Here is a 40,414-nt window from a genome sequence, read left to right as displayed (position 1 = left end):
GAACTGCCAGGCATCAAATTTAGCGTGCTGATATGGCTCAGTTGGTAGAGCGCACCCTTGGTAAGGGTGAGGTCCCCAGTTCGACTCTGGGTATCAGCACCACTTTATACTTAGGTTAAAGTTCGGCAAGAAGTAAAAGAATTTGTCTGGCGGCTTTAGCGCGGTGGTCCCACCTGACCCCATGCCGAACTCAGAAGTGAAACGCCGTAGCGCCGATGGTAGTGTGGGGTCTCCCCATGTGAGAGTAGGGAACTGCCAGACATCAAACAAGTAGAAAGGCCATCCGAAAGGATGGCCTTTTTGCGTTATATCTCTAGCTAAACCAATTCCCTCATTCGATGTTCTCACTGGTGCCGTTAATACCCTACGGACGTAGCGCTTTACCGTACTGAAACTGTAGTTGTGAAATGCATTCTGCTGGCTCGCAGTAGTGTTAAATGAATTAAATGTTATGCCAAATGCTGTACAGGTAAGGGATATAGCGAGGAGTAAGGTAGCGTATTGAATTTAATTAATATCTGATGTTATTTGCGATGGGGAATATACGTTTCTTATATCAGGCAAAAATAAAAGCGCGGCCATCGCCGCGCTTTTAGAAGCCTTATTTAGTGAGGGCGACAATACCGAGTGTCAGGCCAGCGATTGCCGCGGCGCCACCAGCAATCGCACCTGCTGTTTCCCAGTTATCCTGGGTAGTGCCCTTCATACAGGTATTGGTGTGAACCAGTCGCCCCTGATCGTCGTATACCGGTACACATGGGGAATCGTGCGCGCAACCAGCAAGCAGCGCAGCGAGAAGTGCAACGGAAAGGAATCTTTTCATGATGTTACCTCAATATGATCGCCTATTCGCTAAAGAGCCGATGCGGCAATTAACGAATCGATGATTATTTTACCACCGCACTAATACCATGCAGCACGTGGAATAATCTCAATTTGTGTGGATTGTAAAAATTATGAAGAAAAAAGCGCGGGCAGTAATTATTAATGGAGGAAATGTGAAGAGGGGATGTGTTTTTACATCGTTTTCAGGAAATAAAAAAGGCACCAGAGGTGCCTTTATGATTTTCATTAATCCTTGTGCTTTGTAAATCGTCTCCGGACAACCACAAAGAAAACAGGAACAAAGAATATGGCCAACAGGGTGGCTGAGAGCATCCCGCCCATCACGCCCGTCCCGACCGCATTTTGTGCACCACTACCTGCACCGCTGCTGATGACCAGAGGCATAACACCAAGGATGAATGCCAGGGAAGTCATCAGGATAGGACGCAGACGCATACGCGAGGCTTCAAGCGTGGCTTCGATAATCCCTTTGCCTTCTTTATCCATGAGATCTTTGGCGAACTCAACGATCAGTATGGCGTTCTTGGCTGATAAACCAATTGTTGTAAGCAGACCAACCTGGAAGTAAACGTCATTGTTCAGCCCTCGCATTGATGCAGCCAGAAGCGCACCGATCACCCCCAGAGGCACAACCAGCATGACCGAGAATGGAATTGACCAGCTTTCATAGAGAGCCGCCAGACACAGGAACACCACAATAAGTGAAATGGCGTACAGCGCCGGAGCCTGATTCCCGGAAAGTCGTTCCTGATAAGACATCCCCGTCCAGTCGTAGCCGATGCCGGACGGCAGTTTTGACGCAAGGTTTTCCATCAGCGCCATTGCCTCACCGGTACTTTTGCCTGGTGCAGACTCACCGAGGATCTCCATTGATGGCATCCCATTGTAACGTTCCAGACGCGGTGAACCGTAAACCCAGTGAGAGCTGCTAAAGGCAGAGAAAGGCACCATTTCGCCGTTAGCGCTACGCACATACAGGCCGTTAATGTCTCCGGGTAGCATACGGAAGCGAGCATCAGCCTGGACATAAACTTTTTTCACCCGTCCGTGATCGATAAAGTCGTTCACATAGGTGCCACCCAGGGCTGTTGAAATAGTCTGATTGACGTCAGACACGCTCACACCCAGCGCCTGTGCCTTCTCCTGATCGACGTCCAGCTTGAACTGTGGCGTATCTTCCAGTCCGTTAGGACGCACGCGGACCAGTAAGTCAGGATGTTCTCTCACCATGCCCAGCAGCTGGTTACGCGCCTGCGTTAACTGCGTATGTCCCAGGTTTGCCTGGTCTATCAGTTCAAAGTCAAAGCCTGTTGCGGTACCCAGTTCAATAATGGCAGGCAGGTTAAACGGAAATACAAGGCCGTCTTTGATCTGGCTGAACGCTTTCGTCGCGCGGCTGACAATCGCCTCAACGCCGTTTTCCTTGCCCGGACGCTCTTCCCATGGCTTCAGGCTGACGAAAGCGATACCGGAGTTCTGACCCTGTCCGCTAAAACTAAACCCGTTTACGGTAAAGACCGATTCAACGTTCGCTTTCTCTTTCGTCAGGTAATAATCCTGAACCTGATCGAGTACCTGCTGGGTACGCATCTGCGTCGCCCCTGCCGGCAACTGAACCATCGTCATAAACACACCCTGATCCTCTTCCGGCAGGAAGGAGGAAGGCAGGTGCAGGAACAGAACTGCCATGCCGCCGACGATGATGACGTAAACCAGCAGATAGCGGCCGGTCTTACGTAAAATGCCGCTCACGCTGTTGCTGTAGTGCTCCACACTCTTATCAAAGAGCGCGTTAAACCAGCCGAAGAAACCACCTTTCTTTTCATGATGTTCGCTGGAAACCGGTTTGAGCAGCGTTGCACAAAGAGCAGGCGTTAATATCAACGCCACCAGTACCGACAAGGCCATCGCGGAGACAATGGTCAGCGAGAACTGGCGATAGATAGCCCCGGTTGAACCACCAAAGAATGCCATCGGAATAAATACCGCCGAAAGCACCATAGCAATGCCCACCAGAGCGCCCTGGATTTGCTCCATTGACTTCTGCGTCGCCTCTTTTGGCGGCAGCTTGTCCTCAACCATGACGCGTTCTACGTTCTCGACTACCACGATGGCGTCATCGACGAGAAGACCTATCGCCAATACCATCCCGAACATCGTCAGGGTGTTAATGGAGAACCCGAACGCAGCCAGTACCGCAAAGGTGCCCAGTAACACCACGGGAACGGCGATAGTGGGAATAAGCGTTGCCCGCAGGTTTTGCAGGAACAGGTACATCACCAGGAACACGAGAACAATCGCTTCAAACAGCGTCTTCACCACTTCATGGATGGAGATCTTCACGAAAGGTGTGGTGTCGTACGGATACACGACTTTCAGACCCTGAGGGAAGAAGGGCTGCAACTGCGCCAGTTTACTCTTGATGGCGGCAGCGGTATCCAGCGCGTTTGCGCCAGTCGCCAGCTTGATCCCCAGCCCCGTTGCTGCCTGGCCATTGATTTTGGTGACCATGTTGTAGTTTTCGCCACCCAGCTCAATGCGTGCCACATCTTTCAGGTGGACCATTGAACCGTCCTGGTTCACCTTCAGCGTCACACGACCAAACTCCTCCGGCGATTTCAAGCGTGTTTGAGCAATAATTGAGGCGTTCAGTTGCTGCCCTGGTACGGACGGCGTTCCTCCCAACTGGCCCGCAGCAATCTGGTCGTTCTGTGTTTTCAGCTGGTTAATGATATCCAGCGGCGTGAGCTGATATTTGTTCATCGCGTTGCTGTCCAGCCAGATGCGCATTGCATACTGGGCACCGAACAGTTGCACGTCACCGACGCCGGAAGTACGGCTGATCGCATCTTTTACGTTAGAAGCGACATAGTCGGAGATATCATCCTGCGTGAGATTTTTATTGTCCGACACAAAGCCTGCAACCAGCAGGAAGCTGCTGCTGGATTTCTCCACGCCAATCCCCTGCTGCTGCACTTCTTGCGGCAGCAGCGGCATGGCGAGCTGGAGTTTGTTCTGAACCTGCACCTGCGCGATATCAGGATCCGTACCCGACTCGAACGTCAGCGTAATGGTGACGTTACCGGCGGAATCACTGGTGGACGACATGTACATCAAATTATCGATACCGTTCATGTTCTGTTCGATAACCTGAGTTACGGTGTCCTGTACCGTCTGGGCATCAGCGCCAGGGTAGGTTGCTGTCACCGCCACCGCTGGCGGCGCAATGGTCGGATATTGCGCCACCGGCAGTTTTAAAATGGCCAGCCCGCCCGCAATCATCAGAATGATGGCGAGTACCCAGGCGAAAACAGGCCGTTGAATAAAGAAATTAGCCATGTCGTTATTCCTTAACTGGCTGGAGTCGCGGCGGTATCAGGAATAGCCACGACGGTAACGCCAGGGCGAACTTTTTGCAGGCCGCTGATAATGACGCGGTCGCCGTTTTTCAGGCCTTCCGTGATCAGCCAGCGATCGCCAATCGCCTGCGGTGCAACGACAGTGCGCGATTCCACCTGGTTTTTATCGTTTACCACAAGCACGGTGGCATCCCCGCGCGGTGTACGGGTTACCCCCTGCTGGGGAACAAGAATGGCATCAGGCTGTGTACCTTCGTCAATGCGTGCACGGACAAACATACCCGGTAACAGCATATGCTGAGGGTTAGGGAAGAGGGCGCGAAGGGTGATTGAGCCGGTACTTTCATCTACCGTGACATCAGAGAACTGGAGCGTTCCTTTCAGTGGATAAGGCTGGCCATTTTCCATCAGCAACTCGACGCTGCTGGTGTCTCCCTTTTGCAGGCTCGTCTGCTGCTTCAGACGCATAAAATCGCTGCTGGATTGCGTCACATCGACATAAATGGGATCGAGCTGCTGAACCGTCGCCAGTGCAGTCGACTGACCATTAGTAACTAACGCCCCTTCGGTGACGCTGGATTTACCTATACGCCCGTTGATTGGGGATGTGACTTTGGTATAAGCCAGGTTGATCCGCGCGCTTTCAACGCCAGCCTTCGCGGCAACGACGCTCGCATCCGCCTGCTGGGCGGTTGCCACCGCCTGATCGTACTCCTGCTTGCTCACATATTGCGTACCGACCAGCGGAACGTAACGTTTCACCGTCAGATGAGCGATATTGGCCGCCGCCTGTGCTTTTACCAGTTCACCTTTCGCATTGTCGTAGGCTGCCTGATACGTGGCCGGATCGATCTGATAAAGGGATTCACCCGCTTTGACGTCGCTGCCTTCGGTAAAATTACGGTGCAGAATGATACCACTTACCTGGGGACGAACCTCCGCAACACGATACGCGTCAGTTCTGCCAGGCAATTCTGTCGTTACGGCCAGTGGCGCGCTTTTAACAATATGAACACTGACCTGAGGAGCTTGCGCATGCTGCTGTGGGTTTTCTTGCCCATCGCACCCGGTAAGCAGCGCGGCACAGACAATGAAACCGGATAAGGGTAAGCATCTGAAGTGATTCGTCATTACTGTTCCTTAAACTACCCCTGAACCGATATTTGTCATGAATCGGTGAAAGGGTGTGAGGCAAAAAAAGAAATGTAGCTGCGTATAATAATGAGGGTATTTAATGTTTTTTAATTTATAAGTGCTGATGGAGCTTTTAAAAAGTAAAAATCGGAATCTGACCCAGTGCATTCGACACTCTATTTCTGTCAGGATAATCAACGAAATGCTTTTTGGTGAAAGCTATACATATGTTTTATGTATTTAATATATTCAATTTATTCACGAGGTTTATAAATTAAACGAATTGACTTTTTTTGTGCAAAACTAACACGGATTTTGGTTAATACTTTGTCTGACACGACCACGGCAATATCCTTTGATAACGTATCAATCTTGTAAGTAACGAGTAGCAGGTAATGGCGCGCAAAAAGAAAGAAGAGGCTCAAAAGACCCGCCAGCAGCTGATTGAAGCCGCTATCAGGCTATTCGCGACGCGTGGTGTGGCCAGCACCACGCTTACCGACATTGCCGATGCAGCTCAACTCACTCGCGGGGCGGTTTACTGGCATTTCTCGAGTAAAGCGGAAATATTTAACGCAATATGGGAACAGCAATTGCCGCTGCGTGAAATCATTCGTGACAGGCTAATGCTTTCCGAAAATGACGACCCTTTGTTAATGCTTCGTGAACAATTTATTGTTGCGCTGCAATATATTGCGAGCGAACCCCGACAGTATGCGCTTTTACAAATTCTGTATCATAAGTGTGAATTTCATGACGATGTGATTTCAGAATGTGAAATACGCAAGCGGATCGGTTTAAACGATGATTATCTTCGCAAGACGCTTAAGCGATGCATTGCTCATAACATTATCTCTTCGCAAACTAATATTGAACTGGCGCTGATTGTTTTCCATGCGTTTTTTAGCGGAGTCATTAAAAACTGGTTAATGGATAACACCAGTTTTAATCTGTACAAACAAGCGCCGGCGCTGGTGGATAATATTCTGGCGACACTAAATATCACCCGAGTGGCGCCAGTGGTTTACGATACAGCCTTATGACTGCGCCCGGGGTGGCGACATCTCCCCGTGCTGGCACTGTTCCATAATAGCTTGCGCGGTAATTGGTTTGCCCAGCAGATAACCCTGTAGCGTATTGCATCCCAGTTCTGTCAGGAAGGTCTGCTGCGCTGCGGTTTCGACCCCTTCCGCCACGACCTTCAGATTCAGCGTTTTTGCCAGGGCGACAATCGCCGAGACAATTGTCGCATCTTCGCTCTCTCCACTTAACTCTTTCACAAAAGCGCGATCGATTTTCAACTCGCAGGCGGGAAGCCGCTTAAGATAGAGAAGGCTTGAGTAACCTGTACCAAAATCGTCTATTGAGGCTTTTACTCCCGCATCCGTCAGCGCTGTCAGGACGCGTACGCTTTCGTCCGGATTGCTCATTGCCGTGGTTTCAGTCACCTCCAGGATCAACATGCCGGGCGGCACGCTATGGCGCGTCAGACAATCGAGAACCGTTTTAACCAGCGACGGCTGTTCGAACTGCAACGTAGAAAGATTCACCGCCATTGACCAGTCCGTGTGGCCCTGAAGATGCCATTCACGCAGCTGGCGGCAGGCCTCGTCGATTACCCAGTTTCCAATCGGAATAATCAGCCCTGTTTTCTCTGCCAGCGGTAGAAACAGGTCGGGGGAGAGTAATCCCTGTTTGGGATGCTGCCAGCGTAACAGCGCTTCGAACCCGATGACCGGCCCGGCAGGGGCGTGGAATTTAGGTTGATAAAGCAGGCGTAACTCATCACGGTCGATGGCCTGCCACAGATCATTCATCAGCTGTAGATGCGTCTGCGCCAGCGTATTCATTGACGGCTGGAAGAAGTGATAGCCGTTGCGACCCATATGTTTCGTGTGGTACATCGCAGCATCAGCGTTAAACATTAGTTCACGATCGGTTTTGCCATCGTGTGGATAGAGCGCAATGCCAATGCTCAGGGTGACCATCAGTTCGTAAGGATCGAGATGGAACGGGCTATCAATGACGCGCACCAGTGAATTTGCCAGTGAGGCAGCATCATCCGGGGTGGCGGTTTCGGCCAGCAGCACGAATTCATCCCCACCGATACGCGCCAGCGTGTACTGACCTTTCAACTGCAACAGCAAACGCTGAGTCACCGCTACCAGAAGCTTGTCACCGACATCATGACCATAGGCATCGTTGACGGTTTTAAAGCCGTCGAGATCCATAAACATCAGCGCGAAAGGGCTTCCTTCGCGATCGGCCTTGCTGATGGCCTGATCGAGGCGATCCTCAAGCAGAATACGATTGGGTAATCGCGTCAGCGTATCATGCAACGCCAGCTGTGCGAGTTCACGATTAGCTTCTGCCAGTGATGAGGCCAGCAGCGAGGTACGAGCCTGAAGGCGGGCATCAAACATCGACACCAGCAGCGTAATCCCCAGAATAGCGAGCGCGACCACGCTAACCAATATCGCCAGCCAGCTCCCGTTAATGCCATGATGGTGGACCATCGTCGACATCGGAAATTGTGCTGCTTCCATGCCAGCGTAATGCATGCCAGCGATAGCGATGCCCATGGTGATCGCCGCCCCCAGCCGCATCAACGCCATTCGTGCGGCTTCCTGACGTAAACGGAACGTCAGCCAAAGAGCGGCCAGTGAAGCGGCAAGGGCTATGACCACAGAGATAGCCACCCACGTTTTATCCCAGACAATACCCGGTGTGACCTCCAGGGCAGCCATACCGGTGTAGTGCATGGCAACAATGCCCGTTCCCATCACGACGGCGCCAGGCAGCAGCCGGCGCAAACGTAGCTGCTCGCCGCTAACGAGCCACAGGGCAAACATTGACGAGCTAATGGCGATAACCATCGAAAGCACGGTCAGGGCCGCGTTGTAACTCATGCTCATGGAAAGATCCATCGCCAGCATACCGATGAAATGCATCGCCCACACGCCAATCCCCATCGAAACACCGCCACCTGCCAGCCAGACGCGTGCAGCGATGCCCTGGCTTCCGGCAACGCGCGCAGCCATATTCAGTGCGGTATAGGCGGCAAGAATGGCAACAACAAAGGAGATGACTACGAGGATTTGGTTGTATTGGCTAACCAGCATGGTCTGTTCACTCGTGTGAGACGTTAAGCAAGAGCGGTTGGAAAGGGGACAGACATTATCATCGTCAGGAAATGACGAAAAGTGATTTAAGTCACTGTTTTTATTGGGTGTTAACAGGGTTTTATACAGGATGGAAGCGGTTAGTCCAGCTCTGAGCAGTTGACCAGTTTAAGCGGGTTCACGGAATTCATATTGCGACATTTATCGGTTTCAGTGCTCATCAGTTCAATCCACTGCATCAGCAGCGCATCGAAAATGAAAACAGAGACAGCAAAAACGACCAGCCACCAGTATTTACGAATCATGTGTCATTCCGCGAAAAGAGAGCCTGTAAGTTGGTGGAAATATACACGAAAAGCGGGCGTTGAAAAGTGGGGAAAGGGAAGGTTTACAAAGCGTTGACGGTTGCTCGCCCGAACGATAAAAAAGGCGCTTCCCCATGCCGAAGAGCGCCTTTTTAAACAAGCAGTTAGCTAATCGAAATTAGTTCATGCCGTATTTTTTCAGTTTCTTACGCAGGGTACCACGGTTGATGCCCATCATCAGGGCAGCGCGGGTTTGATTACCACGGGTGTATTGCATCACCATGTCCAACAGTGGCTGTTCAACTTCAGCCAGTACCAGCTCATACAGGTCATTAACATCCTGACCGTTCAGTTGAGCAAAATAGTTCTTCAGTGCCTGTTTAACCGAGTCACGCAGGGGCTTTTGAGTCACCTGATCCTGAGAGTTAACGGTAGAAACGGTCAGTACGTCAGAATTTACGCGTTGTTCGAACATAGTTCTGTCAGCTCTTTATTTCATTACGCAAGATTTTCGAAGTATGCCTCCAACGCCTCCAGCTGTTCGCTGGCATCCTCAATGGCGTTGAATGTGCGCCGAAACTGGTCATTTGGAGCGTGCTCCTGGAGATACCAAGAGACGTGTTTACGCGCAATTCGGTACCCTTTTGCCTGGCCGTAGTGGTCATGCAATTCCCGAACATGCGAACAAAGCAAGCGCTTGACCTCTGCCAGAGGCAGCGGGGCAAGCAGCTCCCCAGTGTCCAGATAATGCTGGATTTCCCGAAAGATCCAGGGTCTTCCCTGAGCGGCACGTCCTATCATCAGAGCATCAGCTCCCGTATAGTCGAGCACAGCTCTGGCTTTAAGCGGGTCAGTAATGTCGCCATTCGCGATAACCGGAATGGAAACTTTCTGCTTAACTGCCCGAATGCTGTCGTATTCAGCTTCACCGTTGAACAAACAGGCGCGAGTGCGTCCATGAATGGTCAGGGCCTGAATGCCACAGTCTTCGGCCAGTTGGGCAATCTCTACGCAGTTACGGTGTTCCGGCGACCAACCCGTGCGAATCTTCAACGTAACAGGAACGTCCACTGCGCTGACAACCGCCGTCAGGATTGACTTCACCTGGTCGGGGTATTGCAGAAGGGCTGAACCTGCAAGCTTGCGATTCACCTTTTTGGCCGGGCAACCCATATTGATATCAATAATCTGGGCGCCACTTTCCACGTTAATACGCGCGGCATCTGCCATTTCTTCAGGCACGCTTCCGGCAATTTGCACGGTGCGGATACCTGGTTCATCCACGTGCACCATCCGAAGGCGGGACTTGTCGCTTTCCCAAACCTGCGGGTTAGACGACATCATCTCGGAAACGGTTAATCCTGCTCCCATCTCGTAGCACAGCGTCCTGAACGGCCGGTCGGTAATACCTGCCATTGGGGCTGCGATCAGGCGATTTCTGAGCTGGTGGTGTCCGATGCGCATGAGTTAAGAAATGACCATACTGTGACTGCAAGGCGGCGTATATTACGCATTTTTTGCACGAGATGAAAGGCCAAACTTTGAACAATCCTCTGTTGTAGATCAAGGAATCGCCAGTCATTCTTTTGGGATAAGATTATTCGCTATTTAAATCATTGTGTTATGAATAAATGAACATTTTGTGGGCGCTTACAATTTCCCGTAACTTCTCATCATTTCTGAATAAATGGATCAATTGTTCGGGATAATCTGCTGCTATAAGCAGCAGATTATGGCGCTTCTTTGCGATCTGCGTCGCATTTCAGCACAGGATATCAACGTAAAAAATCGACTTATTCAACAACCAGACGGCCATGAAGCGGCTGAACCGGGCGGCTGTTTTCGTGGTGCAGAGTGTGAGTAAATTTTTGCAGCTGTTCAGCAGAGACGGTCAGCGGATGCTTGAGGACCAGCCACGTTACCCCTTCTGAACACGGTGGGGTGGTCAGAGAGCCGCTAAAACGCCAGTAAGTTTTATCCGCGGGCAGTAATTTATTCATATCAAGGGTTGGCTTAATCGTGACGTTCTGGTCAACCTGTCCCGGCATCACGCCCCAGAGTTTATCCAGTTCAGTGTTTGCAGCGCCCTGATCGAACATAACGGCAACGACCGTCAGTTCGCCGTCAGCGTTTTTATGGACCAGATGCATTTCCATTGCGTATTTTTTACCGTGCACCGTGTTTTCGGATGGTGCATGGAAATGGAACTGCTGTAACGTCCAGCGCTGTTTATCAAGCGTGATGCTGTCGCGTGTATCGGCATTTTCACTCGCCTGGATAGTATGGCCGTTATTTGTCAGAATGACCGGGCCGTCGATATAGTGCGTTTCCAGCGGAGAGATGTGGGCTTTGACCGTGTTATCTATGTTGACCGGCGACTGATACATTCCGCTTTTACACGTCTTGTACGCCTCGTCCAGTTCGCCCCAGTGTTCCGGTGCGCCTTCTCCTTGATAGCTCCAGTGTGATGCGTAAGCCGTAGCCGAAATCATGCTCAGCGCCAGCAGCGCTGCCTTGCCTGAAATGTGTTTCATCATATTCTTCCTGTGAATTTTATTATCCAAATCAATAATTAACATTGTGATTTGTGGGGTTATTTTATCGAAGAAAGGAAGAAGGCGGGAGAAAAAACCGAAGGGAAAAGGCGTGGTCAGACGACCACGCCAAACGCTTATTTTTTACGACCGGTGATGCGACACCACTCTTCTTTCTCGACCACCGGGTCGAGCGCAAAGAGATCGGCGTAGGCTTCACAGACGCTGTCTGCCTGGCTGGCAAGGATACCGGACAGGCCCAGCAGACCGCCTTCAACCGGCAGCACGCTGATTAACGGCGCCAGCTCGCGTAATGGGCCAGCCAGGATATTCGCGACCACCACATCGGCTTTCATCGCCTCTGGCTGTGCATCGGGCAGATACAGTTCAAGGCGATCGGAAACGCCATTACGCTCGGCGTTATCACGGCTGGCCTGAATCGCCTGCGGATCGATGTCGATCCCAATGGCTTTTGCCGCGCCCAGTTTCAGTGCTGCGATAGCAAGGATCCCGGATCCGCAACCGAAGTCGATCACGGTTTTGCCTTCCAGATCCAGGCCATCCAGCCATTGCAGGCACAGGGAGGTTGTCGGGTGGGTACCGGTGCCGAACGCCAGACCCGGATCCAGCATCACGTTGACGGCGTTTTCATCGGGCACTTCACGCCAGCTTGGGCAGATCCACAGACGCTGACCAAACTGCATCGGATGGAAGTTGTCCATCCACTCGCGTTCCCAGTCTTTGTCTTCCAGCTGTTCAATTTTATGCGCGAAACCCGCGCCCAGCAGCGGATGGTTTTCCAGAATCGCCACGATCTCTTTCATATCGGTTTCTGCATCGAACAGGCCGATAACGTCCGTATCACCCCACAGGCGCGTTTCGCCTGGCAGCGGCTCAAAGACCGGCGTGTCATGCGTGTCCTGGAAGGTGATAGAGACCGAACCGGCCTCCATCAGCGCATCACTCAGTTCTTCGGCGTTCGCGCCGGTTGTGTTCAGTTTTAATTGGATCCACGGCATGGCAAAACTCTTTATTTGTCAGTAGAAATCAGGGCAGTTTGTGGCACCGGTCGACCAAAACGGTTTCCCACCACAAACGCCAGTAAACTTAACAGTAACGAAGGCACGATCGGATGGAAGCCCAGATACTGAATTTTAAACGTGGCGAGAACGGCATACAGGACGCCCCCGACAATCATGCCGCTTAATGCACCCGCGGCATTCGCGCGTTCCCAGTACAGCCCCAGCACCAGCGGCCACAGGAAAACGGCCTCCAGCCCGCCAAAGGCGAGCAGGTTTAGCCAGATGATCATCTCCGGTGGACGCCACGCGGCCAGCAACAGTAACGCCCCCAGCACCAGGGTAATCACCGCCGACATACGCTTGAGGCGTCGCTCATTTTCGACCTGTTCAGGGCGCAAATTCAGATAGAGATCTTTAATGATCGTAGCGGAACTTTGCAGCAACTGAGCGTTGATGGTCGACATAATGGCCGCCATGGGTGCGGCGAGGAAAATCCCGGCGGCAAACGGCGGAAGCACTTTCACCATCAGGGTCGGAATGACCAGATCCGGTACGGTAAGGTCAGGGATCACCGCGCGGCCCAGCGCGCCCGCCAGGTGCATACCAAACATCAGGATCGCCACCACAATTGTCCCGATAATGATCCCGCGGTGCACCGCTTTGCTGTCTTTATATGAGATGCAGCGCACGGCAGTATGCGGCAGGCCAATCACGCCAAAGCACACCAGCACCCAGAACGAGGTCATAAAGGTTGGAGAGAGGATATCATCCGCCCCCTGCGGCGAGACCAGTTTCGGATCGATCGCTTCCAGGGTTTCAACCGCATGGCTCAGGCCCCCTGCGGCATGCACGATACCCACCAGCAGAACGAGGGTGCCAATGAGCATCACCATCCCCTGCATCGTGTCGTTGAGTACGCTGGCGCGGAACCCGCCAAACGCGGTATACAGCGCGATACTCACACCGAAAATGACCAGGCCCGTCTCATAGGGGATACCGGCTGCCGTCTCCAGCAGACGTGCGCCGCCGATAAACTGCACCGTCATTGCGCCAATAAACGCCACCAGCAGACTCAGGCTTGCCAGCCATACCAGCAAGCGACTCTGATAGCGAGCAAACAGCATATCGTTCAGCGTTACGGCATTGTAGCGACGGGCCAGAATGGCAAACTTTTTACCCAGTATGCCCAGAGAGAGCCAAATGGCAGGCAGCTGGATCATGGCCAGCAGTACCCAGCCCAGCCCGTACTTATAAGCGGCGCCCGGGCCACCGATAAACGAGCTGGCGCTGATGTAAGTAGCGGTCAGCGTCATGGCCAGCACGACGCCACCCATTGAGCGGCTCCCGAGGAAATACTCGTTCAGAAAGGTGCCGGTCGAACGTTTACGCATCGCATAAACCGACAGGCCAAACACCAGGAACAGGTAAGCGATAAGGGGCAGAATGACTTCAAGCTGCATCATCGTCCTCCAGTGAAATATCGCGATAGATGAATTTCACCATCGCCCAGCACAGCAGGATAAACACCAGCGGCAGCAGCAGGCAGGCCATTTCAAACCAGTGCGGGAGGCCGGTAATGCCAATCGCCGAATCAGGTAAGTAAGCAGTTACTAACCATGCGGCGAGATAGAGAAGGGTCAGCCACAGCGCCCAGCGCGCTTCTTTATGGGCCTGAACAAAACGTTTGTCCATTTTTTGTCCCTTGTGGATGAAGAAAGCGGGGATTGTACATGATGGGGCTTAGCGATCCCCAGAAATAAAAAAGGCCGGATAATCCGGCCTTTTAGCAACACTGATCTCTTACTTCTCGTTCAGACCGAGTTTTTTCTCCAGGTAGTGGATGTTAGTCCCACCATTCTGGAAGTGCTCGTCGCTCATAATGCGCATCTGGAGATCAACGTTAGTTTTGATCCCGTCGATGATCAGCTCCTGAAGGGCGTTCTTCATGCGGGCAATGGCCACGTCACGGTTTTCGCCGTAGCAGATCAGCTTACCGATCATTGAGTCATAGTACGGCGGTACGGTGTAACCGGCGTAGATATGGGACTCCCAGCGCACACCAAAGCCACCCGGCGCGTGGAAACGCGTGATTTTACCCGGGCTTGGCAGGAAGGTGTTCGGGTCTTCGGCGTTGATACGGCACTCTACCGCATGGCCTTTAACCACAACTTCTTCCTGTTTGATGGACAGCGGCTGACCGGCTGCGATACGCAGCTGTTCTTTAATCAGGTCAACGCCGGTGATCATTTCGGTAACCGGGTGTTCAACCTGAATACGGGTGTTCATCTCAATGAAGTAGAACTCGCCGTTTTCGAACAGGAACTCAAAGGTACCCGCCCCGCGATAGCCGATATCGACACACGCTTTGGCGCAACGCTCACCGATGTAGCGACGCAGTTCCGGCGTAATGCCCGGCGCTGGCGCTTCTTCGACGACTTTCTGGTGACGACGCTGCATGGAGCAGTCACGTTCTGCCAGATAGATCGCGTTACCCTGACCGTCAGCCAGCACCTGAATTTCGATGTGGCGTGGGTTTTCCAGGTATTTTTCCATGTACACCATGTCATTGCTGAAAGCCGCTTTCGCTTCCGCTTTGGTCATGGAGATGGACTGCGCCAGTTCAGCATCGCTGCGTACAACGCGCATACCGCGACCACCGCCGCCGCCGGACGCTTTGATGATCACCGGATAGCCAATGCGTTTAGCATGGGCGCGGTTAGCATCCATATCGTCGGTCAGCGGGCCGTCAGAGCCCGGTACGGTTGGCACGCCAGCTTTTTTCATCGCGGTGATGGCAGACACTTTGTCACCCATCAGGCGAATGGTGTCAGCTTTCGGGCCAATGAAGATAAAGCCAGAGCGTTCAACCTGCTCAGCAAAGTTGGCGTTCTCAGAGAGGAAACCATAACCCGGGTGAATCGCGACCGCGCCAGTGATTTCGGCGGCGCTGATGATCGCCGGGATGTTCAGATAGCTTTTTACGGACGGAGCCGGACCGATACAGACCGTCTCATCCGCCAGCAATACGTGTTTTAAATCGCGATCCGCGCTTGAATGCACGGCCACGGTCTTGATGCCCAGTTCTTTACAGGCACGAAGAATACGCAGTGCAATCTCGCCACGGTTGGCGATAACAATTTTATCCAGCATGTTCGCCTCGTTACTCGATGACGACCAGCGGCTCGTCAAATTCTACCGGCTGACCACTTTCGACCAGGATCGCTTTCACAGTACCTGATTTGTCTGCTTCGATCTGGTTCATCATTTTCATGGCTTCAACGATGCACAGGGTATCGCCTACGTTGACTTTCTGACCCACTTCGATGAACGCCTTCGCGTCCGGGCTCGGGGTGCGGTAGAAAGTACCAACCATTGGGGAACGTACGATGTGACCACTGATTTCTGTTGCAGCCGCAGGTGCCGCTTCTGCTGCCGCTGGCGCAACGGCTGCGGAGAGCGCAGGCTGCTGCACTGGCGCAGCATAAGCTTGCTGCATTACCGGGAAGCTAGCGGCTGGGGCTGCCCGGCTGATGCGTACAGACTCTTCGCCTTCAGAAATTTCCAGTTCGGAGATGCCTGATTCTTCAACCAGCTCGATCAGTTTTTTAATCTTACGAATATCCATGAGTGGGTTCCGTACTCTTGTTTAGTGTGATTGTGACAAGCGTTTTACCGCTGTCTGTAAAGCGTATGAATAGCCGTCTGCACCCAGCCCACAAATCACGCCAGCGGCGATATCTGACAGGTAGGAGTGGTGGCGGAACGGCTCTCGGGCGTGCACGTTACTCAGGTGGATCTCGATAAACGGGATACTCACCGCGAGCAGTGCGTCGCGTATAGCAACACTGGTGTGCGTAAACGCGGCCGGATTGATCAGGATATAGTCCACAGTGTCTTTAGCCTGATGAATACGGTCGATGATTGCGTACTCCGCGTTAGACTGAAAATGGTCCAAATCCACATTCAGCGACGCTGCTTCCGTACTCAGACGGTTAACAATTTCGCTCAATGTTAGCGTGCCGTACTTCTCTGGCTCACGGGTGCCGAGCATGTTCAGGTTCGGTCCGTTTAAAACTAAAATTTGGAATTTATCAGCCATTATGCCGCTATCTCCTGCGATCTTCGGGTAAAAAACAACATATACCCTCAAAGCGCAATTGTCACCCTTTCAGAGGCCTAAAACCCCTGTCCGGAAAACCGAAGTCGCACATTATAACGATTTCGTAGCATTTGGCAGCTAAATACTGGTCTTATCAGGGAAGATTATCAACCGCTATCCGAAAAAGATTCGCGGTTGATAAATAATCTGCGGGAAAACGCACAGTTTCGTGAACTATCGCAACCACTGGCGGAACTTCTTGTAACGCCACGCTAAAAGGGCCAGGGCCAGCAGGGCGTAGATGACCGGCTGAGGGGATAAAATCTTCACCGACCACAGGTAATGAATAGGGGCGAGGATCGCGACCAGATAGACGAAGTTATGCAGTAGTTGCCAGCGTCGACCCAATTTTCGCTGCGCATACTGCGTGGATGTCAGCGTCAGCGCCAGTAAAACCAGCCAGCTTACGATACCCAGCGTCAGATAGGGACGCGTCACCAGTTCGCTGCCAAGGAGTGCCAGGTTATTAATGCCCAGTTCCAGCAGGGCGTAGCTGGTGAGATGCAGCGTTGCCCAGGCGAAACACCATAGCCCTAAAAGCCGACGGGTGCGTATCAATAATGGCTGTTTAGCGTAGCGCGCCAGCGGTGAGACGAGCAAGGTCGCCAGCAAAAATTTCAGAGCCATCCGACCCGTAAAATGCTGAATATCTTTCGCCGGATCGGCACTGAACTGTCCCTGGCTGGCTGCCCAGAAGAGCCAGATAAAGGGGAGCAATCCGGCTAAATGCAGGAGTACCTTCAGCCAGGTTATCTGCTTTGCCGTTAAACGCACTTAGAAGTTCTCCCGTAAGTTCAGACCACGGTAGAGGGATGCCACCTCATCCGCATAGCCGTTAAATAGCAGCGTTGGCTGGCGTTTAACATCCAGCGCGCCGCCGGAACCGATAAAACGTTCTGTTGCCTGCGACCAGCGCGGATGGTCAACGTGCGGGTTAACGTTGGCAAAAAAACCATACTCGTCAGGCGCTGCCAGGTTCCAGGTGGTGGGGGGGCGTTCACGGGTGAGCTTAATGCTGACGATCGATTTGATCCCCTTGAAACCGTATTTCCACGGTACGGTCAGGCGAATGGGCGCCCCGTTTTGCGGCGGCAGCGCTTTGCCATAAACCCCGACGGTGAGCAGCGTAAGCGGATGCATGGCTTCGTCGAGACGTAAACCTTCAACGTAGGGATACTCCAGCCCGCCGCCGATAAACCGATCCTTCTGGCCTGGCATCTCGTCCGGGGCATAGCGCGTCTGGAAAGAAACATACTTCGCGTTGCTGGTGGGCTCAACCAGCGCCAGCAGTTTATGCAAAGAGAAACCTACCCACGGCACCACCATCGACCAGGCTTCCACACAGCGCATACGGTAAATGCGTTCTTCAAGGGGGAAGCGGGTGGTGAGGTCATGATGATCCAGCGTCAGCGGTTTTGCCACCTCGCCATCTATCTTCAGCGTCCAGGGATCGGTTTTCATGCTCCCGGCGTTGGCGGCAGGATCGGCCTTATCAAGACCAAACTCATAGAAGTTGTTATAGCCGGTGACTTTATCTTCCGGCGTCAGCGTCAGTTTATTCTGCCACTGTGCCGGTTTGGTGAAGTCAAGCGGTGCGCCGGAGGGGGCTTTCGGGCGATCGTTGCCCTTAAACCAGTCGAGCAGATCGGCATGGGCCGCAGGGGTGAGCGTCAGGGCAGTGGCGCTGATGCCAAGCATTTTCAGGATCTGGCGGCGCTGTAGCATAAAGACAGATTCAGACGTTACGTCGGCTTCCGTCAGTTTTCGGGTTTTCATGGCATCCTCCGTCAGGCGTTTTTCTAAGCATGACGGAGGAGGAGGGTTAGCGCGAATATGTCACGAAAATTTGAAGATTAGGCGATTTTAACCAGCGCACGACCGTGGAACTGGTTGTCCATGATTTTATTGGCGAACTCTGGCGCCTGGCTCAGGGTGATCTCAGTGGCGCTCTGCTCATAGAATGAGGCTGGCAGATCCTGCACCAGACGTTCCCAGGCCGCAGCCCGCCGCTCGGCTGGGCTCATGACCGAATCGACACCCTGAAGACGCACGTTACGCAGAATAAATGGCATCACCGTCGTCGGCAGGGCAAAACCACCCGCCAGACCACAGGCCGCCACGCAGCCGCCGTAATTCATTTGCGCCAGCACCTTCGCCAGCACTTTGTCGCCGACGGTATCTACTGCGCCAGCCCAGACCTGTTTTTCCAGCGGGCGGGTCTCGGCGAATTCGTCGCGGCTCAGAATACGGCTTGCGCCCAGCTGACGTAGATAATCATGCGTACTTTCGCGGCCAGAGACGGCGGCGACCTGATACCCCAGCTTGTGCAGCAGCGTGACGGCCGTGCTGCCCACGCCGCCGCTGGCGCCGGTGACGACAATTTCGCCCGAGTCAGGACAAATCCCGGCCTCTTCCAGCGCCATCACGCACAGCATGGCGGTGAAGCCTGCCGTGCCGATGATCATCGCCTTACGACCGTCCAGGCCTTTCGGCATCGGGACCAGCCAGTCACCTTTGACGCGCGCCTGTGCTGCCAGTCCGCCCCAGTGGTTTTCACCTACGCCCCAGCCGGTGAGCAGCACCTGCTGTCCGGCGTGAAAACGCGGATCTTCACTGGTATGCACGCGGCCTGCAAAGTCGATTCCTGGCACCATCGGGAAATTTCGGATGATTTTACCTTTTCCCGTAATCGCCAGTGCATCCTTATAGTTCAGGCTGGACCAGTCGATATCTACGGTCACGTCGCCCTCCGGCAGGCGGTTCTCCTCAATGGCTTGCACCGAGGCAACGGTTTTGCCGTCCTGCTGTTCTAAGATCAAAGCCTGCATACAGGGTCCTCACTAGGTTTGATGATGGGAAAATATGTCCTGATGACTATACTCGCTCTATGAAACGCAGTGCCGATTTAACGCAATAAATTGCCAGATACACCAGGTTTGGTAGTATGTCGCATTTAAAATGCAAGTTAGTGCTCACTTGCCCCCCTTCAACCCACGGAGTAATCTCAAGGATGCGATTAACGACGAAGTTCTCAGCTTTTATTACCTTGCTGACGGGGCTGACTATATTTGTCACGCTAATCGGCTGCTCGCTGAGCTTTTACAATGCCATCCAGGATAAGCTGGTTAACCGGGTTGAATCGGTTGCATCGGTTATCGACACTCGCCTGATAACGTCCTCCTTCCCGGCGCTTTCGCGTGAGCTGGATGAGTTAATGGTGCCTGTGGATATAGTGCAGATCGACATTAAACAGGGGAAGCAGACCGTTTTCAGCCATACCCGCCAGGGCAGCTATCGTCCTGCCGGCACGGTAGATCAGTATCGGGACGTCACGGTTAATTCACTTAAACATCCGGGTATGACAATTCATCTGATGTACCAGGATCCGATGAGCAACTATTTACGCTCGCTTATGACCACCGCGCCCTTAACCATCGCCGTTGCTTTTATCGTACTGCTGATTTTCCTCGCCGTTCGCTGGCAGCGTCGTCAACTTTCCGGCCAGGAACTGCTGGAAACACGCTCCGTGCGGATACTGAATGGCGAGCGGGGTCCGCAGGTGCGGGGATCGGTTTATGAATGGCCATCACGCACCAGTAGCGCCCTGGACGTGCTGCTCTCCGAAATCCAGTTTGCCAGCGATCAGCGTAGCCGTATGGACACGTTGATTCGCTCTTATGCCGCGCAGGATAACAAAACGGGCCTCAACAACCGTCTCTTCTTTGATAATCAGCTGGCTACGCTTCTTGATGACCCCGAAAAGGTGGGCACGCATGGCGTGGTAATGATGATTCGCCTGCCCGACTTTGATCTGCTCCGTGATACCTGGGGTCAGCGCGTGGCGGAAGAGAATCTCTTTACGCTGATTAACCTGCTGTCCACCTTTATTATGCGCTACCCCGGCGCGTTACTGGCACGCTACCACCGCAGCGACTTTGCCGTCTTGCTGCCGCATCGCACCTTAAAGGAATCCGAGAGTATCGCCAGTCAGCTGCTGAAAGCCGTCGATGCGCTGCCCCAGAGCAAAATGCTCGACAGAGACGACATGGTGCATATAGGCATCTGTGCCTGGCGCGGCGGTCAGTCGACGGAGCAGGTGATGGAACATGCGGAAGCGGCAACGCGTAACGCCGTATTGCAGGGGGCGAACGGCTGGGCGGTCTATGATGATACGCTGCCGGAGAAAGGGCGCGGCAACGTGCGCTGGCGAACCCTGATTGAACAGATGCTGAGCCGGGGCGGACCGCGCATCTATCAAAAACCGGCGGTCATGAAGAGTGGTCATGTCCATCATCGTGAGCTGATGTGCCGTATTTTTGATGGCACCGAAGAGGTTATCTCCGCGGAATATCTGCCCATGGTGTTGCAATTCGGATTGTCCGAAGAGTATGACCGTCAGCAAATCACCCGCCTCATTCCGTTTTTATCGTACTGGCCTGAAGAAAATCTGGCTTTACAGGTGACCGTCGAATCGCTGATCCGTCCGCGCTTCCAGCGCTGGTTACGTGACACGTTAATGCAATGCGAAAAATCGCAACGCAAACGCATTATTTTTGAACTTGCAGAGGCAGATGTAGGTCAACACATCAGCCGGTTGCGCCCGGTGGTGCGTTTAATCAATGCGCTTGGAGCTCGCGTGGCGGTAACCCAGGCGGGTCTGACGCTGGTGAGCACCAGCTGGATCAAAGAGCTGGATGTTGAATTATTGAAGCTGCATCCGGGTCTGGTAAGGAATATTGAAAAACGCACGGAAAACCAGCTGCTGGTACAAAGCCTGGTGGAAGCGTGCAAAGGAACGCAAACGCAAGTATTTGCCACAGGCGTACGTTCACGAAGTGAATGGCAGATGTTGACAGAGCGCGGCGTGACGGGCGGTCAGGGGGATTTTTTTGCCGCCTCTCAGCCGCTTGACACCAATGTGAAAAAATATTTGCAAAGATACTCTGTTTGACCTGCCGTTTACTTTGTTTTCACGTAGAATATCGCGCCTGTAGCTTTGAGTAAGACGAGCATAAAAGCCAGTGAACGACCTTTAATGGGTTACAAGTGAAAGTGAGGGACGCTGCTGTTTACTCAGCCCTGAGGGATTCAGGGGATGAATTTGTAACAAAGGAAACGTGCTGCACTAATTTTCACCGTAGCAGACGATTTTTGCGCCTTGTCGCTGCTGCGTGTGGTTGGTAAAGTAAGCGGATTTTGTTTTCCGCCCCAGCTTTCAGGATTATCCCTTAGTATGTTGAAAAAATTTCGTGGCATGTTTTCCAATGACCTGTCCATTGACCTGGGTACCGCGAATACCCTTATTTATGTAAAAGGACAAGGCATCGTATTGAATGAGCCTTCCGTAGTGGCCATTCGTCAGGATCGTGCCGGCTCGCCAAAAAGCGTGGCCGCAGTAGGTCATGATGCGAAGCAGATGCTGGGCCGTACGCCGGGCAACATCGCCGCGATCCGCCCAATGAAAGACGGCGTTATTGCTGACTTCTTCGTGACCGAAAAAATGCTTCAGCACTTCATCAAGCAGGTTCACAGCAACAGCTTCATGCGCCCAAGCCCGCGCGTGCTGGTGTGTGTGCCGGTTGGCGCGACCCAGGTTGAACGCCGTGCAATCCGTGAATCTGCTCAGGGTGCCGGTGCGCGTGAAGTCTTCCTGATTGAAGAACCGATGGCTGCGGCAATTGGTGCGGGTCTGCCGGTTTCTGAAGCAACCGGTTCTATGGTGGTGGATATCGGTGGCGGTACCACTGAAGTGGCCGTTATCTCCCTGAACGGCGTGGTGTACTCCTCTTCCGTGCGTATCGGCGGCGACCGTTTCGACGAAGCTATCATCAATTACGTTCGCCGTAACTACGGCTCTCTGATCGGTGAAGCGACCGCAGAGCGCATCAAGCACGAAATCGGTTCTGCCTACCCGGGTGATGAAGTGCGCGAGATCGAAGTTCGCGGTCGTAACCTGGCGGAAGGCGTGCCACGCGGATTCACCCTGAACTCCAACGAAATCCTGGAAGCGTTGCAGGAGCCACTGACCGGTATCGTGAGCGCGGTGATGGTTGCGCTGGAACAGTGCCCGCCAGAGCTAGCCTCCGATATTTCCGAGCGCGGTATGGTTCTGACCGGTGGTGGTGCGCTGCTGCGTAACCTCGACCGCCTGTTAATGGAAGAGACAGGTATTCCTGTCGTAGTTGCAGAAGATCCACTGACTTGCGTCGCCCGTGGTGGTGGCAAGGCGTTGGAAATGATCGACATGCACGGCGGCGACTTGTTTAGCGAAGAGTAGTCGGGTGTGAGAGGGTAGCAATTTGCTACCCTTTCTCTCTGACGCGAGAATACGCATAGCCTATGAAGCCAATTTTTAGCCGTGGCCCGTCGCTACAGTTTCGCCTGATCCTGGCGGTTCTGGTTGCGCTCGGGGTCATTATTGCCGATAGCCGCCTCGGTACGTTCAGCCAGATCCGAACGTACATGGATACCGCCGTCAGTCCTTTCTACTTTATTTCAAATGGTCCCCGTGAACTGCTCGACTCCGTGTCGCAAACGCTCTCATCGCGTGACCAGCTCGAACTCGAAAACCGTGCGTTACGCCAGGAACTGCTGCTGAAAAACAGCGAGCTGCTGATGCTGGGGCAATATAAGCAGGAAAACGCACGCCTGCGTGAACTGCTTGGCTCGCCGCTGCGCCAGGATGAACAGAAAATGGTCACCCAGGTGATCTCCACCGTAAACGATCCGTACAGCGATCAGGTGGTGATTGATAAAGGCAGCGTGAACGGCGTATACGAAGGTCAGCCTGTCATCAGCGATAAAGGCGTCGTGGGCCAGGTTGTGGCGGTTGCCAAACTGACCAGCCGCGTGCTGCTGATTTGCGATGCCACCCATGCACTGCCGATTCAGGTGCTGCGTAACGATATTCGCGTGATTGCCGCCGGTAACGGCTGCACGGACGATCTGCAACTGGAACATCTGCCCGCCAACACGGATATCCGCGTGGGCGACGTGCTAGTGACGTCCGGTCTGGGCGGTCGTTTCCCTGAGGGCTACCCGGTTGCGGTTGTCTCTTCCGTGAAGCTCGACACTCAGCGTGCCTACACCGTGATTCAGGCGCGTCCAACGGCCGGCTTGCAGCGTTTGCGCTACCTGCTGCTGCTATGGGGCGCCGATCGTAACGGAGCTAACCCGATGACCCCGGAAGATGTGCATCGCGTGGCGAATGAACGCCTGATGCAGATGATGCCGCAGGTACTGCCTGCGCCGGATGCGATGGGACCACCTGCACCCGTACCGGCTCCGGCGACGGGGTTAACGCAGCCGCTGCCGGATGCGCCGCCACCGCCGCAAGTCTCGGGTGGAGGGCAGTAGTGGCCAGTTATCGTAGCCAGGGGCGCTGGGTAATCTGGCTCTCATTCCTCGTTGCACTGTTGCTGCAAATTATGCCCTGGCCGGACGACATTCTTGTTTTCCGGCCAAACTGGGTATTGCTCATTTTGCTCTACTGGATCCTTGCCCTGCCGCACCGCGTAAATGTCGGCACAGGTTTTGTGATGGGTGCCATACTGGATCTTATCAGTGGCTCTACGCTTGGCGTCCGCGCCTTATCCATGAGCATTATTGCGTATCTCGTCGCACTCAAATTCCAGCTCTTTCGTAACCTTGCGCTCTGGCAACAGGCGCTGGTGGTTATGTTGTTGTCGCTCGCTGCGGATATCGTTGTTTTCTGGGCAGAGTTTTTAGTGATCAACGTCTCTTTCCGACCGGAAGTGTTCTGGAGTAGTGTAGTAAACGGTGTGCTCTGGCCGTGGCTGTTCCTGCTGATGCGTAAAATTCGCCAGCAGTTTGCCGTGCAATAAAAGGTTTCTATGACGTCTTTGTATCTTGCCTCCGGTTCTCCGCGTCGCCAGGAACTGCTCGCGCAGTTGGGTGTCTCCTTCGAACGCATCGTTACCGGTATTGAAGAAAAACGCGCTGAGGGTGAAAGCGCTCAGCAGTATGTCTCTCGTCTGGCGCGTGAAAAAGCGCAGGCGGGCGTGGCATGCGTGCCGCGTGACTTACCGGTGCTGGGTGCGGATACCATTGTCATTCTCAATGGTGAGGTGCTTGAGAAACCCCGCGACGCAGACCATGCGGCGCGGATGCTGCGTAACATGTCCGGACAAACCCATCAGGTGATGACGGCGGTAGCGCTGGCAGACAGCCAGTACGTTCTGGATTGCCTTGTGGTAACGGAAGTGACGTTCAGAGTCCTCACCGACGAGGAGATCGCCGGCTATATCGCCAGCGGTGAACCTATGGATAAAGCAGGTGCATACGGTATTCAAGGGTTGGGTGGCTGTTTTGTCAGGAAGATAAATGGCAGCTATCACGCCGTAGTCGGCTTACCGCTGGTGGAAACGTATGAGTTGCTGAGCAATTTTAACTCACTGCGTGAGGGAAGGGATAATTATGACGGCTGAATTGTTGGTAAACGTAACGCCATCGGAAACCCGTGTGGCCTACATTGATGGTGGCATTCTTCAGGAAATTCATATTGAGCGTGAAGCGCGACGCGGAATCGTAGGCAATATCTACAAAGGTCGTGTCAGTCGTGTCCTGCCGGGTATGCAGGCGGCTTTTGTAGATATTGGGCTCGATAAGGCGGCGTTTTTACATGCCTCCGATATCATGCCGCACACCGAATGTGTGGCAGGCGAAGAGCAAAAGCAGTTTGCCGTGCGCGACATCTCTGAGCTGGTGCGTCAGGGCCAGGATCTGATGGTGCAGGTGGTAAAAGATCCGCTGGGCACTAAAGGCGCGCGTCTGACCACCGACATCACCCTGCCTTCACGCTACCTGGTGTTTATGCCGGGGGCGTCGCACGTCGGCGTGTCACAGCGTATTGAGAGCGAAAGCGAGCGTGAGCGCCTGAAAAAGGTGGTCAGCGCCTACTGCGACGAGCAGGGCGGGTTTATTATCCGTACCGCGGCGGAAGGGATCAGCGAAGAAGATCTCGCCTCGGATGCGGCCTACCTGAAGCGCGTCTGGACCAAAGTGATGGAGCGTAAAAAACGCAACCAGACCCGCTACCGGCTGTACGGTGAGCTGGCGCTCGCTCAGCGCGTATTACGTGATTTCGCCGACGCCCAGCTTGACCGCATCCGCGTGGACTCCCGTCTGACGTACGAAGCCTTACTGGAGTTCACCGCCGAGTACATCCCGGAAATGCCGGGTCTGCTGGAGCATTACACCGGACGCCAGCCGATATTTGACCTCTATGACGTTGAAAACGAAATCCAGCGTGCGCTGGAGCGTAAGGTTGAGCTGAAATCGGGTGGCTATCTGATCATCGATCAAACCGAAGCGATGACCACCGTCGATATCAACACCGGCGCGTTTGTCGGCCATCGCAACCTCGATGACACCATCTTCAACACTAACATCGAAGCGACGCAGGCCATCGCGCGTCAGCTTCGCCTGCGTAATCTGGGCGGCATTATCATCATCGACTTTATCGATATGAACAATGAAGATCACCGCCGTCGCGTGCTGCACTCTCTGGAGCAGGCGCTGAGTAAGGACCGCGTGAAAACCAGCATCAATGGCTTCTCGCAGCTCGGTCTTGTGGAAATGACCCGGAAACGGACCCGCGAAAGCGTGGAACATGTCCTGTGTAATGAGTGTCCAACCTGCCATGGACGCGGAACGGTAAAGACGGTGGAGACGGTCTGCTACGAGATCATGCGTGAAATTGTCCGTGTCCATCATGCCTACGACTCAGACCGTTTTCTGGTCTATGCTTCCCCTGCGGTGGCGGAGGCCCTGAAAGGGGAAGAGTCGCACGCGCTGGCGGAAGTGGAAATCTTTGTCGGCAAACAGGTAAAAGTGCAAATTGAGCCGCTCTATAACCAGGAGCAGTTTGACGTCGTCATGATGTAAACGCAGTTCGCTGCGAGATTTAAGGCTGACAAGGAGAGACGCGTGAGGCGATTGCCGGGGATTTTACTGCTTACAGGGGCAACGCTGGTCGTGATTGTCGCGTTGCTCGTGAGCGGGCTGCGTCTCGCCTTGCCGCATCTGGACAGCTGGCGTCCGCAGATACTGGCAAAAATCGAATCCGCCACCGGCCTGCCGGTGGATGTGAGTCATATCGAGGCAAGCTGGCAGAACTTTGGCCCGACGCTAGATGCGCGGGATATCCACGCCAGCCTGAAAGATGGCGGCCACCTCAAAATCAAACGCGTCACCCTGGCGCTGGATGTCTGGCAAAGCCTGCTGCATCTGCGCTGGCAGTTTCGCGATCTCACCTTCTGGCAACTTCAGCTGATGACTAACACGCCGCTGCAAAGCGGCGACAGCGATCGAGGGCTGGAAACCAGCCGTATCAGCGATCTGTTCCTGCGGCAGTTCGATCATTTCGATCTGCGCGACAGCGAAGTGAGCTTTATTACTCTTTCCGGTCAGCGCGCTGAGCTGGCGATCCCTCAGCTGACCTGGTTAAACGGGAAAGATCGCCACCGCGCCGAGGGGCAGGTGAATCTCTCCAGCCTGAACGGGCAGCACGGGGTTATGCAGGTGCGGATGGATCTGCGTGACGACAATGGCCTGCTGAACAACGGCAGGGTCTGGCTACAGGCGGACGACGTGGACGTGAAGCCGTGGCTCGGTGAGTGGCTACAGCAGAACATGCAGCTGGAGACCGCGCGCTTCAGCCTGGAAGGCTGGATGACGCTGACGAACGGGGCGTTCGCCAGCGGCGATATCTGGCTTAAGCAGGGGGGCGCGAGCTGGAAAGGGGAAAACCATCAGCATCAACTTTCCGTCGATAACCTCACCGCACACGTGACGCAGGATAAAGGCGGCTGGCAGTTCGCCATTCCGGATACGCGCATCTCCATGGATAACAAACCCTGGCCGCGCGGCGCGCTGACGCTGGCGTGGATGCCGGAACAGGACGTCGGCGGGATAAACGGTAAACGCAGCGACGAGCTGCGTATCCGCGCCAGTAACCTGGATCTGACGGCGATCGAAGGGCTGCGTTCAATGGCCGCAAAACTTTCACCGGAGCTGGGCGAAATCTGGCTGGCGACGCAGCCGAGCGGGCAGATAAACCGGCTGGCGCTGGATATTCCGCTCCAGGCTACGGAAAAGACGCGTTTTCAGGCGGCATGGAAAAATCTCGCATGGAAACAGTGGAAATTGCTGCCGGGTGCCGAGCACTTCAGCGGTAAACTGGAAGGAAGCGTGGAAAACGGCAGGCTGACGGCAGAAATGCAGGACGCGAAAATGCCGTACGAAACGGTCTTCCGTGCGCCACTGGAGATCGAAAAGGGAAATGCCACTCTCAACTGGCTGAAGAATGACAAAGGTTTTCAGCTCGATGGCCGCGATATTGATGTAAAAGCCAAAGCGGTACATGCCCGCGGTAATTTCCGTTATCTACAGCCTGAAGGCGATGAGCCGTGGCTGGGTATTCTGGCGGGCATCAGCACGGATGACGGTTCGCAGGCGTGGCGCTACTTCCCGGAAAACCTGATGGGGAAAGCGCTGGTGGACTATCTCAGCGGCGCTATTCAGGGCGGCCAGGCGGATAACGCCACGCTGGTCTACGGCGGCAACCCGCACCTGTTCCCGTATAAGCACAACGAAGGCCAGTTCCAGGTTCTGGTGCCGCTACGCAACGCCACCTATGCCTTCCAGCCAGACTGGCCGGCGCTGAAGAATCTGGATATTGAACTCAACTTCCTGAATGACGGCTTGTGGATGAAGACGGACAGCGTCGCGCTGGGCGGCGTAACGGCAAGCAACCTGACGGCAAACATCCCGGATTATTCCAAAGAGAAGCTGCTGATTGATGCGGATATTAAGGGGCCGGGTAAAGCGGTTGGCCCGTACTTTGAAGATACGCCGCTGAATGACTCCCTGGCAGCCACCCTTCAGCAGTTGCAGTTAGATGGCGATGTGAATGCTCGCTTACATCTGGATATCCCGCTGGACGGTGAATTGACCACCGCCAAAGGCGACGTTCGCCTTAATAACAACAGCCTCTATATCAAGCCGCTGGACAGCACCCTGAAAAACCTCAGCGGTCAGTTCAGCTTTGTTAACGGCACGCTGAAAAGTGAGCCGCTTAAAGCGACCTGGTTCAATCAACCCGTTAATATCGATTTCTCCACCACCGAGGGCGATAAAGCCTACCAGGTGGCGGTCAATATGGACGCGAACTGGCAGCCGTCACGCATGGATGTTCTGCCGAAGCCGATTGAGAATGCGGTGGACGGTGCGGTGTCATGGAATGGCAAGGTCGCCATCGACCTGCCTTATCATGCCGGTGCGCGCTATAACGTCGACATTACGGGCGATCTAAAAAACCTCAGCAGCCAGCTTCCCGCGCCGCTGAATAAAAAAAGCGGTGAAGCATTGCCCGTCAACGTTAAGGTTGCGGGCAACCTTAACAGCTTCGATTTAACCGGAAACGCGGGCGGAACAAACCACTTCAACAGCCGCTGGCTGCTTAACCGCAAGCTGACGCTGGACAGGGCGATCTGGACGACGGACAGCCGTACCACGCCGCCGCTGCCGGAGCAGGCGGGCGTTGAACTGAATCTCCCGCCGATGGATGGCGCAGAGTGGCTGGCACTGTTCCAGAAAGGTGTCGGGCAAAACGTCGACCAAACGGCGCAGTTCCCGCAGTCCATTACCTTGCGCACGCCTGCGCTGACGCTGGGCGGGCAGCAGTGGAACAACCTGAGTATTGTCTCCCGGCCGACGGTAAACGGCTCAAAGGTCGAGGCGCAGGGGCGTGAGATCAACGGTTCGTTGATCATGCGCGATCACGCGCCATGGCAGGCGGCTATCCGTTATCTCTATTACAATCCGACCTTTACGGCGTCTAAAGCAGAGTCGACAAGCACTTCTCCTGTCAGTGGCAGTGGGACGTCGCGCGTGGATTTCAGCGGCTGGCCCGATCTCCAGCTGCGCTGCGCGGAGTGCTGGCTGTGGGGACAGAAATATGGCCGTATCGACGGTGATTTTGCCATTCACGGAAATACGCTGAGCCTCTCTGGTGGGCTGGTGGATACCGGCTTTGGCCGCATGACTGCCGCGGGCGAATGGGTGAACAAACCGGGTGAACAACGCACCTCGCTGAAAGGCGATATTAAAGGCAATAAGCTGGACGCCGCGGCTAACTTCTTCGGCATTAGCACGCCGCTTCGCGGATCGTCCTTCGATGTGAATTACGATCTGCACTGGCGCGCTGCGCCGTGGACACCCGATGAAGCTTCGCTTAACGGCATCCTGAAAACCAACTTCGGTAAGGGTGAGATTGCCGACGTGAGCACGGGGCGCGCCGGGCAGATCCTGCGCCTGCTGAGTTTTGATGCGCTGCTGCGCAAGCTGCGCTTCGATTTCAGCGACACCTTCAGCGAAGGTTTCTACTACGATTCAATTCGCAGTACGGCGTGGATCAAAGACGGCGTTCTGCATACGGACGATACGCTGGTGGATGGCCTGGAAGCGGATATCGCCATGAAAGGCTCGGTCAACCTCGTGCGTCGCGAACTGGATATGGAAGCCGTGGTGGCGCCGGAAATATCCGCAAGCGTGGGCGTTGCGGCGGCCTTTGTGGTGAACCCGATTGTCGGTGCGGCGGTGTTTGCCGCCAGTAAAGTGCTGGGGCCGCTCTGGAGCAAGGTCTCTATTCTGCGCTATCGCATTACCGGTCCGGTCGATAAACCGCAGATTAACGAGGTGCTGCGCCAGCCGCGCAAAGAAGCACCGCAATGATTTGACGTGGGCAGGTAATTGCCTCACTCTCAATAAATACGATCTTTATACCGCCCCGGGCGGCAACGAACGAGTAGCAATAGATGAGTCTGAACCTGGTAAGTGAACATTTGCTCGCAGCGAACGGCCTGAGCCATCAGGACCTGTTCTCCATTCTTGGTCAACTGACCGAACGCCGCCTCGACTACGGCGATCTCTATTTCCAGTCGAGCTATCACGAATCCTGGGTTTTAGAAGACAGCATCATTAAAGATGGCTCTTACAACATCGACCAGGGCGTCGGCGTGCGCGCCGTCAGCGGGGAGAAAACCGGTTTTGCTTATGCCGATCAGATTAGCCTCGCCGCACTTGAGCAGAGCGCGCAGGCCGCGCGCACCATTGTGCGTGATACCGGAGATGGTCGCGTGAAAACGCTGGGTGAAGTGCAGCACGCTGCGCTCTATACCAGCATCGACCCGCTGCAAAGCATGAGCCGCGAAGAGAAGCTCGACATCCTGCGTCGCGTGGACAAAGTGGCTCGCGCGGCGGATAAACGCGTGCAGGAAGTCTCTGCCAGCCTGACCGGTGTTTATGAACTGATCCTGGTGGCGGCGACGGACGGTACCCTGGCGGCGGATGTTCGCCCGCTGGTGCGTCTCTCTATCAGCGTGCAGGTTGAAGACGACGGCAAGCGCGAGCGCGGCTCAAGCGGTGGCGGCGGTCGTTTTGGCTATGACTGGTTCCTCGGCGACGTTGACGGCGAAGCGCGCGCGGATGCGTGGGCAAAAGAAGCCGTGCGCATGGCGCTGGTCAACCTGTCTGCCGTGGCGGCACCTGCCGGTACGCTGCCGGTGGTTCTGGGCGCAGGCTGGCCTGGCGTGCTGCTGCACGAAGCGGTCGGTCACGGCCTTGAGGGTGATTTCAACCGTCGCGGGACGTCCGTATTCAGCGGTCAGATGGGGCAGCTTGTCTCCTCCGAACTGTGTACCGTGGTGGATGATGGCACCATGCTCGACCGTCGCGGCTCGATTTCTATCGACGATGAAGGCACGCCGGGCCAGTACAACGTGCTGATCGAAAACGGCGTACTGAAAGGCTACATGCAGGACAAGCTTAACGCGCGCCTGATGGGCGTAGCGCCAACGGGTAACGGTCGTCGCGAATCCTATGCGCACCTGCCGATGCCGCGCATGACCAACACCTACATGTTGCCGGGCAAATCCACGCCGCAGGAGATTATCGAATCCGTTGATTACGGGATCTTCGCGCCAAACTTTGGCGGCGGTCAGGTGGATATCACCTCCGGCAAATTTGTCTTCTCTACCTCAGAGGCGTATCTGATTGAGAAGGGCAAAGTGACCAAAGCGGTGAAGGGCGCAACCCTGATTGGCTCCGGCATTGAGGCCATGCAGCAGATTTCCATGGTGGGTAACGATCTGAAGCTGGATAACGGCGTGGGCGTTTGCGGCAAAGAGGGCCAGAGCCTGCCTGTGGGCGTCGGTCAGCCTACGCTGAAAGTAGATAATCTGACGGTGGGCGGCACGGCGTAAATTTTCCCCCGCACCCTAACCCTCTCCCCAACGGGGAGAGGGGAAAAGCCTACTCTTTCCTTCTGCCCCGCATGCCCTGAAACAGCTCCGCCACTTCCACAAAATAGTCCGTCAGATAGTTAATACAGACCTGCACCTTCAGCGGCAGCTTGTCCTTTTCCGTATAGAGCGCGTACACCGGACGCGGATCGGACTGGTAGCGCGGGAAGAGGATCTCCAGCACGCCGCTGTTGATCTCGTTGATCACCCACATCAGCGGTACGTAGGCGATCCCGGCCCCGGCCACCAGCCAGCGTGAGATGGTCATCGGATCGTTGGTGACGAAGCGGCCTTCAGGCAGCAGTTTAGTGGAAAGCCCTTCCGGCGCGATCAGTTCAAATTCGTTATCTGGCCGAACGCTGTATTCCAGCCACGAGTGGTTGCTCAGATCGGCAGGTTTCTCCGGCACGCCATACTGTGCCAGGTAGCTTTTCGAAGCGCAGACCACCATCGGCATGCTGCCCAGTCGACGCGAGAACAGGCTAGAGTCCTGCAACGCGCCAACGCGGATCACCACGTCTAACCCATCGGCAATCAGGTCCGGTGCCGGAATGCCCGTAACCAGATTAACGGTTAAACCGGGATACTCTTTCAGCATTTCCGCCGTCATGGCAGCGAGAACATTTTGTGCCATAGTTGAAGAACACCCGATACGCAGCGTGCCGATAGGCGTGTTGTTAAAGGCATAGAGTTGCTCGTGAACGTCCTGCACTTCATGCAGCATTCGACGGCAGCCCTGATAGTAAATTTTACCCGCTTCCGTCAGCCCGATGCTGCGGGTGCTGCGGTTGAGCAGCTTCACCTGAAGCTCATCTTCCAGTTTTGACACTGTCTGGCTAATGGATGAGACGCTCATTTGTAGCTGACGTGCTGCGGCGGTAAAAGAGCCTTGCTCAACCACTTTCGCAAAGACGGACATGCGTTTTAGACGTTCCATTATTCACTCTGGCTTAAAAGTGATTTAGATCACATATGATAGATAACAGCATAACAGTTACGTTAATATATTATTAATTACATAACGGCTGCGCCACTCTCGCCCGGCAATTCTTGCTCTCCTGCGGCGGCGCGAGCTTAAAAATCCAGTAACCTGCACTCTCTTTAATCAAGGTCAACATGAGTCTGTTTCCCGTTATCGTGGTGTTCGGTTTGTCGTTCCCACCGATATTTTTCGAGCTTCTTTTATCACTGGCGATCTTCTGGCTGGTGCGCAAGGTGCTGGTCCCTACCGGGATTTATGATTTCGTCTGGCATCCTGCATTGTTCAATACCGCGCTGTATTGCTGCCTGTTCTATTTAATATCGCGCATGTTTGTCTGAGGTTGATGTGAAAACGCTAACAAGAAAAATCTCCCGCACTGCCATCACTATGGCGCTGGTCATCCTGGCGTTCATCGCTATTTTTCGCGCCTGGGTTTATTACACCGAATCCCCGTGGACGCGCGATGCGCGTTTCAGCGCGGAGGTGGTCGCGATAGCGCCCGATGTCGCCGGTCTCATTACGGCAGTCAACGTCCACGATAACCAACTGGTGAAAAAAGATCAGGTGCTGTTCACCATCGACCAGCCGCGCTATCAAAAAGCGCTGGAAGAAGCGGAAGCCGACGTGGCGTATTACAACGCGCTGGCCTCTGAAAAACGCCGTGAAGCAGGACGCCGTAACAAGCTGGGCATCCAGGCCATGTCCCGGGAAGAGATTGACCAGTCCAATAACGTGCTGCAAACCGTGCTGCATCAGCTGGCAAAAGCGCAGGCGACGCGCGATCTGGCGAAGCTCGATCTGGAACGTACCGTTATCCGCGCCCCGTCCGATGGCTGGGTGACCAACCTCAATGTCTATGCGGGCGAGTTTATCACGCGCGGCTCTACGGCCGTGGCGCTGGTGAAACAGAACTCTTTCTACGTCCTCGCCTATATGGAAGAGACCAAGCTGGAAGGCGTGCGTCCGGGCTATCGCGCCGAAATCACGCCGCTCGGCAGCAACCGGGTCCTGAAGGGAACCGTGGACAGCGTGGCCGCGGGGGTGACCAACTCCAGCAGTACCAATGATTCAAAAGGGATGGCGACCGTCGATTCTAACCTCGAGTGGGTTCGTCTGGCGCAGCGCGTACCGGTACGCATTCGTCTGGATGAGCAGCAGAGCAACCTCTGGCCCGCAGGCACCACGGCGACGGTGGTGATCACGGGTGAAAAAGACCGTGATGCCAGCCAGGATTCGATCTTCCGTCAAATCGCCCATCGCCTGCGCGAGTTTGGTTGATCGCTATGGGCATTTTTTCCATCGCCAGCCAGCACATCCGCTTCGCCGTGAAGCTGGCATGCGCCATTGTGCTGGCGCTGTTTGTTGGCTTCCATTTCCAGCTTGAAACGCCGCGCTGGGCCGTTCTGACCGCCGCGATCGTCGCCGCCGGTCCTGCCTTCGCGGCGGGTGGCGAACCTTACTCCGGGGCAATTCGCTATCGCGGGATGCTGCGTATTATCGGCACCTTTATCGGCTGTATCGCCGCCCTGACCATTATCATCCTGATGATCCGCACGCCGCTGCTGATGCTGATTGTATGCTGTATCTGGGCGGGTTTTTGCACCTGGGTCTCTTCGCTGGTGAAGGTGGAGAACTCGTACGCCTGGGGTCTGGCGGGATATACCGCGCTGATTATTATCATCACCATTCAGAGTGAACCGCTGCTTGCTCCGCAGTTCGCCGTGGAACGTTGCAGCGAGATTGTCATTGGTATCGTCTGCGCGATTGTCGCAGACCTGCTCTTCTCTCCGCGATCCATCAAGCAGGAAGTCGATCGTGAGCTGGACGCGCTGATTGTTGCTCAGTACCAGCTCATGCAGCTGTGCATTAAGCACGGCGACAGCGAAGAGGTCGACAAGGCCTGGAGTGCGCTGGTGCGCCGCACGCAGGCGCTGGAAGGGATGCGCAGTAACCTCAATATGGAGTCTTCCCGCTGGGAGCGGGCCAACCGTCGTCTGAAAGCGATCAATACCGTCTCGTTAACGCTGATCACCCAGGCGTGTGAAACCTACCTGATTCAGAACACCCGCCCCGAAGTGGTAACGGATACTTTCCGCGAACTGTTTGATGAGCCTGTGGAGACGGTGCAGGACGTGCATCGACAGCTTAAACGCATGCGTCGTGTGATTGCGTGGACAGGAGAACGGGATACGCCAGTCACCATTTATACCTGGGTAGGCGCCGCAACGCGCTACCTGCTCCTGAAACGCGGCGTGATTAGCAACACCAAAATCAGTGCGGCGGAAGAAGAGGTGTTACAGGGCGAAGTGGTGATCAAACCTGAATCCGCCGAGCGCCATCATGCGATGGTTAACTTCTGGCGTACCACCCTGGCCTGTATACTCGGCACGCTGTTCTGGCTGTGGACCGGCTGGACGTCTGGCAGCGGCGCGATGGTGATGATTGCCGTCGTCACCGCGCTGGCGATGCGTCTGCCCAACCCGCGCATGGTCGCGATCGATTTTCTGTACGGCACCATTGCGGCGTTACCCATTGGCGCGCTCTACTTCCTGGTGATTATTCCCTCGACGCAGCAAAGCATGCTTTTGCTCTGCATCAGCCTGGCGGTGATGGCGTTCTTTATCGGGATTGAGGTACAAAAACGCCGTCTGGGATCGTTAGGCGCACTGGCGAGTACGATTAACATCATCGTGCTGGATAACCCGATGACCTTCCATTTCAGTCAGTTCCTGGATAGCGCACTAGGTCAGCTGGTGGGCTGTTTCCTGGCAATGATGGTGATCCTGCTGGTGCGGGATAACTCTCAGGCGCGGACAGGGCGCGTGCTGCTGAATCAGTTTGTATCGGCCGCCGTATCGTCCTTGACCACCAACACCGCGCGGCGCAAGGAGAACCACCTGCCGGCGCTCTATCAGCAGCTGTTCCTGTTGCTAAATAAATTCCCGGGCGATGTCGCCCGCTTCCGCCTGGCGTTAACCATGATTATCGCGCACCAGCGTCTGCGGAACGCGCCAGTGCCGATCAACGACGATTTGTCCGCCTTCCACCGCCAGCTACGGCGCACGGCGGACCATGTGATATCGGCATCCAGTGATGACAAACGTCGCCGCTACTTTAAGCAACTGCTGGAGGAGCTGGATATCTACCAGGAGAAACTGCGGATCTGGGAAGCGCCGCCGCAGGTTACCGAGCCGGTAGAGCGGCTGGTGTTTATGCTGCACCGCTACCAGAATGCGCTGACAGACAGCTAACGAAGAGAAAACCGACGCCAAAAGCGTCGGTTTTTTTGTGGCTATACTTATTCTTGCAGGTTCAAACATTCAGGAAGGGAGGACACATGACAACCCAGGCTCTTCAGGACAGTATTCTTTTTCAGACCGGGTATCTGGTCAACGGTATCTGGAAAACACTCGACACCACGTTTGATGTGCTAAACCCGGCCACGGGCGAGGTCATTGCGAAAGTGGCGAAAGCAGGAAAAGCCGAAACCGAAGAGGCCATTGTGGCCGCGACGAAGGCCTTTCCCGCATGGCGCGCAAAAACGGCAAAAGAGCGTTCCGCGATCCTCTATCGCTGGTATGAACTGATTATCGAGAACAAAAGCTGGCTCGGGCGGCTGATGACTACCGAGCAGGGCAAGCCGCTGAAAGAGGCTGAAGGTGAGGTGGACTACGCTGCCAGCTTCATTCAGTGGTTTGCCGAGCAGGCCAAGCGCGCCAACGGTGAAATCATTCCTCCGGTTAAACCTGGCTCCCGTATTCTGGCCACTCGTGAACCTGTCGGGGTGGTTGCTGCTATCACGCCATGGAATTTCCCGATGGCTATGCTCACCCGTAAGCTCGGCCCGGCGCTGGCAGCAGGATGTACCGGCGTGATCAAACCTGCAAACAACACGCCGCTGAGCGCCTTTGCGCTGCTGACGCTGGCGAAGCAGGCCGGTGTGCCGGATGGTGTGCTGAATGCGGTCGCGGGGAGCACCTCAGAAATTAGCGACGCCATTATGGCCAGCCATGACGTGCGCAAAATCTCGTTTACGGGTTCAACCGCCGTCGGGAAAACGCTGGTTCGCAATTCCGCAGAGACCATGAAAAAGGTATCGATGGAGCTGGGCGGTAATGCGCCGTATATCGTTTTCGAGGACGCGGATATTGATGCCGCCGTCAAAGGCGCGATCGCCAATAAGTTCCGTAACGCCGGGCAGGTCTGCGTCAGCGTAAACCGTTTCTATATTCAGGAGACGGTCTATGACAAGTTCGTCAATCAACTTGCCGATGCGGTGAAGGCGCTGAAGGTGGGTAACGGTCTGGACGAGGGCGTCGTTGTCGGCCCGCTGATTGAGCCTTCGGCTGTCGAGAAAGTGCGTGAGCACGTCGAAGATGCGGTAGCGAAGGGCGCCACGGTGCTGGCTGGGGGTAAACCGCACGAACTTGGCGGCAACTTCTGGATGCCAACCGTACTCGGTGACTGCCATGAAGGCATGAAGCTGGCAGAAGAGGAGACCTTTGGTCCCGTAGCCGCCTGCTTCCGCTTCACGTCGGAAGACGAAGTGGTTATGCGCGCTAACAATACGCCTTACGGGCTGGCGGCCTACTTTTATACCCAGAATCTTTCGCGCGTGTTCCGCGTCTCACAGGCCATTGAGAGCGGCATGATCGGAATTAATGAATGTGCGGTCTCGACCGAACTGGGTCCGTTTGGGGGCGTAAAAGAGTCCGGGCTGGGCCGCGAGGGGTCCGTGCTGGGGCTGGAGGAGTTTCTGGAAGTTAAAACCCTGCATATCGGGGGATTATAATAGACAGGGCGGCATTTGCCGCCCGCCTGTACCGGGTGGCTGGCAATGAAAATTTATACCTTTGATTTTGACGAAATTGAGAGTCAGGAAGACTTCTATCGCGAGTTTATTCGGGCGTTCGACCTGGAGCGGGGCAGCGTAAGCAATCTTGATATGCTGTGGGATGTGGTTACCGGCGACAGGCTGCCGTTACCGCTGGAAATCGAATTTACCCATCTGCCTGAAAAACTGCGCAGACGCTTTGGCGCATTGATTTTATTGTTTGATGAAGCGGAGGAGGAGCTGGAAGGGCAACTGCGTTTCAACGTGCGCCAGTGATAAAAAAGCCCCTGACCGGGAGGTCAGGGGCAAGTCGTATGATGAGATACGACGAGGGTTTATTTGTACAGTTCTGCGGTAGCGTGCCAGTGGTCGCCACTGCGCGCTTCGATGATGCGATAAGATGACGCACCCTGTTCTTCCGCTTTTTTGTTCAGCATTTCGTGCATGTCCATCGGAGACGTACCGATGGCACCAACAGAAACAGTCCCGATAGCCTGACGGGATTGTGCCTGTTCGGCATTAATGGTGTCGGCTGCAAACGCACCGAATGACAGGACTGACAGTACGCTCAGGGTAGCTACAGTGGTTTTAATTATCATGATTATTTACCTCGTCAATTATTTTACTGGGGTCTTTGTTCTGTGACCCTCATCACAAAATCAAGTATACACTAATCACGCAAAAAATTAATACCAGACTAATTGTTTCGCCTGTTATTACGTGTTAAAAAAATCATTTTTTATAACGCGAATGCATAAAAAGGAGCGCCACAATGCGAGGTTTATGGTTTTTTCTTGTCTAAATCAAAGGGATAGATCAATTTGATTTTTTGTGCGGTTTTGCGGCAGATCATTCACTGAATGAATGTTAACAGGCGGTAAAAAGCACTATTTGCAAAAACAGCAGGCAGAGAAAAGCAGGGTAAAACGCGGAAGCAGCAGAATGATCCCCGCAGTCAGGCGCTACGGGGCAGACAATTACAGCTCCTGTTCGAACAGGACCAGAATCGCTTCGTAGAGGTCTTTCACCGAGAAACCATTTGCCGGGGTGGTAAAAATGGTGTCATCACCGGCGATGGTTCCGAGGATCCCCTCTGCTTTACCCAGCGAGTCCAGCAGGCGGGCAATCAGCTGGGCTGCGCCCGGGCTGGTGTGGATCACGACCACGGCATCGTTATAGTCGATGTCCAGAACCAGGTTTTTCAGCGGGCTGGAGGTCGTTGGCACGCCAAGTTCAGCAGGCAGGCAATAAACCATTTCCATTTTGGCGTTGCGCGTACGCACCGCTCCAAACTTGGTTAACATGCGAGAGACCTTCGACTGGTTGATGTTGTCGAAGCCTTGTTCCTGCAACGCCTGAACAATTTCTCCCTGAGAACTGAATTTCTCTTCTTTGAGTAGCGCTTTAAACGCCTTCACTAATTCTTCTTGCTTAGACGAGCTTCGCATAAGTCACCCGGAATATGACGATAGAAACAACATTATTATGCATGTGGATGAATTTTTATGCAAATTATCTACCTGACGCCAGGCTGAAATAATGTTATGAAAGGGAGAGATTTTATCAGATTTCGTTATCGGAAAACATGCCTGGGTCACGCCGCGCAAATAACCTTAAAAGTAAATTAAATGTTATCAAAATGATGTTGTTTTGGTGGCGTGGCAGGGTGTATTGTAACCCCCTCTTAATTCGTTGTTGCCTACAGCCCGATAGTATTCAGGTGAAGGTGAAAGACGTGCGACCTCAAATTCTTTAGCGATGAAAATTGTAATTAATGACGTGCTGAATTATGGTCGCCGCAACGGAGTTACAGATACTTAAGTTAACCATAATAAGGAGTTTAGGATGAAAGTCGCAGTCCTCGGCGCTGCTGGTGGTATCGGCCAGGCGCTTGCCCTACTACTGAAAACCCAACTGCCTTCAGGCTCAGAACTCTCCCTGTACGATATTGCTCCGGTAACCCCAGGTGTGGCGGTTGACCTGAGCCACATCCCGACAGCTGTGAAAATCAAAGGCTTCTCCGGTGAAGATGCGCGTCCTGCGTTGCAGGGTGCCGACGTGGTGCTGATCTCCGCGGGTGTTGCACGTAAACCGGGTATGGATCGTTCAGACCTGTTCAACGTCAACGCGGGCATCGTGAAAAACCTGGTTCAGCAGATCGCTGAAACCTGCCCGAAAGCGTGCATCGGTATCATCACCAACCCGGTGAACACCACCGTTGCCATCGCAGCAGAAGTACTGAAGAAAGCAGGCGTTTACGACAAGAACAAACTGTTCGGCGTAACTACGCTGGATATCATCCGCTCCAACACCTTCGTGGCTGAGCTGAAAGGCAAGCAGCCAACGGAAGTGGAAGTGCCGGTTATCGGCGGTCACTCTGGCGTGACCATCCTGCCTCTGCTGTCGCAGATCCCGGGCGTGAGCTTCACCGAGCAGGAAGTGGCTGACCTGACTAAACGCATTCAGAACGCAGGCACCGAAGTGGTGGAAGCGAAGGCGGGTGGCGGTTCTGCAACCCTGTCTATGGGGCAGGCGGCGGCACGTTTCGGCCTGTCTCTGGTTCGCGCGTTGCAGGGCGAAAAAGGCGTTGTTGAATGCGCCTATGTTGAAGGCGACGGTGAACACGCGCGCTTCTTCTCTCAGCCGCTGCTGCTGGGTAAAAACGGTGTTGAAGAGCGTAAGTCTATCGGCACGCTGAGCGCGTTTGAGCAAAACGCGATGGAAGGCATGCTGGATACGCTGAAGAAAGACATCACGCTGGGCGAAGAGTTCGTTAACAAGTGATCTTGTCCCG

General features: G+C 54.4%; 35 protein-coding genes, 1 tRNA gene and 1 rRNA gene. 17 read left to right on the top strand and 20 right to left on the bottom strand.

Going from position 1 to position 40,414, the window contains the following annotated elements; translation table 11 throughout:
* Nucleotides 1-26: 26 nt before the first annotated feature.
* Nucleotides 27-102, top strand: a tRNA-Thr gene (locus L384_RS17455).
* A gap of 43 nt (nt 103-145) precedes the next feature.
* Nucleotides 146-261 (top strand): 5S ribosomal RNA (gene rrf / locus L384_RS17460).
* Nucleotides 262-601: 340 nt separating this feature from the next.
* Here the strand turns inward: rrf and L384_RS17465 are convergent.
* From L384_RS17465 to L384_RS17475, 3 genes are all read right to left on the bottom strand, one after another.
* Nucleotides 602-823: a lipoprotein gene (locus tag L384_RS17465; RefSeq protein ID WP_003860364.1), complete on the bottom strand. Its 222-nt coding sequence runs from the start codon at nt 821-823 to the stop codon at nt 602-604.
* A gap of 248 nt (nt 824-1,071) precedes the next feature.
* Complete coding sequence (locus L384_RS17470; protein WP_023323809.1) at nt 1,072-4,185, bottom strand: efflux RND transporter permease subunit; 3,114 nt, start codon at nt 4,183-4,185, stop codon at nt 1,072-1,074.
* Nucleotides 4,186-4,196: 11 nt separating this feature from the next.
* Nucleotides 4,197-5,336 carry an efflux RND transporter periplasmic adaptor subunit gene (locus tag L384_RS17475; RefSeq protein ID WP_023323808.1) on the bottom strand — a complete coding sequence of 380 codons (1,140 nt, stop codon included), beginning with the start codon at nt 5,334-5,336 and terminating at the stop codon, nt 4,197-4,199.
* A 398-nt stretch (nt 5,337-5,734) separates the two neighbouring features.
* Here L384_RS17475 and envR point away from each other — a divergent pair, with 398 nt between their 5' ends.
* Nucleotides 5,735-6,382 carry an acrEF/envCD operon transcriptional regulator gene (gene envR / locus L384_RS17480; protein ID WP_023314924.1) on the top strand — a complete coding sequence of 216 codons (648 nt, stop codon included), beginning with the start codon at nt 5,735-5,737 and terminating at the stop codon, nt 6,380-6,382.
* On the opposite strand, the gene L384_RS17485 is transcribed toward envR, so the two are convergent.
* The 14 genes from L384_RS17485 to L384_RS17550 all read right to left on the bottom strand — a co-directional run bounded on the left by L384_RS17485 (nt 6,377) and on the right by L384_RS17550 (nt 19,309).
* Nucleotides 6,377-8,461 carry a putative bifunctional diguanylate cyclase/phosphodiesterase gene (locus L384_RS17485; protein WP_023323807.1) on the bottom strand — a complete coding sequence of 695 codons (2,085 nt, stop codon included), beginning with the start codon at nt 8,459-8,461 and terminating at the stop codon, nt 6,377-6,379. The two genes, envR and L384_RS17485, sit on opposite strands and share 6 nt — an antisense overlap.
* A gap of 140 nt (nt 8,462-8,601) precedes the next feature.
* Nucleotides 8,602-8,766 (bottom strand): DUF2556 family protein, encoded by a 165-nt coding sequence (locus L384_RS17490; RefSeq protein WP_003860373.1) that lies wholly within the window; start codon nt 8,764-8,766, stop codon nt 8,602-8,604.
* Nucleotides 8,767-8,944: 178 nt separating this feature from the next.
* Nucleotides 8,945-9,241, bottom strand: a complete 297-nt coding sequence (gene fis / locus L384_RS17495; protein WP_000462905.1) for a DNA-binding transcriptional regulator Fis — start codon at nt 9,239-9,241, stop codon at nt 8,945-8,947.
* A 23-nt stretch (nt 9,242-9,264) separates the two neighbouring features.
* Nucleotides 9,265-10,230, bottom strand: a complete 966-nt coding sequence (gene dusB / locus L384_RS17500) for a tRNA dihydrouridine synthase DusB (RefSeq protein ID WP_022651936.1) — start codon at nt 10,228-10,230, stop codon at nt 9,265-9,267.
* A gap of 329 nt (nt 10,231-10,559) precedes the next feature.
* Nucleotides 10,560-11,300, bottom strand: coding sequence for a carbonic anhydrase (locus L384_RS17505; protein WP_003860379.1), 741 nt, complete (start codon nt 11,298-11,300; stop codon nt 10,560-10,562).
* A 137-nt stretch (nt 11,301-11,437) separates the two neighbouring features.
* On the bottom strand, nt 11,438-12,319 hold the full coding sequence (gene prmA / locus L384_RS17510) for a 50S ribosomal protein L11 methyltransferase (RefSeq protein ID WP_023323806.1): 882 nt from the start codon (nt 12,317-12,319) through the stop codon (nt 11,438-11,440).
* Between the two features lie 11 nt (nt 12,320-12,330).
* Nucleotides 12,331-13,782, bottom strand: coding sequence for a sodium/pantothenate symporter (panF, locus tag L384_RS17515; protein ID WP_023323805.1), 1,452 nt, complete (start codon nt 13,780-13,782; stop codon nt 12,331-12,333).
* A complete protein-coding gene (locus L384_RS17520; RefSeq protein WP_003860385.1) occupies nt 13,772-14,014 on the bottom strand; it encodes a YhdT family protein in 243 nt (80 codons plus the stop codon). Before L384_RS17520 ends, panF begins: the two co-directional genes overlap by 11 nt.
* Before the next feature lie 108 nt (nt 14,015-14,122).
* Nucleotides 14,123-15,472 (bottom strand): acetyl-CoA carboxylase biotin carboxylase subunit, encoded by a 1,350-nt coding sequence (gene accC / locus L384_RS17525; protein ID WP_003860388.1) that lies wholly within the window; start codon nt 15,470-15,472, stop codon nt 14,123-14,125.
* Nucleotides 15,473-15,482: 10 nt separating this feature from the next.
* The gene (accB, locus tag L384_RS17530; RefSeq protein WP_003860389.1) at nt 15,483-15,947 is read right to left on the bottom strand and encodes an acetyl-CoA carboxylase biotin carboxyl carrier protein; all 465 of its coding nucleotides are present in this window, start codon (nt 15,945-15,947) and stop codon (nt 15,483-15,485) included.
* 21 nt (nt 15,948-15,968) lie between these two features.
* Nucleotides 15,969-16,421, bottom strand: coding sequence for a type II 3-dehydroquinate dehydratase (gene aroQ / locus L384_RS17535; protein WP_003860391.1), 453 nt, complete (start codon nt 16,419-16,421; stop codon nt 15,969-15,971).
* A 234-nt stretch (nt 16,422-16,655) separates the two neighbouring features.
* On the bottom strand, nt 16,656-17,255 hold the full coding sequence (gene msrQ / locus L384_RS17540) for a protein-methionine-sulfoxide reductase heme-binding subunit MsrQ (protein ID WP_003860393.1): 600 nt from the start codon (nt 17,253-17,255) through the stop codon (nt 16,656-16,658).
* Nucleotides 17,256-18,257, bottom strand: a complete 1,002-nt coding sequence (msrP, locus tag L384_RS17545) for a protein-methionine-sulfoxide reductase catalytic subunit MsrP (protein ID WP_023323804.1) — start codon at nt 18,255-18,257, stop codon at nt 17,256-17,258.
* 77 nt (nt 18,258-18,334) lie between these two features.
* The gene (locus tag L384_RS17550; protein WP_023314920.1) at nt 18,335-19,309 is read right to left on the bottom strand and encodes an acrylyl-CoA reductase (NADPH); all 975 of its coding nucleotides are present in this window, start codon (nt 19,307-19,309) and stop codon (nt 18,335-18,337) included.
* A 182-nt stretch (nt 19,310-19,491) separates the two neighbouring features.
* Here L384_RS17550 and csrD point away from each other — a divergent pair, with 182 nt between their 5' ends.
* The 8 genes from csrD (at nt 19,492) to tldD (ending at nt 31,765) form a co-directional block, all read left to right on the top strand.
* Nucleotides 19,492-21,432 carry an RNase E specificity factor CsrD gene (csrD, locus tag L384_RS17555; RefSeq protein ID WP_003860399.1) on the top strand — a complete coding sequence of 647 codons (1,941 nt, stop codon included), beginning with the start codon at nt 19,492-19,494 and terminating at the stop codon, nt 21,430-21,432.
* A 282-nt stretch (nt 21,433-21,714) separates the two neighbouring features.
* Entirely contained in the window at nt 21,715-22,758 is a 1,044-nt protein-coding gene (mreB, locus tag L384_RS17560; protein ID WP_000913396.1) for a rod shape-determining protein MreB, read from the top strand.
* Nucleotides 22,759-22,820: 62 nt separating this feature from the next.
* On the top strand, nt 22,821-23,837 hold the full coding sequence (gene mreC / locus L384_RS17565) for a rod shape-determining protein MreC (protein ID WP_003860400.1): 1,017 nt from the start codon (nt 22,821-22,823) through the stop codon (nt 23,835-23,837).
* Entirely contained in the window at nt 23,837-24,325 is a 489-nt protein-coding gene (gene mreD, locus L384_RS17570; RefSeq protein WP_003860402.1) for a rod shape-determining protein MreD, read from the top strand. Before mreC ends, mreD begins: the two co-directional genes overlap by 1 nt.
* Nucleotides 24,326-24,334: 9 nt before the next feature.
* Nucleotides 24,335-24,928 carry a Maf family protein gene (locus tag L384_RS17575; protein WP_003860403.1) on the top strand — a complete coding sequence of 198 codons (594 nt, stop codon included), beginning with the start codon at nt 24,335-24,337 and terminating at the stop codon, nt 24,926-24,928.
* Complete coding sequence (gene rng / locus L384_RS17580) at nt 24,918-26,387, top strand: ribonuclease G (protein WP_003860405.1); 1,470 nt, start codon at nt 24,918-24,920, stop codon at nt 26,385-26,387. The genes L384_RS17575 and rng overlap by 11 nt, the downstream gene beginning before the upstream one ends.
* 42 nt (nt 26,388-26,429) lie before the next feature.
* Entirely contained in the window at nt 26,430-30,236 is a 3,807-nt protein-coding gene (gene yhdP / locus L384_RS17585) for an AsmA2 domain-containing protein YhdP (protein WP_023323803.1), read from the top strand.
* Nucleotides 30,237-30,319: 83 nt separating this feature from the next.
* Nucleotides 30,320-31,765 (top strand): metalloprotease TldD, encoded by a 1,446-nt coding sequence (gene tldD / locus L384_RS17590; RefSeq protein WP_003860414.1) that lies wholly within the window; start codon nt 30,320-30,322, stop codon nt 31,763-31,765.
* A gap of 49 nt (nt 31,766-31,814) precedes the next feature.
* Here the strand turns inward: tldD and aaeR are convergent, their stop codons facing one another.
* On the bottom strand, nt 31,815-32,741 hold the full coding sequence (aaeR, locus tag L384_RS17595) for an HTH-type transcriptional activator AaeR (RefSeq protein WP_003860415.1): 927 nt from the start codon (nt 32,739-32,741) through the stop codon (nt 31,815-31,817).
* A 179-nt stretch (nt 32,742-32,920) separates the two neighbouring features.
* Between aaeR and aaeX the strand changes: the two genes are divergently transcribed.
* The 5 genes from aaeX (at nt 32,921) to L384_RS17620 (ending at nt 37,896) form a co-directional block, all read left to right on the top strand.
* Complete coding sequence (gene aaeX, locus L384_RS17600; protein WP_003860416.1) at nt 32,921-33,124, top strand: p-hydroxybenzoic acid efflux pump operon protein AaeX; 204 nt, start codon at nt 32,921-32,923, stop codon at nt 33,122-33,124.
* 7 nt (nt 33,125-33,131) lie between these two features.
* Entirely contained in the window at nt 33,132-34,064 is a 933-nt protein-coding gene (aaeA, locus tag L384_RS17605; protein WP_003860417.1) for a p-hydroxybenzoic acid efflux pump subunit AaeA, read from the top strand.
* A gap of 5 nt (nt 34,065-34,069) precedes the next feature.
* Complete coding sequence (aaeB, locus tag L384_RS17610; protein ID WP_003860418.1) at nt 34,070-36,037, top strand: p-hydroxybenzoic acid efflux pump subunit AaeB; 1,968 nt, start codon at nt 34,070-34,072, stop codon at nt 36,035-36,037.
* 86 nt (nt 36,038-36,123) lie between these two features.
* A complete protein-coding gene (locus L384_RS17615) occupies nt 36,124-37,578 on the top strand; it encodes an NAD-dependent succinate-semialdehyde dehydrogenase (protein WP_003860422.1) in 1,455 nt (484 codons plus the stop codon).
* Nucleotides 37,579-37,623: 45 nt separating this feature from the next.
* Nucleotides 37,624-37,896: a barstar family protein gene (locus L384_RS17620; RefSeq protein WP_003860424.1), complete on the top strand. Its 273-nt coding sequence runs from the start codon at nt 37,624-37,626 to the stop codon at nt 37,894-37,896.
* Nucleotides 37,897-37,955: 59 nt separating this feature from the next.
* Here L384_RS17620 and yhcN read toward each other — a convergent pair whose 3' ends face one another.
* Together yhcN and argR are read right to left on the bottom strand one after the other, a co-directional pair.
* On the bottom strand, nt 37,956-38,219 hold the full coding sequence (gene yhcN, locus L384_RS17625; RefSeq protein ID WP_023323802.1) for a peroxide/acid stress response protein YhcN: 264 nt from the start codon (nt 38,217-38,219) through the stop codon (nt 37,956-37,958).
* A 378-nt stretch (nt 38,220-38,597) separates the two neighbouring features.
* Complete coding sequence (gene argR / locus L384_RS17630) at nt 38,598-39,068, bottom strand: transcriptional regulator ArgR (protein ID WP_003860428.1); 471 nt, start codon at nt 39,066-39,068, stop codon at nt 38,598-38,600.
* Nucleotides 39,069-39,465: 397 nt separating this feature from the next.
* Here argR and mdh point away from each other — a divergent pair, with 397 nt between their 5' ends.
* Nucleotides 39,466-40,404 (top strand): malate dehydrogenase, encoded by a 939-nt coding sequence (mdh, locus tag L384_RS17635; RefSeq protein WP_003860429.1) that lies wholly within the window; start codon nt 39,466-39,468, stop codon nt 40,402-40,404.
* Nucleotides 40,405-40,414 lie beyond the last annotated feature (10 nt).

Source organism: Enterobacter sp. MGH 38, from assembly GCF_000492855.1.
Lineage (GTDB): Bacteria > Pseudomonadota > Gammaproteobacteria > Enterobacterales > Enterobacteriaceae > Enterobacter > Enterobacter hormaechei_C.
Note: the sequence above shows the minus strand (reverse complement) of the source record. Positions and strands in the feature narration are given on the sequence as shown.

Bases quoted from the DNA above. Each gene is read 5' to 3' on its own strand.
- mreC (WP_003860400.1), top strand. From the start codon at position 22,821: ATGAAGCCAATTTTTAGCCGTGGCCCGTCGCTACAGTTTCGCCTGATC.
- msrP (WP_023323804.1), bottom strand. From the start codon at position 18,257: ATGAAAACCCGAAAACTGACGGAAGCCGACGTAACGTCTGAATCTGTC.
- aaeB (WP_003860418.1), top strand. From the start codon at position 34,070: ATGGGCATTTTTTCCATCGCCAGCCAGCACATCCGCTTCGCCGTGAAG.
- L384_RS17470 (WP_023323809.1), bottom strand. From the start codon at position 4,185: ATGGCTAATTTCTTTATTCAACGGCCTGTTTTCGCCTGGGTACTCGCC.
- envR (WP_023314924.1), top strand. From the start codon at position 5,735: ATGGCGCGCAAAAAGAAAGAAGAGGCTCAAAAGACCCGCCAGCAGCTG.
- L384_RS17615 (WP_003860422.1), top strand. From the start codon at position 36,124: ATGACAACCCAGGCTCTTCAGGACAGTATTCTTTTTCAGACCGGGTAT.
- mreB (WP_000913396.1), top strand. From the start codon at position 21,715: ATGTTGAAAAAATTTCGTGGCATGTTTTCCAATGACCTGTCCATTGAC.
- L384_RS17550 (WP_023314920.1), bottom strand. From the start codon at position 19,309: ATGCAGGCTTTGATCTTAGAACAGCAGGACGGCAAAACCGTTGCCTCG.
- mdh (WP_003860429.1), top strand. From the start codon at position 39,466: ATGAAAGTCGCAGTCCTCGGCGCTGCTGGTGGTATCGGCCAGGCGCTT.
- dusB (WP_022651936.1), bottom strand. From the start codon at position 10,230: ATGCGCATCGGACACCACCAGCTCAGAAATCGCCTGATCGCAGCCCCA.
- accC (WP_003860388.1), bottom strand. From the start codon at position 15,472: ATGCTGGATAAAATTGTTATCGCCAACCGTGGCGAGATTGCACTGCGT.
- rng (WP_003860405.1), top strand. From the start codon at position 24,918: ATGACGGCTGAATTGTTGGTAAACGTAACGCCATCGGAAACCCGTGTG.
- L384_RS17620 (WP_003860424.1), top strand. From the start codon at position 37,624: ATGAAAATTTATACCTTTGATTTTGACGAAATTGAGAGTCAGGAAGAC.
- accB (WP_003860389.1), bottom strand. From the start codon at position 15,947: ATGGATATTCGTAAGATTAAAAAACTGATCGAGCTGGTTGAAGAATCA.
- L384_RS17505 (WP_003860379.1), bottom strand. From the start codon at position 11,300: ATGAAACACATTTCAGGCAAGGCAGCGCTGCTGGCGCTGAGCATGATT.
- L384_RS17475 (WP_023323808.1), bottom strand. From the start codon at position 5,336: ATGACGAATCACTTCAGATGCTTACCCTTATCCGGTTTCATTGTCTGT.
- tldD (WP_003860414.1), top strand. From the start codon at position 30,320: ATGAGTCTGAACCTGGTAAGTGAACATTTGCTCGCAGCGAACGGCCTG.
- aaeX (WP_003860416.1), top strand. From the start codon at position 32,921: ATGAGTCTGTTTCCCGTTATCGTGGTGTTCGGTTTGTCGTTCCCACCG.
- L384_RS17465 (WP_003860364.1), bottom strand. From the start codon at position 823: ATGAAAAGATTCCTTTCCGTTGCACTTCTCGCTGCGCTGCTTGCTGGT.
- aroQ (WP_003860391.1), bottom strand. From the start codon at position 16,421: ATGGCTGATAAATTCCAAATTTTAGTTTTAAACGGACCGAACCTGAAC.
- panF (WP_023323805.1), bottom strand. From the start codon at position 13,782: ATGCAGCTTGAAGTCATTCTGCCCCTTATCGCTTACCTGTTCCTGGTG.
- L384_RS17490 (WP_003860373.1), bottom strand. From the start codon at position 8,766: ATGATTCGTAAATACTGGTGGCTGGTCGTTTTTGCTGTCTCTGTTTTC.
- prmA (WP_023323806.1), bottom strand. From the start codon at position 12,319: ATGCCGTGGATCCAATTAAAACTGAACACAACCGGCGCGAACGCCGAA.
- L384_RS17575 (WP_003860403.1), top strand. From the start codon at position 24,335: ATGACGTCTTTGTATCTTGCCTCCGGTTCTCCGCGTCGCCAGGAACTG.
- csrD (WP_003860399.1), top strand. From the start codon at position 19,492: ATGCGATTAACGACGAAGTTCTCAGCTTTTATTACCTTGCTGACGGGG.
- L384_RS17485 (WP_023323807.1), bottom strand. From the start codon at position 8,461: ATGCTGGTTAGCCAATACAACCAAATCCTCGTAGTCATCTCCTTTGTT.
- argR (WP_003860428.1), bottom strand. From the start codon at position 39,068: ATGCGAAGCTCGTCTAAGCAAGAAGAATTAGTGAAGGCGTTTAAAGCG.
- aaeR (WP_003860415.1), bottom strand. From the start codon at position 32,741: ATGGAACGTCTAAAACGCATGTCCGTCTTTGCGAAAGTGGTTGAGCAA.
- yhcN (WP_023323802.1), bottom strand. From the start codon at position 38,219: ATGATAATTAAAACCACTGTAGCTACCCTGAGCGTACTGTCAGTCCTG.
- fis (WP_000462905.1), bottom strand. From the start codon at position 9,241: ATGTTCGAACAACGCGTAAATTCTGACGTACTGACCGTTTCTACCGTT.
- L384_RS17520 (WP_003860385.1), bottom strand. From the start codon at position 14,014: ATGGACAAACGTTTTGTTCAGGCCCATAAAGAAGCGCGCTGGGCGCTG.